The 57,671-nt window shown below is 52.3% G+C and carries 54 protein-coding genes (2 of these 54 only partly in view); 34 read left to right on the top strand and 20 right to left on the bottom strand.

All coding sequences use genetic code 11. The features are described from left to right. The 4 genes from ACJJIS_RS20845 to ACJJIS_RS20830 all read left to right on the top strand — a co-directional run. On the top strand, positions 1–338 hold the 3' portion of the coding sequence (locus ACJJIS_RS20845) for a P-II family nitrogen regulator (protein WP_282930336.1). It extends 1 nt beyond the left edge of the window; only the last 338 of its 339 coding nucleotides appear in the window; the start codon is cut by the window's left edge — 2 of its three bases fall inside, at positions 1–2; its stop codon occupies positions 336–338. 54 nt (positions 339–392) lie between these two features. Beyond that, complete coding sequence (amtB, locus tag ACJJIS_RS20840; RefSeq protein WP_475708966.1) at positions 393–1,652, top strand: ammonium transporter AmtB; 1,260 nt, start codon at positions 393–395, stop codon at positions 1,650–1,652. Between the two features lie 87 nt (positions 1,653–1,739). Next, entirely contained in the window at positions 1,740–2,078 is a 339-nt protein-coding gene (locus tag ACJJIS_RS20835; RefSeq protein ID WP_108731383.1) for a P-II family nitrogen regulator, read from the top strand. Positions 2,079–2,461: 383 nt separating this feature from the next. Next, positions 2,462–2,686, top strand: a complete 225-nt coding sequence (locus tag ACJJIS_RS20830) for a hypothetical protein (protein ID WP_108731384.1) — start codon at positions 2,462–2,464, stop codon at positions 2,684–2,686. A gap of 74 nt (positions 2,687–2,760) precedes the next feature. Here ACJJIS_RS20830 and ACJJIS_RS20825 read toward each other — a convergent pair whose 3' ends face one another. The 4 genes from ACJJIS_RS20825 to lptM all read right to left on the bottom strand — a co-directional run bounded on the left by ACJJIS_RS20825 (position 2,761) and on the right by lptM (position 6,161). Further along, positions 2,761–3,498 carry a DUF484 family protein gene (locus ACJJIS_RS20825; protein WP_475708965.1) on the bottom strand — a complete coding sequence of 246 codons (738 nt, stop codon included), beginning with the start codon at positions 3,496–3,498 and terminating at the stop codon, positions 2,761–2,763. A gap of 123 nt (positions 3,499–3,621) precedes the next feature. Further along, entirely contained in the window at positions 3,622–4,452 is an 831-nt protein-coding gene (gene dapF / locus ACJJIS_RS20820; RefSeq protein ID WP_475708964.1) for a diaminopimelate epimerase, read from the bottom strand. A 93-nt stretch (positions 4,453–4,545) separates the two neighbouring features. Beyond that, the gene (gene lysA / locus ACJJIS_RS20815) at positions 4,546–5,799 is read right to left on the bottom strand and encodes a diaminopimelate decarboxylase (protein WP_475708963.1); all 1,254 of its coding nucleotides are present in this window, start codon (positions 5,797–5,799) and stop codon (positions 4,546–4,548) included. Between the two features lie 11 nt (positions 5,800–5,810). After that, positions 5,811–6,161, bottom strand: coding sequence for an LPS translocon maturation chaperone LptM (lptM, locus tag ACJJIS_RS20810; protein WP_282930330.1), 351 nt, complete (start codon positions 6,159–6,161; stop codon positions 5,811–5,813). A gap of 107 nt (positions 6,162–6,268) precedes the next feature. Between lptM and cyaY the strand changes: the two genes are divergently transcribed. Beyond that, the gene (gene cyaY, locus ACJJIS_RS20805; protein WP_282930329.1) at positions 6,269–6,595 is read left to right on the top strand and encodes an iron donor protein CyaY; all 327 of its coding nucleotides are present in this window, start codon (positions 6,269–6,271) and stop codon (positions 6,593–6,595) included. 7 nt (positions 6,596–6,602) lie between these two features. Here the strand turns inward: cyaY and argH are convergent, their stop codons facing one another. Next, the gene (gene argH / locus ACJJIS_RS20800; RefSeq protein WP_475708962.1) at positions 6,603–8,027 is read right to left on the bottom strand and encodes an argininosuccinate lyase; all 1,425 of its coding nucleotides are present in this window, start codon (positions 8,025–8,027) and stop codon (positions 6,603–6,605) included. Between the two features lie 89 nt (positions 8,028–8,116). Here argH and ACJJIS_RS20795 point away from each other — a divergent pair, with 89 nt between their 5' ends. Next, positions 8,117–9,274 (top strand): sensor histidine kinase, encoded by a 1,158-nt coding sequence (locus ACJJIS_RS20795; protein WP_444911923.1) that lies wholly within the window; start codon positions 8,117–8,119, stop codon positions 9,272–9,274. After that, the gene (locus ACJJIS_RS20790) at positions 9,271–10,017 is read left to right on the top strand and encodes a LytR/AlgR family response regulator transcription factor (RefSeq protein WP_475708961.1); all 747 of its coding nucleotides are present in this window, start codon (positions 9,271–9,273) and stop codon (positions 10,015–10,017) included. Before ACJJIS_RS20795 ends, ACJJIS_RS20790 begins: the two co-directional genes overlap by 4 nt. Before the next feature lie 3 nt (positions 10,018–10,020). Here the strand turns inward: ACJJIS_RS20790 and ACJJIS_RS20785 are convergent, their stop codons facing one another. The 4 genes from ACJJIS_RS20785 to ACJJIS_RS20770 form a co-directional block, all read right to left on the bottom strand. Further along, the gene (locus ACJJIS_RS20785) at positions 10,021–10,629 is read right to left on the bottom strand and encodes a LysE family translocator (RefSeq protein WP_475708960.1); all 609 of its coding nucleotides are present in this window, start codon (positions 10,627–10,629) and stop codon (positions 10,021–10,023) included. Positions 10,630–10,640: 11 nt separating this feature from the next. Continuing rightward, positions 10,641–11,372: an SDR family oxidoreductase gene (locus ACJJIS_RS20780; RefSeq protein WP_475708959.1), complete on the bottom strand. Its 732-nt coding sequence runs from the start codon at positions 11,370–11,372 to the stop codon at positions 10,641–10,643. Positions 11,373–11,627: 255 nt separating this feature from the next. Continuing rightward, entirely contained in the window at positions 11,628–12,779 is a 1,152-nt protein-coding gene (locus ACJJIS_RS20775) for a PilT/PilU family type 4a pilus ATPase (RefSeq protein WP_108731394.1), read from the bottom strand. Positions 12,780–12,839: 60 nt separating this feature from the next. Continuing rightward, on the bottom strand, positions 12,840–13,874 hold the full coding sequence (locus ACJJIS_RS20770; RefSeq protein ID WP_108731395.1) for a type IV pilus twitching motility protein PilT: 1,035 nt from the start codon (positions 13,872–13,874) through the stop codon (positions 12,840–12,842). A gap of 69 nt (positions 13,875–13,943) precedes the next feature. Here ACJJIS_RS20770 and ACJJIS_RS20765 point away from each other — a divergent pair, with 69 nt between their 5' ends. Both ACJJIS_RS20765 and ACJJIS_RS20760 read left to right on the top strand, forming a co-directional pair. Next, positions 13,944–14,648 carry a YggS family pyridoxal phosphate-dependent enzyme gene (locus tag ACJJIS_RS20765; protein WP_413664053.1) on the top strand — a complete coding sequence of 235 codons (705 nt, stop codon included), beginning with the start codon at positions 13,944–13,946 and terminating at the stop codon, positions 14,646–14,648. 37 nt (positions 14,649–14,685) lie between these two features. After that, positions 14,686–14,973, top strand: coding sequence for a hypothetical protein (locus ACJJIS_RS20760; RefSeq protein ID WP_413664054.1), 288 nt, complete (start codon positions 14,686–14,688; stop codon positions 14,971–14,973). A gap of 77 nt (positions 14,974–15,050) precedes the next feature. Here the strand turns inward: ACJJIS_RS20760 and ACJJIS_RS20755 are convergent, their stop codons facing one another. Beyond that, positions 15,051–17,066 carry a S9 family peptidase gene (locus ACJJIS_RS20755; RefSeq protein ID WP_475708958.1) on the bottom strand — a complete coding sequence of 672 codons (2,016 nt, stop codon included), beginning with the start codon at positions 17,064–17,066 and terminating at the stop codon, positions 15,051–15,053. Positions 17,067–17,192: 126 nt separating this feature from the next. Here ACJJIS_RS20755 and proC point away from each other — a divergent pair, with 126 nt between their 5' ends. From proC to ACJJIS_RS20685, 14 genes are all read left to right on the top strand, one after another. Beyond that, positions 17,193–18,026 (top strand): pyrroline-5-carboxylate reductase, encoded by an 834-nt coding sequence (proC, locus tag ACJJIS_RS20750; protein ID WP_445355251.1) that lies wholly within the window; start codon positions 17,193–17,195, stop codon positions 18,024–18,026. Between the two features lie 67 nt (positions 18,027–18,093). Then, the gene (locus ACJJIS_RS20745; protein WP_413664057.1) at positions 18,094–18,702 is read left to right on the top strand and encodes a YggT family protein; all 609 of its coding nucleotides are present in this window, start codon (positions 18,094–18,096) and stop codon (positions 18,700–18,702) included. Between the two features lie 232 nt (positions 18,703–18,934). Continuing rightward, on the top strand, positions 18,935–20,902 hold the full coding sequence (locus ACJJIS_RS20740; RefSeq protein ID WP_475708957.1) for a dynamin family protein: 1,968 nt from the start codon (positions 18,935–18,937) through the stop codon (positions 20,900–20,902). A gap of 137 nt (positions 20,903–21,039) precedes the next feature. Continuing rightward, positions 21,040–22,224, top strand: coding sequence for a homoserine O-succinyltransferase MetX (metX, locus tag ACJJIS_RS20735; protein ID WP_475710374.1), 1,185 nt, complete (start codon positions 21,040–21,042; stop codon positions 22,222–22,224). Then, the gene (gene metW / locus ACJJIS_RS20730; RefSeq protein ID WP_413664059.1) at positions 22,224–22,814 is read left to right on the top strand and encodes a methionine biosynthesis protein MetW; all 591 of its coding nucleotides are present in this window, start codon (positions 22,224–22,226) and stop codon (positions 22,812–22,814) included. Before metX ends, metW begins: the two co-directional genes overlap by 1 nt. Positions 22,815–22,954: 140 nt before the next feature. Then, positions 22,955–23,404 (top strand): DUF4426 domain-containing protein, encoded by a 450-nt coding sequence (locus ACJJIS_RS20725; RefSeq protein ID WP_413664060.1) that lies wholly within the window; start codon positions 22,955–22,957, stop codon positions 23,402–23,404. Between the two features lie 92 nt (positions 23,405–23,496). Beyond that, a complete protein-coding gene (rdgB, locus tag ACJJIS_RS20720; RefSeq protein ID WP_444911929.1) occupies positions 23,497–24,114 on the top strand; it encodes an RdgB/HAM1 family non-canonical purine NTP pyrophosphatase in 618 nt (205 codons plus the stop codon). Continuing rightward, positions 24,107–25,321 (top strand): radical SAM family heme chaperone HemW, encoded by a 1,215-nt coding sequence (gene hemW / locus ACJJIS_RS20715; protein WP_475708956.1) that lies wholly within the window; start codon positions 24,107–24,109, stop codon positions 25,319–25,321. The genes rdgB and hemW overlap by 8 nt, the downstream gene beginning before the upstream one ends. A 147-nt stretch (positions 25,322–25,468) precedes the next feature. Continuing rightward, positions 25,469–25,798 (top strand): thioredoxin TrxA, encoded by a 330-nt coding sequence (gene trxA, locus ACJJIS_RS20710; protein ID WP_282930316.1) that lies wholly within the window; start codon positions 25,469–25,471, stop codon positions 25,796–25,798. Positions 25,799–26,163: 365 nt separating this feature from the next. Further along, positions 26,164–27,423 carry a transcription termination factor Rho gene (gene rho / locus ACJJIS_RS20705; protein WP_108731406.1) on the top strand — a complete coding sequence of 420 codons (1,260 nt, stop codon included), beginning with the start codon at positions 26,164–26,166 and terminating at the stop codon, positions 27,421–27,423. Between the two features lie 275 nt (positions 27,424–27,698). Beyond that, positions 27,699–27,968, top strand: coding sequence for an RNA-binding regulator (gene rbp, locus ACJJIS_RS20700; RefSeq protein WP_020413665.1), 270 nt, complete (start codon positions 27,699–27,701; stop codon positions 27,966–27,968). A gap of 156 nt (positions 27,969–28,124) precedes the next feature. After that, the gene (gene ubiD / locus ACJJIS_RS20695; RefSeq protein WP_444940234.1) at positions 28,125–29,591 is read left to right on the top strand and encodes a 4-hydroxy-3-polyprenylbenzoate decarboxylase; all 1,467 of its coding nucleotides are present in this window, start codon (positions 28,125–28,127) and stop codon (positions 29,589–29,591) included. 577 nt (positions 29,592–30,168) lie between these two features. Then, positions 30,169–30,672, top strand: coding sequence for a hypothetical protein (locus ACJJIS_RS20690; RefSeq protein WP_475708955.1), 504 nt, complete (start codon positions 30,169–30,171; stop codon positions 30,670–30,672). A gap of 307 nt (positions 30,673–30,979) precedes the next feature. Continuing rightward, positions 30,980–31,309 (top strand): hypothetical protein, encoded by a 330-nt coding sequence (locus ACJJIS_RS20685; protein ID WP_413664065.1) that lies wholly within the window; start codon positions 30,980–30,982, stop codon positions 31,307–31,309. A 197-nt stretch (positions 31,310–31,506) separates the two neighbouring features. Here ACJJIS_RS20685 and ACJJIS_RS20680 read toward each other — a convergent pair whose 3' ends face one another. From ACJJIS_RS20680 to gshB, 9 genes are all read right to left on the bottom strand, one after another. Further along, a complete protein-coding gene (locus ACJJIS_RS20680; RefSeq protein ID WP_475708954.1) occupies positions 31,507–32,535 on the bottom strand; it encodes an alpha/beta fold hydrolase in 1,029 nt (342 codons plus the stop codon). Positions 32,536–32,622: 87 nt separating this feature from the next. Continuing rightward, positions 32,623–33,873, bottom strand: coding sequence for a heme biosynthesis HemY N-terminal domain-containing protein (locus ACJJIS_RS20675; RefSeq protein WP_475708953.1), 1,251 nt, complete (start codon positions 33,871–33,873; stop codon positions 32,623–32,625). Then, positions 33,870–35,198, bottom strand: coding sequence for a uroporphyrinogen-III C-methyltransferase (locus tag ACJJIS_RS20670; protein WP_475708952.1), 1,329 nt, complete (start codon positions 35,196–35,198; stop codon positions 33,870–33,872). Before ACJJIS_RS20670 ends, ACJJIS_RS20675 begins: the two co-directional genes overlap by 4 nt. A gap of 120 nt (positions 35,199–35,318) precedes the next feature. Further along, positions 35,319–36,101, bottom strand: a complete 783-nt coding sequence (locus tag ACJJIS_RS20665) for a uroporphyrinogen-III synthase (protein ID WP_475708951.1) — start codon at positions 36,099–36,101, stop codon at positions 35,319–35,321. 1 nt (position 36,102) lies between these two features. Continuing rightward, positions 36,103–37,020, bottom strand: coding sequence for a hydroxymethylbilane synthase (gene hemC / locus ACJJIS_RS20660; RefSeq protein WP_475708950.1), 918 nt, complete (start codon positions 37,018–37,020; stop codon positions 36,103–36,105). A 77-nt stretch (positions 37,021–37,097) separates the two neighbouring features. Beyond that, on the bottom strand, positions 37,098–37,520 hold the full coding sequence (gene ruvX, locus ACJJIS_RS20655; RefSeq protein ID WP_413664071.1) for a Holliday junction resolvase RuvX: 423 nt from the start codon (positions 37,518–37,520) through the stop codon (positions 37,098–37,100). A 20-nt stretch (positions 37,521–37,540) separates the two neighbouring features. After that, on the bottom strand, positions 37,541–38,125 hold the full coding sequence (locus tag ACJJIS_RS20650) for a YqgE/AlgH family protein (protein ID WP_282930307.1): 585 nt from the start codon (positions 38,123–38,125) through the stop codon (positions 37,541–37,543). A 34-nt stretch (positions 38,126–38,159) separates the two neighbouring features. Continuing rightward, positions 38,160–39,071, bottom strand: coding sequence for an energy transducer TonB (locus ACJJIS_RS20645; protein WP_475708949.1), 912 nt, complete (start codon positions 39,069–39,071; stop codon positions 38,160–38,162). Between the two features lie 92 nt (positions 39,072–39,163). Then, on the bottom strand, positions 39,164–40,120 hold the full coding sequence (gene gshB / locus ACJJIS_RS20640; RefSeq protein WP_445359309.1) for a glutathione synthase: 957 nt from the start codon (positions 40,118–40,120) through the stop codon (positions 39,164–39,166). Positions 40,121–40,470: 350 nt separating this feature from the next. On the opposite strand from gshB, the gene pilG reads away from it, so the two are divergent. The 6 genes from pilG to ACJJIS_RS20610 all read left to right on the top strand — a co-directional run bounded on the left by pilG (position 40,471) and on the right by ACJJIS_RS20610 (position 51,243). After that, positions 40,471–40,866: a twitching motility response regulator PilG gene (gene pilG, locus ACJJIS_RS20635; protein ID WP_020413651.1), complete on the top strand. Its 396-nt coding sequence runs from the start codon at positions 40,471–40,473 to the stop codon at positions 40,864–40,866. A 235-nt stretch (positions 40,867–41,101) separates the two neighbouring features. Beyond that, positions 41,102–41,464 carry a twitching motility response regulator PilH gene (pilH, locus tag ACJJIS_RS20630; RefSeq protein WP_108731421.1) on the top strand — a complete coding sequence of 121 codons (363 nt, stop codon included), beginning with the start codon at positions 41,102–41,104 and terminating at the stop codon, positions 41,462–41,464. 16 nt (positions 41,465–41,480) lie between these two features. Next, the gene (locus tag ACJJIS_RS20625) at positions 41,481–42,020 is read left to right on the top strand and encodes a chemotaxis protein CheW (protein WP_413664074.1); all 540 of its coding nucleotides are present in this window, start codon (positions 41,481–41,483) and stop codon (positions 42,018–42,020) included. 160 nt (positions 42,021–42,180) lie between these two features. Further along, on the top strand, positions 42,181–44,322 hold the full coding sequence (locus ACJJIS_RS20620; protein WP_444918797.1) for a methyl-accepting chemotaxis protein: 2,142 nt from the start codon (positions 42,181–42,183) through the stop codon (positions 44,320–44,322). A gap of 139 nt (positions 44,323–44,461) precedes the next feature. Continuing rightward, on the top strand, positions 44,462–50,728 hold the full coding sequence (locus ACJJIS_RS20615; protein WP_475708948.1) for a hybrid sensor histidine kinase/response regulator: 6,267 nt from the start codon (positions 44,462–44,464) through the stop codon (positions 50,726–50,728). Between the two features lie 35 nt (positions 50,729–50,763). Beyond that, the gene (locus ACJJIS_RS20610; RefSeq protein ID WP_413664076.1) at positions 50,764–51,243 is read left to right on the top strand and encodes a chemotaxis protein CheW; all 480 of its coding nucleotides are present in this window, start codon (positions 50,764–50,766) and stop codon (positions 51,241–51,243) included. 63 nt (positions 51,244–51,306) lie between these two features. On the opposite strand, the gene ACJJIS_RS20605 is transcribed toward ACJJIS_RS20610, so the two are convergent. Beyond that, on the bottom strand, positions 51,307–53,967 hold the full coding sequence (locus ACJJIS_RS20605; RefSeq protein WP_475708947.1) for a penicillin-binding protein 1A: 2,661 nt from the start codon (positions 53,965–53,967) through the stop codon (positions 51,307–51,309). A 148-nt stretch (positions 53,968–54,115) separates the two neighbouring features. Here ACJJIS_RS20605 and ACJJIS_RS20600 point away from each other — a divergent pair, with 148 nt between their 5' ends. The 5 genes in view from ACJJIS_RS20600 to ACJJIS_RS20580 are tightly spaced (at most 11 nt apart) and all read left to right on the top strand, a layout consistent with a single transcriptional unit that may run on beyond the window. Beyond that, a complete protein-coding gene (locus tag ACJJIS_RS20600; RefSeq protein WP_413664078.1) occupies positions 54,116–55,192 on the top strand; it encodes a pilus assembly protein PilM in 1,077 nt (358 codons plus the stop codon). A 1-nt stretch (position 55,193) separates the two neighbouring features. Then, a complete protein-coding gene (locus tag ACJJIS_RS20595; protein WP_413664079.1) occupies positions 55,194–55,769 on the top strand; it encodes a PilN domain-containing protein in 576 nt (191 codons plus the stop codon). Positions 55,770–55,780: 11 nt separating this feature from the next. Then, positions 55,781–56,398 (top strand): type IV pilus inner membrane component PilO, encoded by a 618-nt coding sequence (locus tag ACJJIS_RS20590; protein WP_413664080.1) that lies wholly within the window; start codon positions 55,781–55,783, stop codon positions 56,396–56,398. Next, positions 56,395–56,925, top strand: a complete 531-nt coding sequence (locus ACJJIS_RS20585) for a pilus assembly protein PilP (protein ID WP_413664081.1) — start codon at positions 56,395–56,397, stop codon at positions 56,923–56,925. Before ACJJIS_RS20590 ends, ACJJIS_RS20585 begins: the two co-directional genes overlap by 4 nt. Then, a protein-coding gene (locus ACJJIS_RS20580; protein ID WP_475708946.1) for a type IV pilus secretin PilQ crosses the window boundary here: on the top strand, positions 56,925–57,671 show its beginning. 1,431 nt of this gene lie beyond the right edge of the window; 747 of the gene's 2,178 nt are visible here — the first part of the coding sequence; its start codon is at positions 56,925–56,927; its stop codon lies beyond the right edge, outside the window. Before ACJJIS_RS20585 ends, ACJJIS_RS20580 begins: the two co-directional genes overlap by 1 nt.

The following is a 57,671-nucleotide window of genomic DNA, read 5'->3' as shown; positions in this document are numbered from 1 at the left end:
TGAAATTAATCACTGCAATCATTAAACCCTTCAAGCTGGATGCTGTGAGAGATGCCCTGCGGGAGTCGGGGGTTAATGGTGTAACGGTCACTGAAGTGAAGGGCTTTGGTCGCCAAAAAGGGCATACGGAATTGTATCGCGGTGCAGAGTATGTGGTGGATTTTCTTCCGAAAACCATGCTGCAAATAGCGGTGGCAGATTCGCAACTGGATGCGGTTATCGAAGCAATTGGTTCCAGCGCGCAGAGTGGCAAGATCGGTGACGGAAAAATATTTGTCGCAGAGCTTGAGCAGGTTGTGCGTATACGTACCGGAGAAACCGGTAATGCAGCAATTTAATTAAAAACCGAAAACATAATTTTAATAAATATCCAGATTTGAACGGAGAGGAATATGGAGAACCAAATTTTTCAATTGCAGTATGCAATTGATACTTTTTACTTTCTGATGTGCGGCGCCTTGGTAATGTGGATGGCCGCCGGCTTTTCCATGCTGGAAGCCGGCTTGGTGCGCTCCAAAAACACCACGGAAATTCTCACCAAGAATGTGGCCCTGTTTGCGATTGCCTGCATTATGTATCTGCTGACTGGCTACGCCATTATGTACGATGGTGGCTGGGCATTGTCCGGTATTGAGGCGTTTAGTCTGGAAGGCGTTCTCAGTGATTCTGCAGAAAATGGTTTTGAGGGTGACTCCGTTTATTCCGGAGCTTCAGACTTTTTCTTCCAGGTGGTCTTTGTAGCTACCGCCATGTCTATTGTTTCTGGTGCGGTTGCCGAGCGTATGAAGCTGTGGAGCTTCCTGGCCTTTGCAGTAGTTTTGACCGGTTTCATCTATCCACTGGAAGGTGCCTGGACCTGGGGCGGCAAAGAGGTTTTCGGCCTGTACAATTTGGGCAATCTCGGTTTCTCTGATTTTGCCGGTTCCGGTATCGTGCATATGGCGGGTGCAGCGGCTGCGCTTGCTGGTGTCTTGCTGCTGGGCGCGCGTAAAGGCAAATACGGCCCCAACGGTCAGGTGTATGCTATTCCCGGTGCTAACTTGCCGTTGGCAACCTTGGGTACCTTTATCCTGTGGATGGGCTGGTTTGGCTTCAACGGCGGCTCGGTGCTGAAACTGGGAGATGCTGCCAGTGCACACTCCGTAGCCATGGTCTTTGTGAATACCAATACCGCTGCTGCCGGTGGTGCTATTGCTGCACTGATCACCGCCCGTATCCTGTTCGGTAAAGCGGATCTGACCATGTTGCTAAATGGTGCCCTGGCCGGTCTGGTGGCAATTACAGCGGAGCCTTCGACCCCGACTGCATTGCAGGCAACCCTCTTCGGTATGATCGCCGGTGTGTTGGTGGTCTTCTCTATCATCACCCTGGATAAGCTGAAAATTGATGATCCGGTGGGCGCTATCTCTGTACACGGCGTTGTCGGCTTGCTCGGTTTGCTATTGGTACCTGTGACTAACAATGATTCCAGTTTCAGCGGGCAATTGATTGGTGCACTGACCATCTTTGGCTGGGTATTCGTCAGTTCATTTGCAGTGTGGTACCTCCTCAAGCTCGTCACTGGTATCCGTGTGAGCGAAGATGAGGAGCAAGAGGGTGTTGACTTGACCGAATGCGGAATGGAAGCTTACCCGGAATTTATGAACAAGTAAGTTAACAGTGTCGGTGCTGCCCCATAGGCGGGGCAGTGGCCTGGGTAAGGTTCTCTCGACGAGGACGAATCAGGGGAAATACTCAAGATGAAATTGATTACGGCTGTAGTAAAGCCCTTCAAATTGGATGATGTACGCACTGCCCTGTCTGAAGTGGGCGTGCAGGGAATGACCGTCACCGAGGTAAAAGGTTTTGGGCGTCAAAAAGGCCATACAGAACTTTATCGTGGCGCCGAATATGTGGTGGACTTCCTACCGAAAGTAAAATTGGAACTCGCTGTTGATGATGAGATGGTGGACTCCGCTGTTGAGGCAATCACCAAGGCGGCGCAAACCGGCAAAATCGGTGACGGCAAAATCTTTATCACGGCTCTCGAAGAAGTCATTCGTATCCGTACCGGTGAAACCGGTAGCGAAGCTGTGTAACCTGTTTGATAACTCTTTCATAACGTAGCGATTGAGTATCATAAGCCCCGCAAGGGGCTTTATACGCACTTCTGATAAGTCCCGCTATCTCGCCTTCGATCTTTGTTATCTATTTTGCTTGAAATACCTGCTACGGGGGCAGGCGCAAAAATCTGCATAACTAACTGAAATATTCCCATTTCATTTCCCAACAAAAAACTCTACAGCCTCCTCCTTGTGTTACTGGCACGGGGGTGGGGAACTGCCTATAAATTAATCGCCGCTATTGACGCGGTAGGGGATCGCCACTGAAAAGTGGTTGTCAGTTTTGTAGATGCCGCGGGAAAGGGGCGGCACAGAGGTACTCCCTCTGTAACAGGAGTAAAGGTTACAGGGTTTTAGCTATGAAAGATGGTTATGAAGATCAGGGTAAGAACTCTCGCAGCAAGGACTCCGAGGAATTTGCAGAAGAACGCAGTATCACCTCTCGCCAGCGCGCCAGAAGCCAGTTAAGTTCCGATGTAGAGGAGTTTCTCGCCGGTGGCGGCGCGATTAGTGAAGTTGATCCAGAAGTTACCGCCGACCCCCCGCGCAAACCGCAGCCAAAATACGGCAGCCGCCCTATCTAATCTCTCTGGTCGCTGTTGCTCCTCCAGCAGGAGGAGTGACAGTTGGCCAAACCCCTCTCAGCCTCTCAGAGCTTTTACCGATTGAGCAGTTTCGGTAGCAGGCGCTCCAGGACTTCGCCGATATAGGATAGGAATAAAGTGCCCAGGCTAGACCGGTAGTACTGGGGATCAGCAGAGCCTACCGCTAGGGTGCCAAGTTGATTGCCCAAAGGAACGACGGCAGCTGAAGCGATATATTGCGCTTTTTCCGCAAACAGGAATTCTTTTTCCCGTTGGCGCAAAACACCGCAGATGGGACGGCCGTTACGAATTATTCCGCCAATTGCCGTCTCGGCATCGGAAAATGTGCTGGTCTGAACTTGTCCCAGGCTTTGGCGGGAAGCAGATATTGGCTCGAACAGAGTCAGGCTGGTGAACTCAACATTGAAGTCAGCGGCGAAACTGGCGTAGAGAGCTTCTGTGACTTCACCGATATTTTCAGCTTCCAGCAGTGCAAGGATAAGTCGGCGGCTATTGAAAAAAAACTGGTCGTTGTCCCGGGCGTTGTGCAAGAGCTGGTCGAGGCGCTGTCGCATTTCGATATTGCGCTCACGCAGCAAATTCGTTTGGTGGGTCATCAGCGACACGGTCTTGCCATTTTCCCGCGGCAACTTGATGGTTTCTAGCAGTTCCATGCGCTCTTCAAAGAACTCCGGGTTTTGAATCAGGTAGCGAGCTACCTGCCGTGCCAGCAGTTTATCGTCACGCTGGGTTTCCTTGTGAGTGTCGCCGGCAATCTCTTCGGGGGGCTGATTGGCGTCTGTGTGTTCCATTGTGTTTGCTTTTTCTGGCACGGGGATGGGGCATCGGACAACTGATGTGGCGAAGCGTTCTGCTCTCTGAGTTATCCCGTACCCGCTTGTGGCGGGTTTACTGCCAAATACCCGGACAATTGTTTAGAGAATAATCTGCCCGTGAAAAACCGTGGTTGCGGGCCCGGTCATAGTAACTGGCTGGCCGGGTCCGCTCCAGTGAATTGTCAGTGTGCCGCCGGGGAGCTGAATTTGGACTTTGTCATCCACCAGGTTTCGCAGGCGAGCGTATACCATGGCAGCACAGGCGCCTGTGCCACAGGCACGAGTTTCGCCAACCCCGCGCTCAAATACCCTGAGCTGGGCTTCGGTGCGTGTATCCACTTGCAAAAAGCCAGCGTTGACCTTTTGTGGGAACCGCGGGTGGCGTTCAATTAGGGGCCCGAGTCTTTCTACCGGTGCGGAAGCGATATCTTCCACCAGCAGAACCGCGTGGGGGTTGCCCATGGATATAGCACCAATGGTGAAGGTCTCCCCGTCCACTTCCAGGGGATAGGACTCTGCACGGCGATCGGCGGAAAAAGGTACTTTTTGGGGCTCGAGGACCGGTGCTCCCATATCGACACTAACCTGATCCCCGTCCAGCACTCTCAGGTGCAGTAAACCGGCGGCAGTTTCTACTTGGATATTTTTCTTACCGGTAAGGCGGCGTTCACGTACAAAGCGGGCAAAACAGCGGGCGCCATTGCCGCAATTTTCCACTTCGCTGCCATCGGCGTTAAATATGCGATAGCGAAAATCCGCCTCGGGTGTGCGGGGCGGCTCCACCAGCAGTACCTGGTCGCAGCCCACGCCGAGGCAGCGGTCTGCCAGGCGACGAGTTTTTTCCGGGGTCAGTTTAATTTTTTGGCTGACGCCGTCGAGCATCACGAAATCGTTGCCGAGCCCATGCATCTTGCTGAATTTAACGCGCATTCCATTTCTCTGTTCGTACTGATTTTCCGCGGCGTTAGCTGCGGTTTGGGGCCCGGGCTGAAAAATGGACCCCACTGCGATGCAAGTAGCTGATCAGGCTTTTTTGGGGACAGTGGTCTCACCGCGAACCAAGTCGGCAAAAGTCTCCCGCTCACGCACCAGGTAAGTTTTGTCGCCATCCACAAGTACTTCAGCAGCGCGACAGCGGCTGTTGTAATTGGAACTCATGGTGAAACCGTAGGCACCGGTCGACAACATGGCTAACAGCTGCCCCTCTCGCAGAGATTGGGAGCGGTTTTTACCCAGGAAGTCGCCCGTTTCGCATACCGGACCGACAATATCCCACAGGGTACTTTCACTCTCGTCCGGTGTCACTGGCACAATATCCTGCCATGCTTGGTAAAGGGCCGGACGCAGGTTGTCATTCATGGCGGCATCGACGATAGCGAAGTTGTGCTCTTCGGTACGCTTCAGGTATTCGACCCGGGTCAGCAGGGCGCCGCCGTTGGCGGCAATGGAGCGGCCGGGTTCGAGAATCAGGGATAAATTGCGTTCGCCGATACGCTTGTGGACCTCCGTCAGGTAATCCCCGACAGGGGGTGGTTCCTCACCCCGATAGCGCACACCGAGGCCTCCGCCCAGATCCAGGTGTTCCAGGGTAATTCCCAGCTCGGCGAGCTGATCGATAAGGACCAGCAGGCGATCGAGTGCATCCAGGAAGGGGGCGACTTCGGTGAGCTGGGAGCCGATATGGCAGTCCACACCGGTAATTTTCAGGTGCTCGGAATCCGCCGCGTGCTGATAAACCTCGATCGCCTTGTCTATGGCGATGCCAAATTTATTTTCTTTGAGACCAGTGGAAATATAGGGGTGGGTTTGGGCATCCACATCGGGATTGACCCTGATGGAAATCGGGGCGGTCTTGCCACACTCTGCGGCCACGCGCTCAAGGCGGTCAATTTCCGCTTCTGATTCAATATTGAAGCAGTGCACTCCAACGTCCAGAGCGCGCCGCATTTCCTCTGAGGTTTTACCCACTCCGGAAAATACGATTCGCGATGGGTCGCCGCCGGCGAGCAGCACTCGCTCAAGTTCCCCGCCGGAAACAATATCAAAGCCCGCCCCCAGCTGTGCCAGCAGTGACAGAATGCCCAGGTTACTGTTGGCTTTTACTGCGTAGCAGATTAATCCGGGGCGATTGCCGAGGGCCTCGGCGTAATCCCGATATTGCCGTTCAAAGTGTGCGCGGCTGTAGACATAAGTGGGGGTGCCGAAATTCTCAGCTATTTGTTCCAGTGAAACCTGCTCAGCCCACAGGCTACCGTCGCGATAACTAAACTCTCTCATATGACCGGTTCTTACTCTTCTAAATCTTCCTCGACATTGGAGTCATCCGCTGTGCCCGATTCGTCGTCGACTTCGATAGTCGGGCCGGTCTCAATGGTGTCATCGATATCAAAATCGGGCCCGTAGCCGTCTTCAGATTCAATTTCATCAACGGTTTCCACCGCTTGCTCTGCTGCAGAGCCGGGCTCGCCGGGTTGTGCTGCACCACTGGTGGGTACTGTCTCCGGCGGGCCACCTGGAATATTGGAGGCGGGCATGGCGGGGTCCTGTGGAAGATAGAGAGGACCTTTTTGGCCACAGCCCAGTAACAGTGCGGTGGCACCGATGGTGATGGTTAATAGAGAGAGTCGTTTTTTGAGCATCGATAACATCCTGAGAGTCGGAGATTCGCAGCGGCAACCGGCAAAAGCCTGATAGTATAGCGGCCCACCTGATTCAACACATTACACGGTAACAGAAGTAACCAAAGATGAGCCAAGCGGAATATGATGCGGCTGTGGAGCAGACTCTAATCGGTATTGAGGATGCACTCGATCACTGTGATTGGGATATTGACTACGAACGCAGTGATGCGGTGCTGACCCTGACCCTGGAAGACAATGGCAGCCAGGTAATTCTCTCGCGCCAGTCTGCCAACCGGGAGTTGTGGGTCGCCGCCAAATCCGGTGGCTACCATCTTTCTTTTGAAAACCCCGGTTGGAAGTGCACCACGACCGGTGAGGACCTGCCGACTTTGCTCGACCGCGTATTGAGCGAGCAGCAAGGCGAACAGGTTTCCCTCGGATTATCCGCTTAAACAGCGCTTAAGTGCGCTGCGAAATCTCTTCCCGTGCGCGTTTACAGGCCGCGCGCACTTGGTTCGGTGCGGTACCGCCAATATGATCGCGAGCCGCAACCGAGCCCTCTAAAGTCAGCACCTCAAATACATCTTCGCCAATTTCTGTTGAGAACTGTTGTAGTTGGGCCAGGCTGAGTTCGGATAAGTCTTTATCCTGTTCAATAGCAAAGGATACGGACTGCCCGACAATTTCGTGAGCATCGCGGAAGGCCACCCCTTTGCGTACCAGATAATCGGCCAGATCCGTCGCGGTGGAGAAGCCCTTGGCCGCAGCTTCCAGCATATTTTCTTTTTTTGCCTTCAGTGCCGGCGCCATATCGGCAAACGCGCGCAGGCAATCCAGTGCGGTATCGGCGGCATCGAATAGTGGCTCTTTATCTTCCTGGTTGTCCTTGTTGTAGGCCAGCGGTTGGCTCTTCATCAGTGTCAGCAGCGCAATCAGGTGGCCGTTAACCCGGCCCGTTTTTCCGCGCACCAGCTCCGGAACATCGGGGTTTTTCTTCTGCGGCATAATTGAGGAGCCGGTGCAGAAGCGATCGGGAAGGTCAATAAAGTCGAACTGGCTGGAAGTCCACAGCACCAGCTCTTCACTGGCCCGGGACAGATGGGTGAGCAGCAGCGCGGCGAAAGCACAGAACTCGATAGCGAAGTCCCGGTCGCTGACTGAGTCGAGGGAGTTTTCTGTGGGGGCATCGAAGCCCAGCAACTCCGCTGTGCGTGCGCGATTGATCGGATAGCTGGTGCCGGCCAGTGCTGCGGCTCCCAACGGTGAGCGGTTAACCCGTTTGCGGCAATCCATCAGGCGCTCGAAATCCCGGCTCAGCATGGCATTCCAGGCCAGTAAGTGGTGGCCAAAGGTCACCGGTTGCGCGCTCTGTAAGTGAGTAAAGCCGGGCATAATGGTATCGGCTTCGCGCTCCGCCAAATCGACCAAGCCATTTTGCAGGCGGGTCAGTTCGGCAGCAATCAGATCGATGCGCCCACGCAGCCACAGGCGGATGTCGGTTGCCACCTGATCGTTGCGCGAGCGGCCGGTATGCAGTTTCTTGCCAGTGGCACCAATGCGTTGGGTCAGGCGCGCTTCGATATTCATATGGACATCTTCGAGCTGCACAGACCAGGGAAATTCTCCCGCTTTTATCTCTTCGGCGATGCCCTTCAGGCCGTCGGCTATCTTGTGATATTCATCAGCACTTAATACCCCCACTTCTGACAACATCTGCGCGTGGGCAAGTGATCCCTGGATGTCTTCCATGGCCATGCGCTGGTCAAAAGTCACCGAGGCGGTAAATCGCTCGACAAAGGCATCGGTGGCTTCACTAAAGCGGCCGCCCCAGAGTTTGGCGGCAGGATTGTTGGCGGACTCGGAGGGGGATTTTTCGTTACTCATGGTTTTCCTGGCTGCAGTGAGATGAAAGGCTGGGGAGCTTGGTGATATCTTGCGCTTGGAACTTTGGGACAATCAAGAATAACAACTGCATGTCATTCCCCTGGCCGTCGGGCATTATAACGCAGAAAATTCGAAAATATCGCACAGGAAATAAGGATTCTGCGCTATCTGGGCAGCTTCCGTTTCTGCCAGACCTCTGCAGTGTCACCTCTCTGGCGGTGCTGGTGTTGATGGGGGAATTGCTGGCATTGGTGCTGGTCCTGGCCCTGGATGGTTTACCGGAATTCAGTTGGCAGCGCCTGGGGCTGATCTCTCTGGTGATCCAATGGGTGATATTGCCCTCGGCCGCGCTACTTTGCCGGCTTCGGCCGAGCCTGGCGAAAATGCCCCACAAACTCGCTGGCGGCTTGAGTTTTATTGCAGTGCTGTCGGTGCTCATATTGGTGATGGCAGTGCAGCGCTCCCTGCGCGCGGTGTTGTTGCAGACCAGCTTTGACAGCTGGGGGTTTGCGGGCGACTGCCTGCTTGGGGCTATTTGTGCGGGGGTGGTATTGCGCTACGCCTATCTTCAGCAGCAACTCTACAACCAGCAGCAGGCGGAGCTCGGTGCCCGAATTGAGGCACTTCAATCGCGGATTCGCCCCCATTTCCTCTTTAACAGTATGAACAGCCTGGCTAGTTTGATCGCTGTTGATCCTGATCGCGCGGAGCGATTGGTAGAGGATTTATGTGCATTATTTCGTGCAAGCCTCGCCGATCCAAAGCTGGTGCCTTTAGCGCAAGAGATTACTCTAGCCCAACGCTATTTGGAGATTGAAGCCCTGCGTCTGGGGGAGCGTTTACGCCAGAGTTGGCAGCTAGACGCGGGCCTGGATAAGGTTCAGCTGCCCAGTATGTTGCTTCAACCCCTATTGGAGAATGCGGTGTTGCACGGTGTGGCACAGTTGCGGGCAGGCGGAGAGATCAGAGTACAACTCTCGCAAGAGGGGGGCATGTTCAAAGTTGTTATTGAAAACCCATTGCCACAGGACAGTGCAGTTCCTGCGAAGACAGGTAATGGCATGGCGACAGAGAATATTCGCCAGCGTCTCACTGCATACTACGGCGATCGCTTCAAATTTACCGCCCGTCGGGAGGAGGGCCGGTACCGGGTCATACTACAGCTACCCTTATCTCCCCGGGAAGTGGACCGGCGGGAAATAGAGTCCACCACAAATTCCAAGAAGACTATCGAGGTGATGGAGTGACCCAATTGCGCGTACTGATTGTTGATGATGAGCCTTTGGCTCGTGCCCGTCTGCACCGGCAGTTGGAGAGGATCGATAATTGTATTGCTGTAGGAGAAGCGGCAGATATTGAAGCAGGACTATCACAGATCCGCGAACTCGACCCGGACCTTGTGCTACTGGATATTGAAATGCCCGGTGGTAGCGGCCTGGAATTGGCTCAGCAGTTATCCAGCTTCGTGTGTCCGCCGGCAATAATTTTCTGCACTGCTCACGATGAGTTTGCTTTGCCCGCTTTTGCCACCTCAGCGGTTGGTTATCTATTAAAACCTGTGAATGTCGAACAGCTGCGCGAGGCAGTTTCCAAAGCGCAGCGTCTGAGTAAGCCGCAGCAGCAGTTGTTAACCAAGCAGGATCTGGAGGAGCCCAGTGGCCGCAGCCGCATTAAGGCGATAAGTCGCCTGGGGGTGGAGCTGTTGGATGTAGATTCTATCCGCTGTCTGGTTGCGGACAGCAAGTATGTTGTAGCCCATCACGCCGCTGGAGAGACCATTCTGGATGAGTCTCTAAAAGAGCTTGAGAGTGAGTTTGGACAGCGTTTCGTGCGTATTCACCGCAGCGCGCTGGTGGCTGTGCAATATATTGTTGGGTTGCGCAGGGACGGTACAAATTACCGGGTAGAGCTGGATGGCGTAACAGCAGCGCCGCTGGTGAGCCGGCGCATGCTGCCTTCGGTAAAAGGGTTGATCGCAGAGATGTGTTAGAGCTTAAATGCTTCCGCGGATAAAAACAGCGAGTACGGCTGCCACCATTAATACCGCAAAACTTACCCTGATTATTCGCGCCTGCCTGGGTTTATGAAAAACCGGCCTCAGGCTTCCTCCTAAGCACAACCAGATAAAATCCACCGCAGCGGCTACCAGTAAACAGACCAACCCTGTGGCTAAATAGCTCAGGCCACTCTCTTCAATCGGTAGTAAGAATTGGGAGAATATGGCAAGGAAGGCGGCATAGGCCTTGGGGTTCAATAAGTTAAAAATAAACCCATCCAGCAGCGACGGAGGCTGAGCCGTCGCCGATTCGCCCTGCTCCAGTACCGGGGCCGTGGCAATTTTGATCGCGATATAGCCAATATATAAGGCACCGCAAAGCTGAACCGCCAAGCGCGCTTCTGGCCAGGCAGCCAGCAGTGCGGCGATGCCGGCGGTTGCCCCGACAATGGCGACACTCAGGCCAAGCAGGATGCCGATAAGGAAACCGCTGCTTTTTCTCACTCCAAATGTCGCTCCCGATGCGGCCAGGGCAAGTGGTGCCGGGCCAGGGGAGCCGAGTAATAGAGCGGTTGCTGCAATTAGTGAAAAGAGTGCTTCTAACATATTTTTTGGTCCTACTTCCCGCCTGCAACGTCAATAAATGAACCGGTAGTAAAGGTGGATTCATCACCGAGTAGCCAAGCCACAGCTTTAGCCACTTCCTCTGCTCGTCCCCCACGCTTGAGTGGAATCGCAGACTTTACTCGCTCAATTCTGTCTGCTTCGCCACCATCAGCGTGCATTTCTGTATAAATAAAGCCAGGCCTAACACCATTTACGCGAATCCCTTCATCGGCAACTTCCTGGCTGAGCCCGATGGTCAGCGTATCGACAGCGCCCTTACTCGCTGCATAGTCGATGTACTCGTTAGGTGATCCCGAACGGCTGGCAGCAGAGGAAATATTCACGATGGTTCCTCCAGTGCCCCCATTTTTGATAGACATTCTTTTGATTGCTTCCCGGCAGCAGAGCAGGGTGCCGGTGATGTTGGTACGCAGGATTTCATTGATGCGCTCAGCGTCCATCGTTTCGACGCGCATTTGCGGTTTAATGATTGCCGCGTTGTTAACCAGGCAGCTAATTGGGCCTAGTTGCTCGTAGACCGTATTGAATAGCTGAACAATATCTTTCTCTGAGGAGACATCGGCGTGAACGGCTATTGCTAAAACACCAAAAGATCGAAGTTCGACGATCAGTTCTTCCGCTTGCTGCTTGCGCTGCCGGTAGCTAATGGCAATCTGGTACCCCCTGTGGGCAAGTAATTTGGCTGTCGCGGCACCAATGCCCCGGTTGCCACCAGTGATCAAGGCGACTTTTTAATTCATATTGATTGGTCACTCTTTTAACGGGATATTGCGCAGGAGAATAGAGGATTATTGAAAGGCTATTTTCTTCCAATAAAAATGCTGCAGAAAAGAGCCCGCGAGATCATTCAATCATTGGGCGGGATCAGCTTTTGCATCGCGGAAATATCCGCAGCGGATTATACCGGGGGAAAACCGTTTACAGGCTGGGGACCTTTGATATGTCTGTAAACGGTTTTGATCTGGCTGGATCGGGGGCTAGTAGAGCTGAGGACCACCGTCTCCGTACTCTGAATCATTTTGTAGACTCAACTCGCCAGCGGCACTATTTAAGTACTCGGCATCGGATTCGGATTTGAGCTTAATCATCAGGCGCAAATCATTGGCGGAGTCGGCGTGGGAGAGGGCATCCTCATAGGTAATTTCTCCCCCATCGTAGAGCTCGTAGAGTGCCTGGTCGAAGGTCTGCATTCCCTGCTCACCAGAGCGCTTCATCAACTCCTTGATCTTATCCACTTCGCCTTTGCGGATCAGGTCCGACATCAGCGGGGTATTGATCATGATCTCAAGGCAGGCACGGCGGCCATCGCCATCGGGGGTCGGTACCAGCTGCTGGGCCACCATCGCCTTCAGGTTGAGGGACAGGTCCATAAACAACTGTTTGTGGCGGTCTGCCGGGAAGAAATGAATGATCCGATCGAGGGCCTGGTTAGCATTGTTGGCGTGGAGGGTGCACAGACACAAATGGCCGGTCTCGGCGAAAGCGATGGCGTGGTCCATGGTTTCGCGGGAGCGGACCTCACCGATCAGAATAACATCTGGTGCCTGACGCAGAGTGTTTTTCAGGGCTACATCAAAAGACTCGGTATCCAGGCCCACTTCGCGCTGGGTCACAATACAGCCGCGATGCTGGTGGATAAATTCGATCGGGTCCTCAATGGTGATGATATGGCCCTTGGTGTTCTCATTGCGGTGGCCGATCATGGAGGCGAGGGATGTGGACTTACCGGTACCGGTGGCGCCCACAAAAATAATCAGCCCGCGTTTGGTCATGGCCAGGTCTTTGAGTACGTCGGGTAGTCCGAGTCCATCGATAGTGGGGATTTTGGTTTCGATGCGACGCAGCACCATACCCACCAGATTGCGCTGGAAGAAGGCCGATACCCGGAAACGCCCCACGTTGCGCACTGCAATCGCGAAGTTCAATTCCTTTTGCTCGGCAAACTCGCGCCGCTGTTTCTCGTTCATGGTTCCCACCACCAGCTCGCGCGCTTTCTCTGGCGTGAGCGCGGTGCTGCTACAGGGCACAACTCGGCCGTGCAGTTTGATGGAGGGCGGGACGCCCGCCGTGATAAATAAATCCGAAGCGCCCTTCTCTACAACCAGTTGTAGAAGTCTTTCAATATCCATGGTGATTACCGCGTTTTATCTCGACTTTTCTTCCCCAGATTGGGGGCGGGTTTTGGCCGTTTAGAAGTTCTCCGGCATCTTGGCTTTTTCGCGAGCCACTTCGCGGCTGATGATGCGGCGTGCCACCAGGTCTTCCAGGCATTGGTCCATGGTCTGCATGCCGACGCTGGCTCCGGTCTGGATGGCCGAGTACATCTGCGCGATTTTGTCTTCGCGGATCAGGTTACGGATGGCTGGGGTACCGCGCATAATTTCGTGGGCAGCGACCCGGCCACCGCCGTTTTTCTTCATTAGCGTCTGGGAGATAACGGCCTGCAGGGATTCCGACAGCATTGAACGCACCATGGCTTTCTCCTGCGCCGGGAATACATCCACCACACGGTCAATGGTTTTGGCGGCGGAAGTGGTGTGCAGGGTGCCGAATACCAAGTGACCGGTCTCTGCCGCAGTCAGCGCCAGGCGAATGGTCTCCAGGTCCCGCATCTCACCCACGAGAATGATATCCGGGTCTTCACGCAGTGCAGAGCGCAGCGCTTCGGCAAAGCCGTGGGTATCCCGGTGCACCTCACGCTGGTTCACCAGGCACTTCTTGGATTCGTGCACAAATTCGATCGGGTCCTCGATGGTGAGGATATGCTCGTATTTATTGTCGTTGATGTAGTCCATCATCGCCGCCAGGGTGGTGGACTTACCGGAACCCGTGGGCCCGGTCACCAGTACCAAGCCACGGGGAGTATCTGAGATCTGTTTAAACACCTGACCCATTCCCAGGTCTTCCATAGTGAGAACCTTGGAGGGAATGGTCCGGAATACGGCGCCGGCACCCCGGTTGTGGTTAAAGGCGTTTACACGAAAGCGGGCGACACCGGGGACTTCAAAAGAGAAGTCTGTTTCCAGTAGTTCTTCGTAATCCTTGCGCTGCTTATCGTTCATGATCTCGTAGATCAGGCCGTGTACCTGCTTGTGCTCCATTGAGGGCAGGTTGATACGGCGCACGTCGCCGTCGACACGGATCATCGGCGGCAGGCCCGCCGAGAGGTGTAAGTCCGAGGCGTTTTGCTTGGCGCTAAAGGCGAGGAGTTCAGTGATATCCATACTGCTACCTTATGGTTCTTGTTTGGGCTCAGGTAAAATCGCCGCTCAAATCGGTAAGGGCATCAGTATATGCGCAAAGAGACAATCGTCGAAAACCTGAATGCAGTAGGTGAGCGGATTGTGACATGCTGCAACAACTGCGATCGCAACCCCGCAGAAATTACCTTGTTGGCGGTTTCCAAAACACGACCGGCGGAAGACCTGCGGATTGCTTTTGCTGCTGGCCAGCATCACTTTGGCGAAAATTATTTACAGGAAGCCCTGCAAAAACAGGATGCCCTGTCCGACCTGGATATTCACTGGCATTTTATTGGACCGCTTCAATCGAACAAAAGCCGCGCTGTGGCAGAGCGATTCCAATGGATGCACACGGTGGATCGCTTAAAAATCGCCCAACGTCTGTCGGCACAGCGTCCCAGTAATATGGCACCACTCAATATCTGCTTGCAGGTGAATATCGATGGCGAGCAGAGCAAGTCTGGCATAGCTCCACAGGATTTGGTGGCTCTGGCGCGTGAAGTGATGACATTGCCGGGGCTATGCCTGCGTGGCTTGATGGCGATTCCCGCTGCTCGTGACAATGTATTTGAGCAGGAAAAACCATTTATCCAGTTGGCAGGGTTGCTGCAAAGTCTTCGTGAAGAATTTCCTGAGCAGACCTTCGATACTCTATCCATGGGGATGTCTAAAGATATGGAGGCTGCTATTGCCTGCGGCGCCACTATTGTGCGTATCGGCACAGATATTTTTGGGGCACGAAACTATTCTGCATGACAGAATTAGTACGCAAGTAGATTTTTTGGGATACGGGATGACAAAATCTGGGACTGTAGATGTATTGCTGCTGCTTTTGTCAGTGAGCGCGGTGCTATCTCTGTCTGTAACAAATAGTGTACTGGTGACTTGGGTGGCGCTTGAGTGGTTGGCTTTTATCTGCCTGATTGCATTTGTTTCTCCCAAAATCTCATTGGTTACCGGTTTTTTGAATTCGGCAGTTATTGGGATATTCGGAGATAAAAGCCGCTACTGGCTTTGGATATTGGCGATTGTTCTGAACTTGATCGCGATTGTGGAAACATTTCCTTTTTTGTTTAGTTAATCAGGGGCTCCTTACATAGTTAAGTTCTAAAAAGAAAACGGCCCTAAAGGCCGTTTTCTTTCTCTGGGAACAAATAATTATTGTTCATTCAAGCTGAGCTGCTTTTTTTGATCTTCACTCAGCAGGTGTTGGGCAAAAAAGAGCGCTGTTGCCTGGGTAAAGGCATCACTGTTCTCTTTCTTGCGGTAACCGTGCCCTTCATTGAGTGCGTTCATATACCAGACTCGATTGCCATTCTCGCGAAGTGCAGCCACGATTTGCTCAGCTTCGGTGACAGGTACCCGAGGGTCATTTTGTCCCTGCACTACGAGCATTGGCACCTGGATCTTGTCTACATTGTTGTTGGGGCTGATTTTTTCCAGGAAAGCGCGCATCTGCGGATCCCGCTCATCACCGTATTCGACTCGACGAAGGTCGCGACGATAGCTCTTGGTATTGGTGAGGAAGGTGACAAAGTTAGAGATGCCGACGATATCCACTGCTGCTTTTAAACGATCTGAGTAGTAAACACTACTGGCCAGCACCATATAACCACCGTAGCTGCCGCCAAACACAGCAACGCGTTCCGGATCCAGATCAGGCTGGGTAGCAATCCAATCCAGAAGAGCACCGATATCCCTAACTGAGTCCTCGCGCTTGTAGCCGTTATCCATGGCTAGGTAGCTCTTACCATAACCAGCGGACCCGCGTACATTTGGAGCAATTACAGCAACGCCAAGTTTTTCTAGCCACAGCTGGTATGTGCTGGAAAACATGGGACGGTACTGTCCTTCAGGGCCACCGTGGATTGAAATAACCACAGGTACGGGGCCTTTGGCATTGCGCGGCTTATAGACGAATGCGGGAATTTCACGCGGCTTTCCATCCACCTCGTCGAAAGTGGGATAGTGCACCAGTTCGGGTTCGACAAAGCTTTCGCTGTCGAGACCACCGACTTCACTAAATGTCCATCGGGTAAGGTCACCACTGGATAGCGGGCGGCGGCCAAGGTCCATTACAAAGGAATCGGAGGGAGTTTTAGGCGTGTTTAGGGTTAGGGCCAGCTTATCACCTTCGGGGTTAAATTCTATTCCACCGATAAGACCGATCGGCAGCGAGTCGACCTTGCGGTAGCGGTCATTGCGTGGATCGTATAGATAGAGGGAGGACATACCATTTTCGTTGGCGACAAAAGCGCCGCGGCGACCGTCTTTACTGAGGATAAAGCTACTGATATCCCAGGGGATATCGGAGGTAATTATCTTTTCATCGCCACTCTCCAGGTCTTTGCGGATCAGTTGGGTAAATTCGCGCCCTTTGTCAGAGATGATATAAACCGAGCGACTGTCATAACTGAAACCCGCTGGGAAATTGCGGGAATCAGCCTCTTCATCGCCCGTACCGGCGAGTAGTGAGACTTCGCCGCTGTCGAGATCCAGCAAATGGACATTAGATCGAGTGGAGGAGATATATTGCATGACCAAAATTTGGCTGCCGGATTGTGAGAAATCACTGGGACCCCACCAACTGCCATCCTCAGACTTAAGGATCAAGCGGTCTTCTTTTTTGTCACCGTCGAAAGTGGTTAGCCATATATCATTGGCCCTGCCATCTCGGCGAGTACTCTGGTAAGAGATAGCGGAGCCCTGCTTATTCCAGAGAATACTGCCATTGCGAGACTCACCATCGGTAATCATCTCGCTAGTGCCATTTTCTGTATCAAACAGGAAAATCTGGGCGTATTCATTGCCGCCGGCATCCATGGTGAATGCCAGTTGGCGGTGCTCCGGGCGGGTAGAGATGCCACCTATAGGTTCTTCGAAAAAGGTTAGCTGTCGGCGAGCGCCACCTGCATTCTCTACCTTGTGTAATTGAGAAACTTCGCCGAAGCGGGTACTGACATAGATACCGTTACCGTCAAGGTCCCAGCCCCGGAAGCTAGCTGAGCGTACGTTCTGATAACGATTGAGCTCATTGATGATAGTTTGGGGAATGTTTGGCACATCTTCGAGTACCAATTGGCCGTTGTTTAGCGTACGAGTTTCTACTGCACCAGCGGCACTGGTCGCAGTGATCAGTGTCGCTATAAGCAGTGAACGCCATCCTTTTTGCATACTGTCCTCCGTTAGGAGCCACTTGGTATGGCTCTCTTGTTATTTGAATCTGGCGGCCACATATTAGCGGAGTGCCCCGAACGGGGAAAAGCAACAAAATTTTTGTAACCGCCCAAGGTGATATGAGTGAGTACAGCGATCCCTAAGATGGTTTTTATTGGTGGCGCCGGCAATATGGCGGGGGCAGTGATCGGTGGTTTGGTGGCCTCCGGTTATCCGGCGGACCGGATCACTGCTACAGGCCGTGATCGGGACAAACTTAATGCTTTTGCCGAGAGCCATGGGGTAGCTATTAGTGACGATAATGTTGCCGCTATTGTTGATGCCGATGTAATTGTACTGTCGGTGAAACCGCAAGTTATGCGAGAACTTTGTGAGGGACTGAAACCCCATTTGGTGGATCGCTCGCCCTTGATTATCACTTTTGCTGCGGGAATTCCGCTCGCGGCTTACCACCGTTGGATGGGAATGCACCTCCCTATTGTCAGGGCTATGCCTAATACCCCGGCCCTGGTGCAAACCGGAGTTACCGGTCTTTATGCCGATAGCAAGGTTACGGGCGAACAGAAGGAACTTGCCGGGCGCATCGTCGATGCGGTAGGTATCTCATATTGGGTTGAGGAAGAGCGCGGCATCGATCAGGTGATTGCGGTAGCGGGATCGGCACCGGCTTACTTTTTCCAGTTTATGGAGGCCATGATTGATGCGGCTTCCGCCGGTGGCCTTGCCCGTGCGGATGCGGAGCGCCTTGTGTTGCAAACTGCCCTGGGCGCCGCCAAACTGGCGGTCGCCAGCGATGTTGACGTCGCCCAGTTGAAGCGCAATGTGATGTCACCAGGTGGAACCACTGAGCGTGCTGTTCAACGGTTCGAGAAGGGTGGGTTGCCGCAGTTAGTGGCCGATGCCATGCGCGATTGCGAGGAGCGGGCGACGGAAATGGCAAAGGAATTGGATCGGTAACAGGTTCCGGTCCAATTGGGTAGGTGCAGCGGTGGCTGCTGAAAATCTTTTTGTTTAGGGTTTATCCATGGTCAATACCTTCAGCGATATCGGCGTTTATGTCGTGGGCATACTGGGCATTTTGTTCCTTTTCGCCGTGTTATTGCGTTTCCTATTGCAGTTGGGCCGTGCGGATTTTTACAACCCCATATCTCAGGGCGTTGTGAAGGTTACCAACCCTTTGTTGCTGCCGCTGCGCAAAGTGGTGCCAGGACTTTTTGGCGTCGATATGGCCTCAGTAGTACTGGCGTTGATAGTCGGTTGGGCGATGATTATGGCTTGCGCCATGATCGCAGGTTACGGCCTGGTTAACCCCCTCAGTGCCCTGCTGTGGTCGTTGATCGGCTGTGTCTCCACTGTGATAGCGATGGTGTTTGTCGGCTTATTGGTCTCCATCGTTGCCAGTTGGATTGCGCCGAATAGCGGCCATCCAATTCTAATTTTACTGCACCAACTCCTGGAGCCATTTTGCGGACCTGTGCGACGCTTGATCCCGCCGTTGGGGGTGATTGATATCAGCCCGATATTTGTCTTTATCCTGCTCACTGTGATTAACAGGCTGCTTATTGGTTTTGCCCAAATGGCCAACATGCCGGCTTTCGTGTACAGCCTGTTTTGGCATATCCCCGGCTTTTAACCGGACTCTGATCACCCCAAAATATCCCCTGCACCTTTCAAGCCCCGCCCTCTGGGGCTTGCGCAGTTGTTCGAAGGTTTCTTAAATTGTGACCGGCTGAACATTTCTTCACCTGTGCGCACTAGATCGTATTTGGCGCGGTGTTAGACTCTTATACTATCGACTGACGGCTCTTTCTCTTGTCTTAGTAGGGGCCGGTAGTTCCGGGTCTCAATAACAAGAACACCGTGAAATGGAAGACGCACTTTTACGCCAGCATATTTCTGACTACGACCGTTGGAAAAAGAATCTCGATCGCCAGTTTGCCCACTTCAGCCAATGGCTTGAACAGCACTTCTCTAATTCTGCTGGTGCCTGCCAGGTTGTACAGCAGGCCCGCGCCCTACTTGCAGATGATCAGTTCACCCTGGTTTTAGTTGGGGAGTTTTCACGGGGGAAAACTGAACTGCTCAATGCCCTGTTGTCGCAAACTTACGGACAGCGTCTACTGCCCTCAAGACCGGGGCGCACCACTATGTGTCCCACGGAAATTTTCAGTGATGGCGGCGAGCGCGCCAGTTTGCGGCTGCTTCCGATTGAGACCCTGGCGACGAATACCAGCCTGGAGAGCTTCCGTCGAATTCCGCAAAAGTGGGTAACTCACGAGTTTGATGCCAATGATCCCGAGGCGACCCGAGAGACTTTATTGAAGGTTGCCTCGACCAAGTCAGTAATGCCGGAAGAGGCCGCTCGCTATGGCTTCGATCGGCGCCACTTGGATGGCAAAGGGAATCTAGTTGAGATCCCCGCCTGGCGTTTTGCTTTGATTTGTCTGCCGCACCCATTGCTGGATCAGGGGTTGCGTATTATTGATACCCCGGGACTGAACGCCCTCGGCAATGAGCCGGAGCTCACATTGAGTACACTGCCCGGGGCCCAGGCGGTTGCCTTTCTGCTGGCTGCCGATGCTGGGGTAAGTGGTACCGATATGAGCATGTGGGAGACTCACCTGGCGCCACTGCAAGAGCATCGCGGAACATCCGTGATGGCCCTGCTCAACAAGATGGATGTGCTTTGGGATGATCCGGAGGAGGATGCTGAGCTGCTGTTGCGACGCATGCGCAGCGAAGTGGCCGGTCTCTTGTCTCTGCCTCAGGAAAATGTTGCCGGAGTCTCTGCAAAAATGGCTCTGTTGGGGCGCCAGCAGCGGGATGCGGATTTGGTGCGAAGCAGCCGCTTCGGTGAGTTTGAAAGGATGCTGGTTCAGCGCCTGTTGGAGCACCGGCATAAAATGGCCGAGCACCGCTCACTGCATCAAGCTCTCACCCTGATGGCTGATACCCGCGATCTACTCAAGCGTCGTTTGAATAGTGGCCGGGCAGCGTTGGCTCACCTGCAGCGCAATAGTGGCAACACCTCAGAGCAATTGGCAGAGTTGGAACAGTTGCAGACGACCGTGCGCGAGCAGCATAAGATTTGTCATCAGGAATTGCTGACGCTCAAATCCAGCCAGAGAATGCTTACACGACAAAGCACTTCTCTGTTGGCGCCGATATCCAGACAGCAGTTGCAGGCGCTGATTGACGATACCCTGGCTACTCTCAATCGCCGTTGGACGCCCATGGGCATGGCCAGGGCTATCGATACTTTTATGGAAGGGGTAGACCATCAGATGTCTAACCTCGAGCGGGAAGTGGATCAGGCTAATCGCTTGCTCGACGCTGTATTTGAGCGCTCCAGCTTGAAGAAAGTCGATGATGCTGAGCAGTATTTTACTATCCGCAAATTTCGCTTCGCGTTGCGGGGACTGCATCGCCAGGCCGCTCAGCTGAGGCGATCCCCGCAGCTGTTATTGGCGCGCCGCAGCCGTCTCAGCGAGCGCTTTATTACCACGCTTGCCAGTGAAGTGGGTCGGCTTTACGACGATATGGGTAACAAAGCGGAAAATTGGTTAGAGCAGGCTCTTGAGCCTCTTAAACAGCATGCGCAGTATCAGAAACAATTACTCAATCGCCATTTGATTAAGCTCACCGAGTTGAAACAGAAAACTCGCAGTCGTCGCACGGATCTTCGAACTCTCGAGGATGAGGTTCAGCGCAATGATAAGGCGCTGGTGGCGTTAGAGGATTTACTGCGGCACAACAGCTCTGCACCACAGCCGGTTGCGCCGGCGCCGCGCGCGCACAACGTAACCCCCTTGAAGGCCTCGCATACCACCTGAATTGGGTGCTAATTGATATTGGTTCTGACTGGCATTTGTTATAAGTTGCAGTGATCTTATTCACTGACTGCTTCGGCAATTTGCCAGGCAGCACCTATCAACCTGACAGATACAGTGCCTTGTCAACGGAAAATCCTATCGCTTCTGCGGAAGCCCAAACTGCAACTACCGGTGACCCAGGCTCCGTGGGCCTTGTTGAGCCTAAAAGTCATAACTTTAGTGAACCGCTGGAATTGGCCTGTGGCCGAGTGCTGAAAAATTACACTCTGGTTTATGAGACTTACGGTGAACTCAATAGGGAAAAGACTAACGCAGTTCTGATCTGTCATGCTCTGTCTGGGCATCATCACGCTGCGGGGCGACACAGTATCGATGATAAGCGCCCGGGGTGGTGGGACCACTATATCGGTCCGGGTAAGCCGATAGATACTAATCATTTCTATGTGGTGTCCGTTAATAATCTCGGCGGTTGCCACGGATCTACCGGCCCCGTATCCATCAACCCGGATACCGGCACTACCTGGGGGCCGGATTTTCCATCACTGCGTGTCCGCGACTGGGTCCACAGTCAAGCGCGCCTGGCGGATATGCTAGGTATTCGACAATGGGCGGCGGTTGTTGGCGGCAGTCTCGGTGGAATGCAGGCGATGCGCTGGTCACTGGAATACCCTGAGCGCCTGCGTAATTGTGTGGTGATTGCCTCTGCCATGAAGTTATCTGCACAGAATATCGCGTTTAATGAGACCGCACGCCAAGCGATAACATCCGATCCAGACTTTTGTGATGGGCACTACCTCCAACAGGATAAGTTACCCCGTAGAGGCCTGGCCGTTGCGCGTATGATCGGGCACATCACTTATCTGTCTGACGATGGATTGGGGCGCAAGTTTGGTCGAGAATTGCGCAGTGGCAGCTTTCAACAAGGATCGGATGAAGAAGTGGAGTTTCAGATACAAAGTTATCTGCGCTACCAGGGAGCCAGTTTTTCCACCACCTTCGATCCCAATACTTACATTCTGATGACTCGAGCGCTGGATTTCTTCGACTTAGCTCGGGAATACGGGGATGACCCGGTAGAGGCCTTCTCCCATGCCAAGTGCCGGTTTTTATTGGTGTCATTTACTTCTGATTGGCGCTTTGCGCCGGAGCGCTCGAGGGAAATCGCCGATGCCCTGATGCACGCGGATATTCCAGTCAGCTATGCCGAAGTAGAGTCAGTAATGGGACACGATGCCTTCCTGCTGCCCAATGGTCGTTATGAAGGTGTATTTCGTGCCTATATGCAGAGAGTTGCGGCAGAAATTTCTGAGGAGGTGTACTGATGCGGATAGATTTGGATGTGATCCAGGAATGGATCGCTCCCAACAGCCGGGTTCTCGACCTCGGCTGTGGCGATGGTGCACTGCTCGATCAGCTGGGGAGAAATAAAAATGTGAAAGGCTATGGCCTGGAGATTGATCCCGAGCAAATAGAGCGATGTGTGGCTCGTGGGGTCAATGTTGTCGAGCAAAATCTGAATACAGGGCTGGGAAATTTTGCTGATGGTAGCTTTGATGCTGTGGTGATGACCCAGGCACTGCAAACCTTGAGTCAGCCTCATTTAGTGGTAGAGGAAATGCTCCGGGTTGGGCGGGATTGCATTATTACGTTTCCCAATTTTGGGCAGTGGAAGGCCCGCTGGCACCTCGCATTCTCCGGGCGCATGCCAGTATCCGACTTATTGCCATACGAATGGTATGACACTCCCAATATTCACTTTTGTACTTTTACAGACTTTGAGGTGTTATGCCGAGAAAATGGCTGGGCGATTCTGCATCGGCAAGTGGTTTCTGAGTCCACGGTTGGGCGGGCATTCAAAGACTTTTTACCAAATTTGTTTGGTGAGACAGCCATCTATCATCTAACTCGCTAAACTAAGATTTGCGCCAGCTCTTTTGTGGAGGACTTTGGCGCGATAAATAGATCGAGAGGGGCACTCCTGAGGGGGCCTGACTGGAATTGACCACCAAACCTACCGGGAGAGGTGGCGCCTATAACAACTGGAGGTGGAGCGTGAAACGCATCCTTACCCTGGCTGCTTCTGTGGCCTTGCTATTTTTATCTGTCGGCGCTGCCGCGCAAGAAGCGCGTACGATTAAGAACTACGCTGATTTTGGCGACTATCGAGTAGTCTATTCAGTGTTCAATAGCGATTTTATCCAGCCGGATATCGCCCGTCAGTACCAGTTGGCTCGAGCAAAAGATCGGGCGTATGTAAATGTCTCTGTCGTCAAGAAAGAGGGCGGAACCCATGGCCTCAGCGCTGAGATGTCTGGCACAGCTACCAACCTGATCCAGCAGTCAAGACCACTTAAGTTCAAAGAAATTCGGGAAGGGGATGCTGTTTACTATCTCGCACCCCTGCGCTTTGAGGATGAGGAGACCCTTACCTTTAACGTAGATATCAAGCTGCCCAATGGTAAAAGTGAGACGATCACTTTCCGTCGCAGATTGAACCGATAGACATCTGCCAAGGTTCCGCTGGCTGAGAGCTGGTCGAAACCCCTTCTTTAAGATTCACCGCGGGCCGAGGCCCGCTTTTTGTTTGAAGCAATATGGTAAATAAAATTGTTCTTGCCAGCGGTAATGCCGGCAAACTTCGCGAATTTTCACAGCTGTTCGCCTCATGGGATATACAGGTTCTTCCTCAGTCTGACTTTGGGGTAAGTGACGTTGATGAGACCGGATTGAGCTTTATTGAGAATGCTTTGATTAAGGCCCGCCACGCCAGCCGTATCAGTGGCCTGCCGGCATTAGCCGATGACTCCGGGCTGTCGGTAGATGCATTGAGTGGTGCGCCGGGAATTTACTCTGCACGCTACTCAGGTGCCGGGGCGACTGATGAAAAAAACAATGCGAAGTTATTGGAGGCCATGGTTGATGTTGAATCTAAGCATCGCACTGCCAGTTTCCACTGCGCGCTGGCTTTTGTACGGCAATGGGATGACCCGGTGCCTTTGGTATCTAGTGCAAAGTGGAGCGGGACAATTTTGCGGGAGCCGGCGGGAGAGCAGGGTTTTGGTTATGACCCGCTGTTCTTTGTTGAATCTGAGGGAATGACCTCCGCTGAACTGCCGAGAGACTTGAAGAATCGACTGAGCCACAGGGCCCAGGCTATGTCTCAATTTGAGCTTTTATGGCAGCAAAATATGCAGGGTGCCGACCTTGCCTGATCAGATTGCTGAATTACAGCTGCCACCACTAAGCCTGTATATCCATATCCCTTGGTGTGTGCGCAAATGTCCCTACTGTGATTTCAACTCCCACCAGGCTGATAGAGACCGGGCTAATTCGGACTACGCCCTACCGGAATCCGAGTATGTGGCGCAGTTGCGCCTGGATCTGATCAGCCAGTTGCCCTGGGTGCAGGGGCGAAAATTGCAGTCCATCTTTTTTGGTGGTGGTACGCCGAGCCTGTTCTCCCCCCAAGCAATTGGGCAGATCCTGGAGGCTGCTGAGCAGGTGGTGGGTTTTGCTGAAGGGGTCGAGATAACCCTGGAGGCCAACCCCGGCACTTTTGAACAAGCCAAGTTCACTGGCTATCGATCTGCTGGAGTTAATCGTCTTTCTATTGGAGTGCAAAGCTTCGATTCCAATCAGCTACAACAGTTGGGACGTATTCACAGCGGAGAAGAGGCCGAAGGTGCCCTGGCAATGGCGCGTCGTGCGGGCTTTGACAATATTAACCTCGACCTGATGCACGGATTGCCCAATCAGACCGAGGTGGAAGCCCTTGGCGATTTGCGCCGAGCAATTTCCTTGGCTCCAGAGCATATTTCCTGGTACCAATTAACGATTGAGCCAAATACTGCATTCTACAGTGCGCCACCAGTCACCCCCGGCTCCCAGCTGATAGCCAGTATGCAGGGCAGCGGACGCGAACTACTGGCGTCCGAGGGCTATCGTCGTTACGAGGTGTCGGCTTATAGCAAACCCGAACTTGAATCCCGCCATAATATTAATTATTGGTCATTCGGAGATTATCTGGGGATTGGTGCCGGTGCTCATGGCAAGGTAACCCTAGCTGAAACTGGGCAAATTCTGCGCAGTCGTCGCACACGCACTCCGAGGGACTACTTGTCTATCGCCAGGCAAGATCCCGAGCTGCTGCATAGTGCCTTGTCTGAACCCCATACTGACAGGGTTGAGAATGAGGATTTGCCACTGGAGTTTCTTATGAATGCCCTTCGCCTGGCGGATGGTGTTCCCAGTGATACTTTTACCCGCCACACCGGGCTGCCGATGTCCGAGCTGCAAAAACAATGGCCTACCCTGATGGCAATGGAGCTTGTAGAGCGTCTGGATAAGCGGATTGCTGCCACGGCTTTTGGCTTTGACTACATCGATGAGATTTTGCAGCGCTTCCTGGAGCAGGCGTAAGTCTGTGGCAGGAAAGACTTGAAATCCCATTTTGCGCCCCAATTTTGAGGGCAATGGTGCATCGCAGCTGTATAACCACCGCTGTGACCGTGAGAAGATGCGTTGGCGGTGCCCACGCATCGAGTAACTAAAGAACAGGAATGCAATATGAGCGAGCACTCAATCGTCAACGTATCTGACGCTGAATTCGAAGCAGAAGTTCTCAAAGCTGAAGGCCCGGTGTTGGTAGATTTTTGGGCACAGTGGTGCGGTCCGTGCAAGATGATCGCTCCAGTGCTGGAAGACCTGGCAGGCCACTACGGCGATAAGTTGAAGATCGTAAAAGTAGACGTTGATGCGAATAAAGAGAGCCCGGCCAAATACAATGTCCGTGGTATCCCCACGCTGCTGCTGTTCAAAGGCGGCAATGTCGAAGGCACTAAAGTCGGCGCACTGTCCCGCGCACAGCTGACTGAGTTTATCGACGGTCAGCTGTAAGACTGTCGTTTCCATCCTGCAAAGGGGGTAAATTTCTTTGCAGGATTGGAAACACCCGTTATACTGGCTGTAATTCTGAAATAGTTCAGCGGTCTTGAATTAAATGAGACGAGCTGACAAAACGCCCCTCCACAGGGTCCCTGACCATCCCCGGCGCGTATACTCCTCGAGTTGAACTTGTTCTGATAATGCTCCATAAATTGATTATGGAGAGCAAAAGTTTACTGAGTACTGTGGTCTTGGTAGGAAAAGGTACCTAGGTGTATCGGGTAAATAAACGAGCTAATCTCTAATATCAAACCCCTCCTCAAAATTTCAGGCGTGTCCGCGCCATATGACAACAGAAACATTAATAAGCAATTGGTATGAATCTCTCCGAATTAAAAACCAAACCCATTGAAGAGTTGATTGAAATAGCCAAAGGCATGGGCCTTGAAAACCTGGCCCGTTCGCGCAAGCAGGATATTATTTTCAATATCCTCAAGCGCCACGCCAAAAGCGGTGAAGATATTTATGGCGACGGCGTATTAGAAATCCTTCAAGATGGTTTTGGATTTTTGCGTTCTGCTGACTCCTCTTATCTTGCGGGACCGGATGATATATATGTATCTCCAAGTCAGATTCGCCGATTTAATTTACGTACGGGTGACTCAATTTCCGGAAAGATTCGCCCACCGAAAGAAGGCGAAAGATATTTTGCCTTATTAAAAGTTAACGAAATTAATTTTGACAAACCGGAAAACGCACGTAACAAAATTCTTTTCGAAAACCTCACTCCTCTATTCCCCAACGATCGCCTCACCCTCGAGTGCGGAAACGGCTCCTCCGAAGACCTGATTGGTCGTATTATTGATCTTGTAGCTCCAATCGGGAAAGGCCAGCGCGGCTTGATTGTTGCGCCGCCGAAGGCCGGTAAAACGATTATGTTGCAAAATATGGCACAGGCCATTACGCGCAATAATCCAGAGTGCCATTTGATCGTACTGCTGATTGACGAGCGTCCTGAGGAAGTGACAGAAATGCAGCGCTCCGTGCGCGGTGAAGTTGTTGCCTCTACTTTTGATGAGCCGCCGGCACGTCACGTACAAGTTGCGGAAATGGTAATTGAAAAAGCCAAGCGCCTGGTTGAGCACAAGAAAGATGTGGTTATCTTGCTCGACTCTATCACCCGCCTGGCTCGCGCTTACAACACAACAGTTCCTAGCTCCGGTAAAGTATTAACCGGTGGTGTTGATGCTCACGCCTTAGAGCGCCCGAAGCGCTTCTTTGGGGCAGCGCGAAATATTGAAGAAGGCGGAAGTCTGTCTATTATTGCTACTGCACTTATCGATACCGGCTCGAAAATGGACGAAGTGATTTTCGAGGAATTTAAAGGTACCGGTAATATGGAATTGCAGCTGGATCGCAAAATTGCTGAAAAACGCGTATATCCAGCCATTAATGTGCGCAGATCCGGCACTCGCCGGGAAGAGCTGTTAATGCCTGAGGGCGAGCTGCAGCGAGTGTGGATTTTGCGTAAGCTGTTACACGATATGGAAGATGTTGCATCGACTGAATTCCTAGTGGATAAATTGAAAGATTTCAAGACAAATGACGAATTCTTCCTATCCATGAAACGGAAATAATTTTTGTATATAAAGTAGCGCCTAAAAAGGCGCTCTTTATTTATTAGGAGCAGAATAAGACGATTAATTGCGTCTATTACTGTTGAAAAGGCGAGCCATTAGGCATATAAAGTTCCACATTGTGGCGCTTGATATGGATTTTAGGCAACGCGCCTTACTGAATTGGCCCAGGGGTTTATTTCTCCGCAAAGGGCCAATCTCAAATGGTTAATCTGGTGGAGCTGGTTATCCATTTGTGACTGCACGACAGCCCACACACCTAGTGAGAACCTTTTGTGAATATCTATATTGGAAATCTGGCCTACGCGGTAACCTCTGACGACCTGCACGAAGCTTTTGGTGCATTCGGAGAGATCTCTCGGGCTACTGTTATCACCGACCGTGAGACTGGCCGCTCTAAAGGCTTCGGTTTCGTAGAAATGCCTAACGACGATGAAGCGCGCAAAGCTATCGAAGAGATGAACGACCAACCGCTGTCTGGCCGTAACATCCGCGTTAACGAAGCTAAGCCTCGCGAAGATCGTCCGCGTCGCCCCCGCTTCTAAGCTGTAAAAAGCTTATTATTTCCGCGGCTCGCAGCCTAGGCTTGCGAGCCGCGACTCCCTCCCGCCTCTCTCTTCATTCCAATTGGTGTGTTGTTACCCATCCTGCGCCTTCTGTTTTACACTGCGCTCTGGTTTATAGTCACGCCTTGTTAGCCCATGAAATATAAAGATCTACGCGACTTTATTAAGTTGCTGGAAAAGCGCGGCCTACTAAAACGAATCAAGCACCCTGTTGACCCCATTTTGGAAATGACAGAAATTTCCGATCGCGTATTGCGAGCTGAGGGGCCTGCATTGTTGTTTGAGAACCCGGTAGGCTTTGAGACCCCAGTTCTTGCCAATCTTTTCGGAACACCAGAGCGAGTCGCCCTGGGGATGGGAAGAGAGAGTGTTGCCGAACTGCGTGAAGTGGGAGAACTGCTGGCTTTTCTCAAGGAGCCGCAGCCACCGGAAAATCTCCGCGATGCCTGGGAGAAGTTGCCGGTCTTTAAGCAGGTCCTGAATATGGGGCCAAAAGTCGTAAAGGGTGCAGCTTGCCAACAGGTAGTCCTTGAGAGGGATCAGGTTGATCTGCATCAGCTGCCAATCCAAACCTGCTGGCCGGGAGATGCCGCTCCGCTGGTCACTTGGCCCTTAGTAATTACCCGAGGGCCTGAGAAGAAACGGCAAAACCTGGGCATATACCGGATGCAATTAATCGGAAAGAACCGCCTGATTATGCGTTGGCTCAGTCATCGCGGGGGGGCGCTGGATTATCGGGACTGGTGCAAGAAGCATCCCGGTGAACCCTATCCGGTAGCTGTTGCCCTGGGTGCCGATCCCGCCACAATTCTGGGGGCCGTTACCCCAGTGCCGGATACTTTGTCTGAGTATGCCTTTGCCGGCCTGCTGCGGGGGGATAAGACAGAAGTGACCGATGCCTTACTCAGTGATCTTCAGGTGCCTGCCAGTGCCGAATATGTTCTGGAAGGCTTTATCTATCCCGATGATATGGCTGATGAGGGGCCCTATGGAGACCACACCGGTTACTACAACGAAGTGGATAGCTTCCCTGTATTTACGGTAGAGAAGATTACGCACCGTAAAAACCCCATTTACCACAGCACCTATACCGGGCGTCCACCGGATGAACCTGCGATTTTAGGAGAGGCTTTAAACGAGGTTTTTGTGCCAATCCTACAAAAGCAATTTCCTGAAATTGTCGACTTCTATTTGCCGCCGGAGGGATGCTCTTACCGTCTCGCCGTGGTCACCATGAAGAAGCAGTATGCGGGTCATGCCAAGCGGGTAATGATGGGTGTTTGGTCCTTCCTGCGTCAGTTTATGTACACCAAATTTGTTATTGTCGCTGACGAAGACGTCAATGCCAGGGATTGGAAAGATGTAATCTGGGCGATGACCACACGTATGGACCCGGCGCGGGATACGGTGATGGTAGAAAATACTCCGATTGATTATTTGGATTTTGCTTCACCGGTCTCCGGTTTAGGCTCAAAAATAGGTTTTGATGCGACTAATAAATGGGAAGGTGAAACTAGTCGTGAGTGGGGTGTACCTATTGAGCGCGACCCGAATGTGGTTAAAAAGATTGATGAAATGTGGTCAAAATTGGGCCTCGAATAAGCACGGTGTTATATTCTCAGTACTCCTGTCCGAATAAGCGCCTCTGGTGGCGCTCAGTACAGTGACCGCTTAGCGGTCACTCTTTATTTTTCCTCTTTCTCTACATATATAATTTTATTGCTGGCGTCGCAGCTAGGTATGGGTTCGACCGTGGCTCTGAATTAACTATAAGGAATGCTTTAATGAGGAGAATTTATTTAGTACGCCTGATAGAGATAGTTGTTTTCGTATTTTGGTATTAGTACCAAGTGAACAGGAATAAAATACTGGAAATAACAATATCGAAGAGTTTATATCTGTAGTTAATTGGTATGCAGCCATACCTTGAATAGCCATTGCCAGAATAAAAGTGTGGGGGCTAATCCGAGCGTATTTGTCGCCATTTATTTTTGAATTGGAAATTAAATATAATTAATGTTCTTGATAAACAGAGATATGGATATTAACTCGGCCAATGCGATGAAGCGTATTGCTATTCGTCTCATGAAAATATAAAAAAACAACTGTGGAATGCCCACTCCCGAAATTTCTATTTTGAGGGGGCTTGTTGTGTATTTTTCTAAGGTTGGACAGGAATATGATAGGAAATTTATCAAAACTAGTAGTTCTATTTTTGGGGATAGCAATATTTCAGCCTGTGATTGCCAGCCAGGATAATGATGCAGAGGCAATTTTTGAGAAGATCAAAGGGCTAGCTGGAGAATGGAGAGAGGAAGGGACGGAAAATGACGATTTTGTTATTAGTTTTACTGATACAGCTGGGGGAAGTGTGGTACTGGAAAGTTGGCTCTATAACGGGCACCAACATTCCCTGACGGCCTACCACTTGGATAACGATAATTTAATAGTGACGCACTATTGCCCCCAGGGTAATCAGCCCAGGTTAAGCTGGCAAAAAAATAGTGCTGAAGATATTTTGGCATTCTCTTTCAAGGATGTAACTAATTTTACTTTGGACGGTAAGAGTCGTCTGGATAGCCTTTCTTTTACCTGGTTAGGTAACGGCAAGTTACAGCGGGAAGAGACTTACTTGAAGAACGGGGAGCAGTTACCCTCATCCCTGACCCTGGTACGTAAATAAGCTGCCAAATCGTTATTAACTGATAGTTTAGATGTATTATTTCTCAAAGCTGGAGCGAAATTCGCGCCAGCTTTTTTATTTGTGAACTTTATTGTGGTTTTGGTTTATATAAGTATGATTCGCGACTGAATTTGCATGCTGCTGCCATTATATTGGCATGGGGTGACAATGCAGGCTGTGTCCGGGTTGTGTTTTTGCGTATGACGACATGCTGCATTGAAAACAAGTGGATATCTAATTCCTGGGGTTGGGAAACGGTAGAAGTTGGAAGTGAGTAAATAACTAAAATTAAATGGAGAGGTAACAAATGGAATTAATTATTTTTGTAATTATTATGGTGGCAGTTCTTGTTCTGCCTCTGAAGTTGGCAGCTGCCATGTTGGGGGCGAAAAATACGGGTGTATTTTATTGTCTTTTCGCTTTGCTGTTGGCCCTAATTATTCAAAGAATTGTTGGCGGCATGTTGCCGGGTGTGACGGATAGCGCTGGAATTTTAATGACAATTCCCCTGGCTGCTATTGCCTATATGCTGGTACTTGGTACGGGTTTTTTAAAGGCTATTCTAATTGCACTTTTACAAGGGGTAATTACTTATTTTGCCATGCTACTTTTTGTGGGCTTGCCCTGGGCTGTTTAAGAACGAAATAAATTCTCGTAGAAAGTCTGCAAGCGGCGACTTATTGAATGTTAAATCGCCATTTGCACTATCATTGATTACTAATAGTTTCCTAGCGTACAAGCTATAACTTTCTGAAAAATGGATGCTCTACACATCAGTCTCCGTGCCAATGATGTGTTTCCTGGATAGGGTTTCTATTGGGCAGGCTGTAGGTCCTACTTTCCAATAGGAGCCGCAAGAAATTTACTTAAAACATCAATATAAGTTGGAAAGGCTTCGAACTGGGGTAAATGTCCAACCCCCTCCATCTCAACTAATTCGGCTTTGGGGATTTCTGCTGCTGTACGCTTTCCTAATTGATCGTACCAGCCTAATTTTTCTTGTACAGCTTCAGGCGCGCGGGCGCGGCCAATAGCTGTTCGATCTCGGGTACCTATAATCAGTAGGGTGGGCACCTTGATATTGGCAAACTCATAAAGTACCGGTTGAGTGAATACCATTTCGGAGGTTAGGGCATCCACGGTTGCCATATGAGCCGCATCGGGTCCCAGGGTCCAGCCAGCTTGAATATCCAGTAGCGGGTTATATTCTTCGCGCCACTGCTCAGAAAAGTAGGCTTTACTCATGTAGCGTTTGATAGATTCTGGCGTTTGTTTTTTCTCGCGAGTAATGGCTTTGTCCAAAGGTTCATAGGGAATCCATCGCTTCCAGTCTTCAAGGCCTATAGGGTTTACAAGTGCTAACTTTTTGACTCGCTCCGGGTACATCAGGGTAAACCGGGTAGCCAGCATACCTCCCATAGAGTGCCCAACTACCATAACTTCTCTTATTTTCAATTTATCCAATAAAACTTTGGTATTGTTGCTAAGCCCCTGAAAAGTATATTGGGTAAGCGGTTTACTGGATTTTCCGAAACCGATCTGGTCCGGTGCTATAACCCGGTACCCTAGCTGACTGAGTTGGGAGATAGTCTCCTTCCAATAAGCCGCCGAAAAATTCTTACCGTGTAACAGGAGTACCGTGCCTCTTGCATCTCTACCCTCTGTAGGCGGTACATCCATAAAGGCCATTGCCAGTGGTTGCCCCTGTTGTTCGAAATGAAAGTGATGAACTGGATAGGGATATTCGTAATCAGTTAAGGCTTTATCTTGAGGTGTTACTGAATATTCAGCAGATGCATGGCCGGTAAAAAACACACTGGCGGTAAAAAGTAAGGCAACTATGTAGCGCACAAAGAGGGTCACAGCCATGTCCTTATTGGTAAACGGGAGTTCACTATAGGCGCAATTGGGGAGTGGCTGAAAGGCCCGTCGGCCTTTCAGGGGGATGACTCAGGCGTGTGCGCCTAGTAGGGGAGTGCCCTGGCTGGGCATAGGCAACTGGGGCAAGTCCTTGACTGCTTGTAGCAAACCTTCCTCATAGAGTTTTGCTGCTTTGTCTTTTTCCCCAAGGGATTGAAATAGGCGAGCCAGTTCAGCGGAGGTAGCGGGATCTTGGCGCAACAACAGGCTTTTCTCGAAATACTGCTGCGCTTTGCCCCAAAGTTCATTGCGCATTGAGAGGCGTCCGAGACAGGTTAGCAGTGCGGCACTCTCCCCATACTCTTTCAGCCAACCTTCAGCTGCTGATATTTGTGCCGCAGGGGCGGCCCCCACCAGGCAGCCGTAGAGTTCGGCAAGATTGGGGTCCCAAGCTCGATTGAGTAGCCAGCGCAAATGCTTCTCTGCCTCTGTGTCTTCGCCAATCCGATGCAGTTGCTGTGCGTAGAGACTGCGCAGGGCTTCGTTGCGTTGCCAGCGGCCACTCAGGCTTTGCCAGGTATCGTGTAATTTATCGACATCTTTGCGATTAGCTGCTTCGGTCAGCTGATGTTGATACACCTCGAGTTCGAGCTGGTGTAGCTCTGCTTCGGGCATGTTCGCATGTTTCTCCAATTCGGGCAGTAGTGCGCGAAGACGGCTCCAGTCACCCAGAAGGTAATAAGCCTGCTTGAGAAGTTGTAACAGGGCAGGATGTTTCGGCTCGAGCTGCTTGGCGCGCTCCAGGCTGGCAATACACTGCTCGTAATGTTTATCCAGGAGCTGCATACGAGCTTGGCTTAGGGCTACAGCCAGGCGGGTATCTTCACCACAGGCCTCCGCTTTGGCGAGTAACTCATTGGCCTCCTCACGAAAGCCCAGCTCAAAGGCGCTGCGCGCTGCCGCCAAATAATTGATCAGCGGGGCTTCAGATCGAGGGGCACTCTTCAGCAGCTGACGGCGCGCCCGGGACCAGTTGCCCTCCATAAACTCCACCAAACCGCTGGTCAAGCGCCGACGCGCTACACGCTGGCGACCAAACCTCAGCCGGTCGACACTACCTCGGAATCCGCGAAAGATACTGCGAGCCAGCCAAATGGCAAAGAAGAGGATAATTAGAGCTGCTGCCAGCGAGAAAATTGCGAACCAGAGGTTCATCTCGTAGCCTTTATTCAGCTCACCGCCAATACCGATTACCAGGTAGCCGGGATAATTGTTAATAGCCTCCGGTAGAAAAGCGCCGAGCAGCAGTAGTACCAGAGCGGTGAAGAACAGTTTTTTCACTGGTTCTCCTCCTGTTGCGAGGCAGTTGGTGTGGCGGTGCCGGATGTTTTGTGTAAGCGCTCAATATAATTGCGCAGGGCAAGCTGGGAGGCGCTGAGGTCAGGCATTTCGACCTGGATACGCTGTTTGCTAAGTTCCGTTAGTTGTTGGGCCAGCGCATCGCGCTGCGGACTGGCAGTGCCGTAACTGAGTAGTAGCGACCGCGCACTATCCAGAGCGTCCCTGTAAACCGTGGTATCGCCGCGAAGCAATGCCAGTTGGGCCTGCTCCATATAAAGGCGCAGAGTCTGGCGAAAGCGAGCTTCACTCTGAGGGGACAGCATTACCGGATTGATGTCTCCATCAATGGGGCGTACCGATTCGCGCATAAAGCGGGTGAAGTTGTGCCACTCCCGCTTCCACAGGGGGGCACTCTCCTCAATGCTGGGCTGCTCTTCACTGGTTTGTTCTGCCGAAGCCATATCGAATTGTGGTTGAATATTTGTGCGGATTAGCTGTTCTTCCAAGGCGCTGAGACGGAGGTATAAACCCTGGCGATCGATGTTTTGGACCAGTTTCAGTGAGGTGATATCGCGGGCAAGCTGTTGGCGTACTCCGTATAGATCCGGTAAGTCCACATCGCGCAATATCTCGTCCACGCGGACGACCAGCCCCAGCGCAGCGCGACTATCGTCTTCGAGAAGCAGGCGTTGGTTGGCTAGACGCAACAGGTAATCTGCCTCAGCCAATTGCCAATCGTCGCGGCTTACATTTCCCAGCTGACCCAAACGGTTTCCCTGTGCGGTGACACTGCGCTGCATGGAAGCCAGTTGCTGCTGCAGTTGGGCGATAGTGCGATTTTGTCGCTCCAGTTGATTGCGTAAATTGGTATCGGCCTGCTCCAGCTGACTGAACTCCCCGGAATAATCTGGGGTTTGGGGTTCAGTTGGGGCTGGGGTAGCAGCAGGGGTTTCCGAAGTGGTATTGGAGGTCGGCGCTTGGGTGGTGTTTTCAGCGGCAGCCGGCACTTCCGTTGCAGGGGTAATAGTGGTGGTGCTCTCCGGGACTGCCGTTTTTCCGGGTAGATAGTTGAGGTAAGCGCCAAGGTGTTCGCGCAGCTGAGGAGAGTTAAACCAGGCCAGTGAGGCCACAGCAATCAAAATGAGGATGAACAGTAGCCACCACCACAGCCCATTGGATCTACTGGCCGCAGCACCGCCGCTGGCTTTACCAGTAGAGGCTTTTTCCTCTGAGGCTTTGGCGAAATTACTTTTGCCTTTTACAGGCTTTGTGTTTTCCGGGGGCTCATTGGTCGCGGCTATATTTTGATCTTTTTTATCGGTCATGGGTATGGCGGCGCAGGTGGAAAATGTCGTCAGATTATAACGAGTGGCGCGAGCCTTAATAGCGGGCTAAACGCCGTTTTAAGATTTTTAGCGCAAAGCGGTCGAGAATTCGATTGCAAATCAGCCGAGGGCTTTACGCAGTGTTTCCAGCATAGCGTTATCGCCGGCATTTAGCGCGCTATAGCAATGGGCAAAACCAAGCTCATTTGCCCGAGTGGCAACTCGTATACTCGGGCAGATAAGAGCGGTTTCAAAGAGTGTATTGCGGTTTATCTGGCGGATACAGGTAACCAGGTTATCGAGTGTTTCACCGCTGTGCACACTGATAATATCGGGTTGGAATTTATACTCAGCCAGGGAGGTTGCAGCCTCCGGTGGCAGCACTCTCCGATAGAGTTCGCAATAAGTTACTCGCGCACCCCTATCACTCAAGGTGTCGCCGATAAGAGGGCGGCCACCGGAGCCACGAAAAATAAGGACTCTTTTCCCGTCCAACTGCTGTAACCAGGGTAGGCGCAGCAACTCCTCGGAGTTCATCGTATTGCCACTTTGCTCGCAGGGTATACCGCGCTTCTCCAGGGCGCTTGCGGTTGCCGCGCCGATCGCCAGAAAGCGAGGACCCTGGGGAAACTGTGGCCAATAATCTTCAAGCCAGTCTATGCCGTAGCGCACGGCGTTCTGGGAAACAAAGATCGCGACATCCGTTTGATCGAAATCGAGAATTGAGTTTTTTAAGGCCTGTATGGCAGCTTGATCCTCAATTGGCTCTATGCCGAGCATGGGGATGTTATCTACCTGGGCCCCCAGGCTGCGCAGTAGCGCACACCAGTTATCAGCCTGCTGCGTTGGCCGCGTACTGAGAATACGTTTGCCCTGCAGCAGGTCGGAGGTGAGATCGCTCATGTCAGATAGCGGCGAGGATTTTATCGGCACCATCGGCCAGTAACTGTTCCGCGAGCTCAGTACCCAGTCGCTCTCCCTCAGCGGCAGGGCCGCGACTGTCGGCATGTATCATGGTTTTGCCATCGGGACTGCCAACGAGTCCGCGCAACCACAGGGTGTCACCATCCAGCTCGGCGTAGCAGCCGATAGGCACTTGGCAGCCGCCGTTGAGGCGCTTAACCAGGGCGCGCTCCGCACTGAGTCGGGCTGCGGTTTCCGGACAGTGGAGCGGTTGGATCAAGGCTTCCAGTTCGCTATCGCGGCGCGACTCGATACCCACTGCGCCCTGTCCACCAGCGGGGAGCAGGATGTCTGTTGCCAGGAAGCTGCGGATGCGTTCCGGCATCTCAAGTCGCAGCAGTCCGGCCGCAGCGAGGATGATTGCGTCGTAATCGCCGGCATCCAGCTTGGTCAGTCGGGTATTCACATTGCCCCGTAAAAAGGTGACTTTGATGTCCGGGCGACGGGCAAGTAATTGGCACTGTCGGCGCAAGCTGGAAGTGCCGACTACTGCTCCCTGGGGCAGGTCATCAAGGCTGTCATAAAGATTACTGACAAAGGCATCGCGGGGGTCTTCACGCTCGCAAATAATCGGCAGGTGAAGTCCTTCGGGGAATTCCATGGGGACATCTTTCATCGAGTGAACTGCGATGTCCGCACGGCCTTCGAGCATCGCCACTTCCAGTTCTTTAACGAACAGGCCTTTGCCACCCACTTTGGTTAGTGGGATGTCCAAAACCTGGTCACCCCGGCTGGTCAGGGGCAGTAACTCGATAAGAAGTTCGGGATGCGCCTGTTGCAGGCGGTCTTTGACATAGTTGGCCTGCCACAGAGCCAAAGCACTCTGTCGGGTGGCAATGCGAATACGATCTATAGACATGCGGCTCAATCACTTATTGGTTGAAGCGGCCATTCTAACAGAGTCGCAATGCCGTGAGGTTCTCTGTAGCCGAGGGGCTAGCCCCTGGTGCGCAGCCAGTCTTCGAGAATTATCCGTGCGGCTATTGAGTCCACTGGGTCTTGTGCGTAGTTGCCACGATGTCCGCGTTCGTTGGCCTCTTCCTTGGCGGCTCGGGTGCTTAAACGCTCGTCAATGAGCTCTACCGGTAGTCCATAGCGACCGTGCAGGCGCTGACTGAATTTTCGCGCACGCACGCCAAATTCACTTTCGCTGCCATCCATATTGAGGGGGAGGCCAACCAGTAAAAGGTGGGGCTGCCACTCTTTGATCAGGCCTTCGACGGAGTCCCAATTGGGTTTGCCATCTTTGGCGGGCAGTGGGGCCAGTTCCCGTGCTCCACCGGTAAGGCTCTGGCCGTAAGCTACGCCAATAGAACGGGTTCCAAAGTCAAAAGCTAGCGCTGTGACGGGTTTATTCATAGGGGTCAGTAATTTTTCTGTTAGGCGTGGCCAGCTTGGGAGCCGAGGCCGGAAAGATCGATGCCGTGGCGGGCGGCGGCGCTTTGCCAGCGTTTTTCGACCGGTGTGGCGAATAGGGTTTCGGGCTCTGCCGGCAGTGTCAGCCAGGCGTTTTCTGTCAGCTCCTGCTCCAACTGACCGGGCCCCCAGCCCGCGTAGCCGAGGGCGAGTAGTACATCGTCAGGGCCGCGCCCTGCGGCGAGGGATTCGAGAATGTCCTTGGAGGCAGTCAGGCTGATATCTGAATTGATTTCGGTGGTAGAGTCGAAGTGCATGCCGGTGCCGTGCAGTACAAATCCCTGCTCTGGTGACATAGGGCCGCCCAGTAGAACTGGTTCGTCACCGCGCAAGCTGAGATCCTCCAGAGACAGCTGCTCGAATACCTCGTGCCAGTGCACTTTACTGGGCATATTGATCACTATGCCCATGGCACCGTCGCTATTGTGCTCAACAATCAGTGCGATAGCGTGTTTGAAGCGCGGGTCCTCCATACCGGGCATAGCCAGAAGGAACTGGCCGCGCAGGTTTCCGTGAGTCAGGTCGCTATCGATATTCGAATTAGGCATAGATCAGTAATAAACCGCCAGTTGAAAGCCCATTTTAGCCTCGGCTGGGCAGATCCCCCGCAGAAGTAGTAAGTCCCCCGGTTCTTTCGAATTGCCAGGTACGGATAATTTCTAGTCGATCAACCTCGTTCTTGATCTCTACTGGGAAGGGAGCGAAGGGAGCAGCCAGACGCACAATTTGTTGGGCCGCATCATCGAGAATGCGCTCCCCGGAGGATTGAAGAATAACAACCTTCTCGACGGCTCCGGTGGGAAGCAACCGCACCATCATGCGTAACTCGCCACTAATTTGTTTTTCCAAGGCCTCTTCGGGAAAGTTATCACTGCCAACAGCTTCTATCTTCTGGCGCCATTCATGTAAATAAGCGGCATCGGCTGAGGCTCTGGTAGCTACAGATGTCAATCTGCGTACTCGGGGGCGCTCGGCAATAGTTTGGCGAATTTTATCGAGACGCGCCTCTAGGCTAGCTATTTTAGGGTTGCTCAATGGCAGGTCATTGGGTGCGTCGCCGCGCTTTTCCTCGGATAACTTATCTTCTGCCGAAAGTTCAGGAGCCTGAACCGGGCTCTCACCAACTGTGGTAATTAACAGGCGGCGCTGCTCTGCTGGCCGCGCAGATTGTTGTTGTGGCAAAGGCGTCACGCGATGAATTTGCGTATCGGCAAACTCGGCACGGCGCTTAGTGGATAACTCTTTCCGAGAGTCTGCGGTACCACTGGCTAATTGGTTGTGCTGTGCAAAGTAGTCAGCATCCTCTGGGGCCTGAGCGGAATTTTGCAAAGAAAGTGTGACTTCAAGTGTCGGTGGCGCCTGTGCACCTTTCGGAGCAGCAAAAGCCACTCCGAAAACAATTAGCGCATGTAACGCGGCGGCTAGAAATAATGAGAACACAAAGCGTTCACGCTGCATTGCATGAAACTGTGTCGCGTTGGCAGAGGAATTCATTATCTATTATCAACTACTACTTATTCGGGCGTGCGTTTCACACAGCCTTGTTCTCAGTGGTAAACCGCCCTGAGAGTTATCAAACGCCCAGTTTACCTTTTTTGTGCCAGCAGGTGTGTGATGCCGCTCATTAGTCGCGCGCCTATGTCCGTATTGTAAGCGGCATCAATTTCCCGTACACAAGTGGGACTGGTAACGTTAATTTCTGTTAGGTAGTCACCAATAACGTCCAGCCCGACAAATAACAGACCTTTTTCCTTCAAAGTGGGAGCGACTTGCTCAACGATCCAACGATCTCTATCGGTCAGAGGGCGTGCTTCGCCGCGCCCGCCGGCTGCAAGATTGCCGCGAGTCTCGCCCGCTTCCGGAATTCGCGCCAAGCAATAGGGAATCGCTTCACCGTTAACGACCAGGATACGCTTGTCACCGTCTTTGATTTCGGGGATGTAACGCTGCGCCATAATCTGCTGGCGGCCGTGCTCGGTAAGCATTTCCAGAATTGCTCCCAAGTTGGCGCCGTCCGGTTTGCAATGAAAGATGCCCGCACCGCCCATACCGTCTAGAGGTTTAAAAATGACATCTTGATGAGTTCGGTGAAATTCCCGCAGCTTGGCCATATCGCGACTGACTAGAACCGGTGGGCAGCACTGGGGGAAACTTGTCGCAAAAATTTTCTCATTACAGTCGCGTAGCGCCTGGGGCTTGTTGACTACCGTTGCACCTTCGCGCTCTGCGGCTTCGAGAATATAAGTGGAATAAATATATTCATTATCAAAGGGGGGGTCGACACGCATCAGGATTACATCCAGCTCGCCGAGAGGCATTTCTCTGGACTCTTCCAGAGAAAACCAACGATTCTCATCATCAAAAACCTGCATAGGGCAGCCGCGCCCAGTTGCGCGCCCATTCTCCAGGTAAAGATGGCTCTGCTCGAAATAAAATAGCTGGAAACCACAATCTTGTGCGGCTTGTAACAGTGCAAGCGTCGTATCTTTTTTAAAATTGATCTGGGCGATGGGGTCCATCACCACACCGAGGGAATAATTCATACGGGTTTCCAAATCGTTGGGTATTTCTATCCCAGTTATCACTGGTTTTGCTCCCAAATTTGTGGCCGCTACCAGCGTTGTTGGATAGATAAGGTAAGAGCAGCTTTGCGAAGGTGCAACCTTCTTAACGCAATACCTCCAATGAATGTATAAGTGGTGATAATTTGAACTGCGTCGCCTGCAGTGTGTCGACTCAGCTAGATTCGCCTGGGGTTCTGTGATAAAAGTTCGTCTCAGCGTGCGACCTTCGCCAGGCTAGGCGCCCGGACCCCGCAAGCGGTTTGAAAAAAGGGCGCAACTAAAGTTTTCGCGTGCCCGAAAATAAGTAAACAGGGGATTCAAAAAAGACTATGGAGCTTAACTGGGAAAGTCTGACTGTCATGGTGATCGACGACAGTAAGACAATTCGCCGCACTGCGGAGACGTTGCTGCAAAAGGCGGGCTGTACCGTGGTCACCGCGACAGACGGTTTTGATGCGTTAGCAAAAATCGCGGACTCCCGTCCGGATGTCATTTTTGTCGATATTATGATGCCGCGCCTGGATGGCTATCAAACATGTGCGTTAATAAAAAATAACAGCGAATTCCGCTCCACCCCTGTTGTAATGTTGTCGAGTAAGGACGGTTTGTTCGATAAGGCAAAAGGGCGTGTTGTTGGTTGCGATCAATATCTGACCAAACCTTTTAGTAAGAGCGAGCTGCTGGGTGCTATTTCCGCTCATGCCAAGCCGCACCATGCCGCATAAGTGGCCTACAGAAAAAGAAAATATAGATAACGGACTCCATTGTGGGCATTGTGCCCACAAGCTCGGTACCAAAATTTAATTTGAGTACAGATTTTCCGGTTGTTACATACCGGTTGATTTTTGTACCCACACTATCGGTAGTCATAGTGCATCTCGGCACATGCTAGCGAGGATAATCACAACAAAAACCGCCGAGCGCAGTAGTTGTTGCCGAAAAGATGTCATGGGGGAAATGATGGCAAGAGTACTAATAGTTGATGACTCTCCTACAGAAACACATAAGCTGACAACCATTCTTGAAAAAAATGGCCACGCAGTAATCACCGCTCCAAACGGTGAAAGCGGAGTTGAAGTAGCCCGCGCCGAACGCCCCGACCTGATCCTGATGGATATTGTGATGCCGGGTCTCAACGGTTTCCAGGCCACCCGCCAATTGAGCAAAGACAGCAATACCGGTGAAATTCCGATCATTATGGTAACTACCAAAGATCAGGATACAGACCGTGTCTGGGGTATGCGCCAGGGAGCCAGGGCTTACCTGACCAAACCTGTCGATGAGAGCAAATTGCTGGATGCGATCGGGGAGGTGTTGGCCTAATAGCCAGCTGCGAAAAGTGCAGTCACAAACACCTTATTTAGCTCTGGTTGATATTGCACGGCGCGCCAAAGCGCAGGCCACTGGCCTGCCTGGCCGCCGGGAAATCAAACCCTACTGGACCGGTATCGGTTTCTCTCTTCTGGATAACCACTTTGTCGCCTCCATGGATGACGTTGTGGAATTGCTCGAAGTGCCACAGCACACCTTTATTCCGGGCGTTCAGCCTTGGGTAAAAGGCGTCTCTAATGTTCGTGGTCGCCTGCTTCCCCTTATTGATCTCGCAGCTTTTTATGGCGGCTACCTCTCAGGTCCGCGCCAGCAACGTCGTGTTTTGGTGCTCGAGAGGGATAAGACCTACGTGGGGCTTATCGTGGATAAATTGTTTGGGATGCAGCACTTGGCGTTTGAGTATGCCCGTGAGGCACCGACAGATTTGAGTGAACCATTTGCGCCAATGGTGCACGGCCAGTTTGTTTTACAGCAGCATCGTTGGCTCGTTCTCGATATGCGGGCACTGATCAAGGATGCGCGTTTTATGGATGCAGCTTTACGCTGACTAATCCAGTTCTTTCTTTCCGGTAGCCGAGGGTGGTCGACCGGATGGCCCGCAATTAGTGCAGGGATGTACAGCACTGACTGAGGGGTCTTGTCATTAAAGCGTTAAAACTAAAGTGGTATTAAACCGGCCTAATGCAATGGCCCGCTAGGAGTAAATTATGAAACCAGGCTCCCAGAGTTCCTTTTCCGCGCTGCGCAGTAACCCTGCCGCGCTGGTATTAGGTCTACTGGTACTCGCCACGCTGGCGGGGCTTATTGTCAGTATTTATTTGGTACAGACTCGAGACGAGCAGGATAAAGAGTACCTGCAGCAAGTCGCCGAGTTGCGGGCCCTTTCCTATCAGGTAGTTTCCTATGCGCCGGCGGCAACCGCAGGCGATAGTGAGGCCTTTACCGAGCTGGAAAATGTTACCGAAGAAATGGCTAATGCCTGGAACCAGCTTCAGCGAATGGATGACAATAGTCGCCGCGCCCTGGGTGCTCAGTTGTCTGCTTACGATCAGGTTTGGCGCAGCTTGCGCGAGCAGGTCGATACGATTATCGGCAACCAGGAAACCATCGTATTTCTTAACGATATCGCTTCAACGCTGAGTGACTCGCTTCCGGAATTACAGGCTGAGCACAACAATATTGTAGAAATTCTGCTGGCTAACAACGCCCCGGCAAATCAGGTGGAACAGGCCCAGTTGCAGGTTTGGCGTGCGGAGCGTATTGGTCGAAATATCGATAAAATGCTCCAAGGTGGCGATGATGCTGAAGCCGCCGCTGACCAGTTTAATACCGACGCCAGTCTTTTCGGTAAGGTGGTTGACGGTATGAAGAGCGGCGATGTGGTGATGGGGATTTCCCGTATCACCGATGAAGAGGCTCGCCACTCATTGGATGAAATTACTGAGCTGTTCGGCTTTGTAAGCACCTCCGTACGGGATATCTTCGAAGCAACTCCAGCCCTGTTTGCTACCCGCCAGGCCTCTGACGGCATTATCGCGTCATCTCCCCAGCTGATCGAAGCATTGAGTACGCTGAATGACCGAATCGTAAACCTTTCAGATGATCGCCAGCCCAACAACTTGACCATTGCTGCACTGGCTTTGGTCTTCGTTTTGTTGATCTTCGGTATGATGGCGATGGCATTCTCCGGTACCCGCCGAAACCTGAAAAAAGAGGAAGATACCAACGAGCGTAACCAGCACGCGATTATGCAGTTGCTGGACGAGCTGGCCGACCTCGCCGACGGTGACTTGACCACCTCTGCAACGGTAACCGAAGCCTTTACTGGTGCGATTGCCGACTCCATTAACTTTACTATTGACCAGCTGCGTGTGCTGGTATCGCGGATTAATGGTGCTGCACAGGAAGTATCTGGCTTGTCCCAGGAAACCCAGCAGACTGCACTGCACTTGGCCGAGGCCTCTGAGCACCAGGCACAGGAAATTGCCGGAGCTTCTGCCGCGGTTAACGAAATGGCGGTCACCATTGACCAGGTATCTGCCAACGCCTCCGAATCTGCCCAGGTAGCCGAGCGCTCGGTACATATCGCAAGTAATGGCGCCAAGGTGGTACAGAACACCATTAAAGGCATGGATAACATCCGCGAGCAGATTCAGGATACCTCCAAGCGAATTAAGCGCCTGGGTGAATCCTCCCAGGAAATTGGCGATATCGTAAGTTTGATTAACGACATTGCCGACCAGACCAACATTCTTGCATTGAATGCCGCGATCCAGGCGAGCATGGCCGGTGATGCCGGTCGAGGCTTCGCGGTGGTAGCGGATGAGGTACAGCGACTTGCGGAGCGCTCTGCAGCTGCAACCAAGCAGATTGAAGGTCTGGTAAAAGCGATTCAGTCTGATACCAACGAGGCGGTAATCTCCATGGAACAAACCACCAGTGAGGTGGTACGTGGAGCTCGTCTGGCCCAGGATGCGGGTGTTGCACTGGAAGAAATTGAGAATGTATCCAACAACCTGGCATCGTTGATTCAGAACATTTCTAACGCTGCACGTCAGCAGGCTTCGTCTGCAGGCCACATTTCCAACACGATGAACGTGATTCAGGAAATTACCTCGCAGACCTCTGCGGGTACCCAGGCTACCGCCCAGTCCATTGGTAACCTGGCGCAGACCGCGAGTGCACTGCGCGAATCCGTTGCCGGCTTCAAACTTCCGCAAGAGGAAAGTGTTGAAAGCAACAGCGAGCTGTATGACGTGGAGTTGCCGGAAATGGATACAGATACTTTCGCTATTGAAGGTGAAGATACTCATTCATTGGAGTCCCGCGAAGACCGGGCCCTGGCCTAACCCACACAATAATACCCGGCCATTATGAAAGTTGGCCGGGTGCAAAAGGGGCGCACGGAATTGCTTCCGATAAATCCGCGGGTTTTTCTCGCAGAAAACTGTAGCGCTTGAGTACTGAATAAATTATTGGGGACTTGGCGTGAGTCACGACAACCCGAACTTTATGGCCTTGGATTGGCTGATCGGTGAAATTAACGAGACTTTGGCACAAGCGCGCCAATTTCTTGAGACGTTCGCTGTCGAACCCGATGCGGGTGCCTCTCTTCTGCAAAACAGCTTGTCGCTGGTGCACCAGGTGCACGGTAGCTTGCATATGGCACAGCTCAGTGGTGCCGCGATGTTAGCAGAAGAGATGGAGCAACTTATCCAGGCCCTGGCCACTGGTGCGGTTGAAAATACCGACGAGACGCGCGAATTTTTGATGCGCGCATTGCTGGAGTTGCCCCTTTACCTCGAAAAGGTTTCTTTTCAGCGTCGTGACAATGCCGTTCTCTTACTTCCCCTGATGAATGACTTGCGCGCAGTGCGCCGCGAGCGATTGATCAGTGAAGGAGCACTTTTCTCGCCAGAATTGTCTTCATTGGCAACGGTGATTGGAAAGCGCCAGCCCCTCGTCGCCGATAGCGCCCGCTTAAATGACCTGGTCACCAAGTTGCGCAAGATGTATCACGTTGCGGCTGCGGGTCTGATCCGGGATGTAAACAGCGGCGAAAGCCTGGCTTACCTCACCAAGATTATTGAAAAAATGCAGCTGCTCTACAGTGGCAGCTGCCGCCAATCCCTGTGGGAAGTACTGTTCGGTATTTTGGAGGCGCTCGGCGAGCACCGTATTAATGTACAGCCCGCACTGCGCCATTTACTGCGCAAGGTGGATATTGAATTCAGATTGTTGCAGGGGCGTGGCGCAAAGGTATTGGATGCGCGCCTGGATCAGGACTTTCTTCGCAACCTACTTTTTTATGTCTACCTCGCCGGCCCGAATGGGCCGCACTGCGAAAAACTTTACCAGCGCTTCGCACTAGATAAGGCAGTTCCCGGTACGCCTCGCCCGGATACTGAAGACGTATTGGCGATGGGGCCAGAGGCCCTGGGCAGTGCAATTGCTGCAGTGCGCGATGAACTGCAGATGGTGCGTGAAGCACTGGAGCCCAGTACAACTGATACAGAACAACCCTCGCTGTCTGACACTGCCGCAGTGGCCAAGCGTCTCGCGGATACACTCGGTATTTTGGGATTGGAGGCGCAGCGGGTTCGCGCTCGCAGTGTCTACGAAGACCTTCGCGATGCTTCCCGTGGTACTGACGTTGAAGAGTACCTGATGCGTGCCGCCGGGGAATTGGTTCAGCTCGATTCAGCGCTTGCCGCCACCGTCGATCGCAATAAAAAAGTCGATGATGAGCAGCCCATTATGGGCGACGCCACTGACTCTGTATTACGCGAGGCCAGACTCGGTCTGGAAGCGGTAAAAGAAGCGGTCATGGAGTATGTGGCCAGCCACTGGGATATCAGTTACCTGAGCCGTGTGCCACAGCGTTTACAGGAAGTCTGTGGTGGCCTTGAAATGGTGGGTTACCAGCGAGCGGGTGAAATTATCTCCGCTTGCAATCGCTATATTGGCAACTCCCTGATTGAGGCTGGAGAACAGCCCGAATGGACAATGCTGGATACTCTGGCAGATGCCATTACCAGTGTTGAATACTACCTGGAGCGCCGTGCGGAAGGTCTGGCTGATGCAGAAATGCTTTTGGCACTGGCTGAAGATAGCGTAGAAGCATTGGGCGTTTCGCTGAAGATCGCCGACGAGAGTAAGGCCGACGCCAGTCTGGAAGCGTCTCCGATATCAGAACCCGAACTGCCAGATCTTATTGATTACGATTTAATCCCCGATGACGAAGCCGCTGTGGTTTCTGACGAACCTCTGGACTCTCAAGCTGAAAAAGAAGCGGAAGAGTCATCTGCCATAACTTTGCAGCTGCCTGTCGATGAAGCAGATTCTGTTGTGGAGTCCGAGCTGGAAATCGATGGAGAGTCTGTTCCGGAGGAGTCTTGGTTCTCTGATGGGGCTCCTCAGGTTGAAGCTGCTCCAGTACTTGAAGTTGAAACTGGGATAGAGGCTCCTGAAGCTGAGGAAGCGCCTGCTGAGATTGCTGACTTCATTGAAGCTGCACCGATGGTAGAGTCTGCTGAGGTTGAGCCGGTTGCTGCAGTTGCAGAGGTCGCGGATACGACGGAGGAACTCGGTGATGACACTGAGAGCCTGATTGACGATGAAATTATCGAGATCTTCCTGGAAGAAGCCGGGGAAGTTCTTGCGCATATCAGTTGCTACTTCCCGGAGTGGGCTGCCAATTTTGCCAATCAGGATGCCCTGGTAGAGTTTCGTCGGGGCTTCCATACCCTGAAGGGGTCGGGCCGTATGGTCGAGGCCCTGGATATTGGTGAACTGGCCTGGTCTGTGGAGAATATGCTCAACCGGGTTATCGATGGCAGTGTGAAACCCGGGCCTGCCCATGTATACCTGATTGAGCAGGTGTATCAGAAGTTCCCCTCAATGATTGAGGCGTTTAAACACGGACAGAGCGACCCCGATCAGCAGCTTACCCTGCAGTTACAAGCTTGGGCTGAGCAGCTGAGTGCGGGAGAGATGCCCGCTGATCTGGAAGCCCAAAGTGCAGGCGGTGTCGCGGCAGTTGACGTTGTTGAGGACACCGGAGAAGACCTGGCTCAACTCTGGGAAATTTTTGCCCAGGAGGCAGAGACGCACCTCAATGTCGTAGATGAGTATCTGCTGGATATGCAGGCTGCCGCGCCTTTGTATGGTGTTCCGAGCGATCCAATGCACCGGGCACTCCACACACTAAAAGGCTCCGCACATATGGCGGAAGTCAAAGTGGTTGCCGAAATTATGGCGCCACTGGAGCGCTTCGCTAAAGAGCTGCGTATTTATCAGGTGCCTATCGATGCAGATATTTTTGATCTGATCAATGATAGCGCCACCTATGTGCGTGAAGTGCTGGAACAGATTCGCTCTTCCGAGCCTCTCGCAATAGAGAAATCGGAACAGTTCCTTGCTCGCGTTGCTGAATTGCAGGAGCGCTCTGTAGGCCACTTGATTCGCGAGCGCGAGGCGAATGAACCTCGCGCGGTCGATCCCCAGCTTCTCGAAGTCTTGATGGCTGATGGCATGCGGGTGCTACTTGATGCAGACCAAATGCTTACTGAGTGGCGCGTCGACCCGGCAGATAAAAGTCGTGTTGTATTGGTCGCTGACGAACTCAATGTTCTGCAGGAGGCGGCCAGCCGGGCGCAGTTGCCGATCCTGGCCGAGCTCGCTGAGCTGTTGCTGAATGTTTATCGCAAAGTCCTTGCTGGTGACCTTGAGCAGGAGCCCGCACTATGGGCCTCTCTTGAGCAGGGACACAACGAGTTGCTTGATTTAATCGATGCAGTAGCAGCAGCACAAGACCTCCCTGAAGTCAGCGAAGCTGTGGAAGAGGCGCTTCGCTACCTGGCTCAGGGTGAGGAAACCAGTTCATCAGCAGAAGATGACTACGACCTCGATGAACTGGGAATCGATAGCGAAGCACTGGCTATTGCCGAGCCTGAAGAGCAGGCGCCGGAGCCCACGGAAGTAACCGAGCTTCTGGTTTCAGAAACATCCCCTGATGAGTGGATTGAGCCACCTGTATTACAGGTGTCGCACGATGGGGAATCTCTCGATGGTGAAGCTGAGGATTCGGAAATTCCTCAATTGCAGGCCATAGAAGTTGAGGCCGCCGTTGAGGACGTTTCTCAATTTGAAGAACCCTTCTCTGCACCTGATGTTGAACCTGCTGGCGACCTGGCTATCGAGCAACCGGGTAGCGAGGTGTCATCACAGGATTCCGCTCAATCAGTCGATTTACAGAAGTTGTTGGCAGACATTGACCCGGATGTTGTCGATGTCTTTATGGAGGAGGCGGGAGATCTTACCGATGAGCTGGAGGAACTGATCCAGAGTTGGGAAGAGGAGCCGGAAGGCCGCGAGCAAGGTGAGGCCCTGAAGCGTGTATTGCACACCTTTAAAGGTGGTGCACGTATGGCTGGCCTAATGGGGTTGGGTGAAGTAGCTCACCGTTTTGAAACGGTGATCGAAGGCATGCGCGACAACGATCGGCCCTCCGCAGATTTCTTCGCCAATGCCCATGGTATCCACGATCGTCTCGCCGATGGAGTAGAGACAGTTCGCGCCTGGATGGCTGGTGAACAGCTTGATGCTTTTGTACAGCTGGTCAGCACCGATTGGGCGGATCAGAAGCCGGCTAACTCGGCAGCTGCAGAAGCAGTTATTGAATCTGAAGTTTCAGACGAACAACCTCAAGACACTGTTCTCGTAGCGGATGCGGAACAAGGTGATGAAGTCATTGCGGCCGAGAGTACTCAGCCGGATGCTGATGTAGTTGCTACGCAGCTGCCCGAGATCGCTGTAGGTCAGGAAAGCGATAACGTTTTGCCGTTTATCCGCAAGGCCGGTAATGCAGAGCAGGAGGTAGCGGCACCGACCCGGAACCAGCCCCAGGAGATGGTGCGTGTAGCTGCTGAACTTCTGGAGGAGTTGGTAAACCTCGCCGGTGAGACTGCAATTTCCCGTGGTCGTCTTGAAGAGCAGATGAGTGAGTTCGGTCTCGCCCTAGACGAGATGGATGTGACGCTGGTTCGTCTCAACGAACAGCTGCGCCGCCTTGACCGCGAGACCGAGGCTCAGATCCTGTTCCGCCAGGAGCAGTTGGCAGAACAGGACGGCGACTTCGATCCGCTGGAAATGGACCGTTACTCGTCTATTCAGCAGTTATCCCGTTCCCTGCTGGAGTCCACATCTGACTTGATGGAGCTGCGCTCCACTCTGAATAACAAGGCGCGGGATACAGAGACCCTGTTGCTCCAGCAGTCCCGAGTAAATACCGAATTGCAGGAAGGTCTGATGCGCAGCCGCATGGTACCTTTCTCCCGTCTGGTACCGCGCCTGCGTCGCATCGTGCGCCAAGTAAGTGCTGAGCTGGGCAAGCAGGTCGAGTTGGGATTCTCCAACGTTGAAGGCGAGCTGGACCGGTCCATGTTGGAGCGTATGGTTGCGCCACTGGAGCATATGCTGCGCAACGCTGTGGACCACGGCATTGAAATGCCAGAGGAGCGTTTGGCTGCCGGCAAGTCTGAGCGTGGGCGTATCGATGTGGCGCTGAAAAGGGAGGGCAGTGAAGTAGTCCTCACCATCCGCGATGATGGTGCCGGTGTCAATTTGATCCGGGTGCGTGAAAAGGCGGTGGAAAATGGCCTGATGAGGCCGGATGCTGAGCTCTCGAATAATGAGATTCTTCAGTTCATTCTGCAGGCCGGTTTTACCACTGCAGAAAAAGTTACCCAGATATCTGGCCGGGGTGTGGGCATGGACGTTGTATCCGCCGAGCTGAAGCAGATTGGTGGCAGCGTCCATATCAACTCAGAGGCAGGCGCAGGAACAGAATTTGTCGTTCGTCTTCCGTTCACAGTTTCGGTTAACCGCGCTTTGATGGTGCGAATTGGCGATGACCTGTTTGCATTGCCGCTGAATACCATCGAAGGTATTGTGCGCCTCAGCCCATTTGAGTTGGAGCACTACTATCGCTCAGATGATGCGCGTTTCGAATACGCCGGAGAACTCTACCAGGTTAGCTATTTCGGTACTCTGCTGAAGTCTGGTGCTCAACCCAAACTCAGTGTCGATGATATGCAACTGCCCGTTTTGTTGGTGCGCTCTGAAGGGCACGCTATGGCATTACAGGTGGATGCCATTAAGGGCAGCCGCGAGATTGTAGTGAAAAGCCTCGGCCCGCAGTTCTCCGGGGTTCAAGGGGTATCAGGTGCAACGGTAACTGGTGATGGTAGCGTCGTGGTGATTCTCGACGCACACGCCCTGCTGCGTCGCCAGGCCACTCAGTTGGCAAGGCCGGAAGTGCCGCAGCTTCAAATTCAGGAAGAGCCTGAAGTGCAGTCCGAGCAGGAGGCGCGCCAGCAGACCGTTATGGTTGTGGATGACTCGGTTACAGTGCGCAAGGTAACTACGCGCTTTCTGGAGCGAGAGGGCTATCTGGTTAGCACTGCAAAGGATGGTCAGGATGCGGTTATCCAGCTGCAGGATAAGATCCCGGATCTGATCTTGCTGGATATTGAGATGCCGCGTATGGATGGCTTCGAGGTTGCCCGCCATATTCGCTCCAGTAGTCGCCTGCGCGATATTCCTATAGTAATGATTACTTCGCGTACCGGTAATAAGCACCGCGATCACGCTATGTCCCTGGGAGTTAACCACTACCTGGGTAAGCCTTACCAGGAAGATGTACTGCTGGCGGCTATTCGTGAGTACGCGGATGCCGAAGCTGTCGGAAGCTGAGACGGCAAATATCAGGAATAATATAGAGATAGGCAATGAGTGAAGTTGAAGCGCTGCCGGTAGATGTCCCCCAGGAAGTGAGCAGCCTGTTATTGCCCCTTGAGCAGGGGCAGCTGCTGGTGCCGGTGGACAGCCTCTCAGAGGTTGTTGCAATGCAGACGCCGATGGCAGTTCAAGATGTACCCGAGTGGTATTTGGGAGATCTGATCTGGCGGGAACAGCGCCTGCCGGTGGTATCTTTTGAAGTGATGCGTGGTGGTGCCTTGGGAGCAGTTGCAGAAGAGGGGCGTATTGCGGTGCTGAGCACGGGAAATCCCGATGGCGAGCTGCCGTATTTTGCATTGCTCTTGCGCGGCACTCCGCGCCTGGTGCGGGTTACCCCTGAGGAGTTGGCGCTGCGAGAGCAGCCACTAAACCCTGGAGAGTTAATGCATGTGGCGCTTTCTGGTGAGGAGGCGGTTATTCCCGACCTGCAGGGATTAGAGCGGGCCTGCCTGCGCTATCGCAGTGACTGACTTGTTTTGCAATGTATTATCAAAAAAGGGGCCAGAGGCCCCTTTTTTGATTGAGCTGTTCGCTTAGAACAGCTCTTCCGGTAAAGAATCCTCCCGGCCATCCTGGCTGGGCATATCCATATCTTCATCGGTGTAGCGATTGCGATATGGGTTATATACCTCGCGGCCGGGCACCCGGTTGGTCCTGAATATCTCAAACATGCCCCCGTAAGAGGTGCGCAAGCCATTTTGAGGGTTGATGCGTACCGTAACTATGCCATCTGGTTGAGCCAGGTGGCGCTCGGGAAGACCTTCGAGGGCACTGCTCATAAAATCGATCCAGATAGGCAGGGCGGCTGAGCCACCGTATTCATTTTTACCCAGTTCACCATAGGAATCGAAGCCAACCCAGGCACTGGTTGCCAGGTAGGGGCTATAACCCGAGAACCACGCATCCCGTGGACCATTGGTGGTACCGGTCTTTCCGGCAATATCACCGCGCTTCATCGCCAGAGCGCGGCGCCCGGTGCCCTTTTTGATAACATCTTTAAGCATCGAATCCATTATGTATGCCGTCTCTGCGGACATGGCTCGCGGAGCGCGAGGGCGCGCTTGGCTCTTGCTCGGGTCGAGGGGGCCAACGGGCAGTACGTGTAGTTCCGCTGGCTCTTCACCTTGATCGACCCCTTGTCCTTCCAGTTGTAATTCCGCGAGATCGACGGGTTCAGCGGACAGGGTTTCAGAGCCTGTGCCCGGCTCGGGACAGTTATCGCACACAGTGAGAGGCAGTGCCTGATACAGGACTTCGCCATTAACATCCAATACCCGCTCAACCAGGTAGGGCTCCACTCGGTAGCCACCATTGGCGAAGGCGGCATAGCCTCGCACCATCTCCAGGGGCGTGAGAGCGGAGCTACCCAGAGCAATGGTCAGGTTGCGGGCAAGCTTGCTGCGCTCAAACCCAAAGCCTTCGACAAAGCCTAGGGCGTAGTCCAGTCCTAGGGATTGCAGCAACCGGATTGAGACCATATTGCGGGACTTGTACAAAGCCATACGCAGGCGAGTTGGGCCGAGGAAGGTCCCCCCGTCATTTTCAGGCCGCCATACATCTTGCAGGTTGGTTTCCTCAAAGATAATCGGGGCATCATTGATAATGCTGGCCGCTGTATATCCGCGCTCGATCGCCGAGGCGTAAATAAAGGGCTTGAAACTGGAGCCGGGTTGCCGGGCAGCCTGAGTGGCCCGATTGAAGTGGCTCTGGCGGAAGTCGTAACCACCGACAAGGGCGCGGATAGCCCCATCTTCGGGCTCAATAGATACCAGGGCGCCCTGTGCTTCCGGGACCTGGGCTAGAACCCACTCTTCAGTCACCTGGGGTTCAGCAGGCTTGGTATCACCGCTCTCGGGATCCGCAAACGGATCGGCCTGAAGGGGCTCATCTACAGCGGTGGCGATCATCTCGCTACTGGAGTTGCTCTCTTTCTTTTCCTTAACGACCTTGCGTAATCGAATGACATCTCCGGGAGCAAACATTTTTTCAGCGGACTGAAGGCGTGCGCCCCGGGCGCTCTCAGAAATATAGGGCCTGATAGAACTGAGTCCATTGCTCCAAGGCAATTCAATTACGCGCCGATCTCTCAGTTGAACCTGAAGTTTCTTGGGTTCTACCGCAGTGACAACGCCGGGTTCCAGACCGCCGAGAATCGGAATCTCGTTGAGTAAATCGATAAGCTGGTCGCTATCTTGCAGCAATTCCGGTGCAAGACGCTGTTCTGGGCCGCGATAGCCGTGGCGCGCATCATAGGTTTCCAGACCGTGCTGAAGCGCATTGCGAGCCGACTCTTGCAGGCGACTGTCTACCGTTGTTATGACCTGGTAGCCGTCGGTATAAGCGTTGTCGCCAAAGAGGTCTACTGCCTCCTTCCGTGCCATCTCGGCGATATAGGGTGCATCCAGGTCGAGGTCGCGGCTGTGATAGCTGGCTGTTACTGGCGCAGTAATAGATTGGTTATATTGATCCTGATTGATATAGCCAAGGTCGAGCATCCGCATCAGGATCCAGTTGCGGCGTACCAGGGCTCGGGAGGGGTTGGCGAGAGGGTTGAAGGTCGATGGCGCTTTGGGAAGCCCCGCCATCATAGCCCACTGGGCCAGATTGAGGTCCTTGATATCTTTGCCGTAATACACCTGAGCTGCAGCCTGGAAACCGTAGGCGCGGTTTCCGAGGAAGATTTTATTGATGTATAGGGCGAGGATCTCGTCTTTGGTCAGCTCCTGCTCGATTTGCAGCGATAGTAAAATTTCATTGAACTTGCGCACAAAACGCTGTTCCCGGCTGAGAAAGAAGTTGCGCGCCACCTGCATTGTCAGTGTACTACCACCAGACTGGATAGAGCCGGTCTTAATCAGCTGCGAGGCCGCCCGCATCAAACCTTTGATGGAAACACCATTGTGGGAGTAAAAGCTTGCATCTTCGGCGGCGAGAATCGCTTTGATAAAGGGTTCTGGCGTTTGCTCGATCGTGATAGGGTTGCGCCGCTTTTCACCAAACTCACCGATCAGTTTCATATCCCGTGAGTAGACCCTCAGAGGGGTCTGTAAGCGGATATCGCGGAGGCTCTCGACCGAGGGCAACCCCGGTTTGAGGTAGAGATAGATACTGGCCAGGGCCATTGCTGTAGCGGCTACACCGGCAAGGCCGAGCCAAAGCAGTGCGAGCAGACGATTGCGGGCTTTTACGGTCATGAAACTGCTTCTGTGTACTTCATCAAAGTGATTAGGTGAATAATTATACGAATATTGTGCGCTATTACCTATGCAAATGCAGGTTGAAGCGTTAATTTAAAGTGCTATAACATCAAACCCTCATAACCCACGGAAAAGATAAGAAAAAATGGGAATTTTCCCTTTTCTGAGCAAAGGCCCCAAGGCCATGTTGGGACTCGATATTAGCTCTACTGCGGTCAAGTTGCTGGAGCTAAGTCGCAACGGCGACAAATATCGTGTCGAAAGTTACGCCGTGGAACCTCTCCCACCCAATGCTGTAGTTGATAAGAATATCAATGATGTGGGGGCGACGGCTGAGGCTATTCGCAAAGTTGTACGACGCTCCAAGACGCGCTTACGCGAAGCTGCCGTTGCTGTGTCTGGATCAGCGGTGATCACCAAGACCCTCGAAATGCCGGCGGACCTCACTGAGGAAGCATTGGAAGCCCAGATCGCAATCGAGGCTGACCAGTATATTCCCTATCCGCTTGAAGAAGTCAGCCTGGACTTTGAGGTGCAGGGGCCTTCCGAGAAGGGGGAAGGTCAAATGGAGGTCCTGCTTGCAGCTTGCCGCACAGAAAACATTGAACAGCGGATCTCTGCGTTGGGTGAGGCCGAACTGGAACCCGGTGTGGTGGATGTTGAGGCTTACGCAATAGAGCGAACTTACACATTGCTGGAAGATCAGCTCCCTCCTCAAGAGCAACTAGTCGTAGCCGTTATTGATATCGGAGCGACGATGAGTGCCCTGTCAGTTCTTGTGGATGGCAAAACAGTGTATACCCGCGAACAACTCTTTGGGGGGCGTCAGCTCACCGACGAGATACAGCGTCGCTATGGGCTCTCAGTAGAAGAAGCTACTCTGGCGAAACGCCAGGGAGGTAGTGGCTTACCAGATGACTATTTTGCTGAAGTGTTGGAGCCTTTCAGAGACGCGGTAGTTCAACAGGTAACCCGTTCTTTGCAATTCTTTTATTCCTCTACCTCATATAGTGATGTGGACCATATCCTTCTCGGCGGTGGAGTTGCGGCGATGGAAGGAATTGGTGAACTTGTTAGTGAAAAGCTGGGTCGACCGACATTGATTGCTAATCCATTTCACAAAATGAGTGTGTCTTCACGGGTTAATCGCCAGGCTTTGGCAAATGAAGCCCCTTCACTAATGATTGCCACAGGGTTGGCGATGAGGGAGAAGGACTACTGATATGGCAAAGATTAACCTTCTGCCTTGGCGTCAGGAATATCGTGCACAAAAGCAAAAAGAATTTCAGCAAATAATGGTAGTCGTTATTTTTGCTGTGGCTGCCGCCGTTTTTGGCTGGATGAAAACAGTTGATAAGCAAATAATCTATCAAAATGACGGCAATCAAATCCTGAAAAACAGGATAAGTGAGTTGGACATCCAGGTAAAAGAAATTAAAAACCTGAAAAAACGCCGGCAGGAATTGATTGATCGTATGCGGGTGATCCAGGAGTTACAGGGTAACAGGCCGCTTGCTGTGCGTTACTTTGATGAGTTAGTTCAGGCTACGCCTGAAGGTGTGTGGCTCAGCTCTATGGAGCGAGTGGGCAATAAGTTATCCCTGTCAGGTGTGGCAGAATCTAATAATCGGGTTTCTTCTTTTATGCGAAATCTGGATCAATCTGATTGGTACGAGTCTCCAGCTTTAGCAGGGGTTACTGCTAGTCCGCGACATGGCGAACAAGCGAGTGCTTTCGAGTTGACGGTTAATGTCACAGGTAGAAAGCAGGAAGATGACCAAGGCGCTGCAAAAAAATAAGGGACCGCACCATGGCACTGGCAGATACGCTGAAGCAGATCAATGAGCTTGACCTCAATGATATCGATTTTTCCCGTATGGGAATTTGGCCCTTACCTGGGCGCATAGCCCTGCTGGTTGTTATTTCGGCAATCATTGTTGGACTTGGTTATCACTTTTTAATTAGTGATCGATATCAGCAGCTTGAGCTGGCTGAGAGTAAAGAGCAGCAGCTGTTTTCGCAGTTTGAAGTGAAGCAAGAGCAGGCCCACAACCTAGAGGCCTATAGGGCTCAATTAGAGGAAATGAATCAAACTTTTGGTGCATTGCTTAAGCAGCTACCCAAAGACACCGAAGTTCCTGGTTTACTCGAAGATATTGATGAGTATGGACGGGGAAGTGGCTTAACGATAAGTGATATTGACTTGCAACAGGAGCGGGTTGGTGAATTTTACGTAGAGTTACCGATCCAGATATTCGTTAAAGGTGGGTATCATGAATTTGGTGCTTTTGTGAGTGGTATTGCTGGTATGCCCCGAATAGTGACTTTGCATGATTTTAAGATAGTAAATGATAAAGAAGGCGGTTTGCTCAGTATGACAATTAACGCCAAGACCTATCGCTATAAAGATCAAGGTGAAGAGGGATGATTAAGTACCTCTCGGTTGCAGTTGCTCTGCTATCAATTGTCGGGTGTGAATTAAACTCAGATCACAGTGAGTTGCGTAAGCGAATGGCTGAAGTGGAACGTAGGCCGAAAGGTCAAATTGAGCCGATACCGACATTTACTCCTTACAGCCCCTATGTTTATGTTGCCACTGCCCAGCGAAGCCCCTTTACCAAGCCAGTTCTTGAGTCCGAACAGCGTATAGTGGGACGCAGGTTAGATGTTGCTCCAGATTTAACTCGTCAGCGAGAGCTACTGGAGGGCGTTAATATTGATGTGCTATCTATGGTTGGTAGCTTGTCGCGTGATGGACAGATTTGGGCTCTGATAGACGATGGCGCAGGCGGAATTCATCGCATAACTGTTGGCAATTATCTCGGAAAAAATCATGGCCGAGTAGTGAATGCCACTGATGCACAGCTCGATATTTTAGAAATTATACCGGATGGCACCGGAGGCTGGATTGAACGGCCGCGGGCTCTGGCGTTGGAAGAGAGGGACAACGGATAATGAACAATAAACAGTTCGCCTTTTTAATGACTCGATTCCAGCTGATGCTGCTGGGTTTGTTGTTATTTCCAATAGCGTCGAATGCTCAGGTAAGCCAGCTCAATGACATTCAATTTGCTGAGCTGCCTGGTAGTCGGGTTCAGCTTCGTCTTACCTTCAGTGATACACCTCCAGAACCAACGGGTTACACAATAGAGCAACCCGCGCGAATAGTTTTAGATTTTGCTGGAGTAGAAAGTGTGCTTCCGCAAAAGAAATACTCTCTAGGCATTGGAGCCGCGCGGAGTGCTGTCATTGTGTCCAGCGAAGACCGCACACGCCTTATTGTTAATCTAGATGAATTACCAGTGTACTCTAGTGAGCGTCAAGGTAATCAGCTGGTAATGGAGATAGGAGCAGATTCTTCTGAAGGTGAAGCTAGTGTTGCTGCGGCTCCGCAACATGACGCTGGCATGAGCTTGGGCGGTGACAAACAGTTCCGAGCGTCAGGGAGTGTGGCTGTAAATAATGTTGATTTTCGCCGTGGTGAAGAGGGTGAAGGCAAGGTAATAGTCAGTCTCACAGACCCTGCAGTAAATATTGATGTTGAGCGTACAAACGGAAAAATCTATTTGACTTTCCTTGGGGCTGAACTGCCCGAGTCTTTACGCCAAAGGCTGGATGTTACAGATTTCGCGACTCCTGTTAGCTCAATTACTGTAGATTATGATGGGCGCAACACTGTTATTTCAGTTGATCCAAGCGAT

This window comes from Microbulbifer maximicatervae (SeqCode), assembly GCF_056231245.1.
The sequence above is the reverse complement of the archived record's forward strand: the minus strand, read 5'-3'. Positions and strand labels throughout refer to the sequence as shown.

Bases quoted from the DNA above. Each gene is read 5' to 3' on its own strand.
- amtB (WP_475708966.1), top strand. From the start codon at position 393: ATGGAGAACCAAATTTTTCAATTGCAGTATGCAATTGATACTTTTTAC.
- ACJJIS_RS20835 (WP_108731383.1), top strand. From the start codon at position 1,740: ATGAAATTGATTACGGCTGTAGTAAAGCCCTTCAAATTGGATGATGTA.
- ACJJIS_RS20830 (WP_108731384.1), top strand. From the start codon at position 2,462: ATGAAAGATGGTTATGAAGATCAGGGTAAGAACTCTCGCAGCAAGGAC.
- ACJJIS_RS20825 (WP_475708965.1), bottom strand. From the start codon at position 3,498: ATGGAACACACAGACGCCAATCAGCCCCCCGAAGAGATTGCCGGCGAC.
- dapF (WP_475708964.1), bottom strand. From the start codon at position 4,452: ATGCGCGTTAAATTCAGCAAGATGCATGGGCTCGGCAACGATTTCGTG.
- lysA (WP_475708963.1), bottom strand. From the start codon at position 5,799: ATGAGAGAGTTTAGTTATCGCGACGGTAGCCTGTGGGCTGAGCAGGTT.
- lptM (WP_282930330.1), bottom strand. From the start codon at position 6,161: ATGCTCAAAAAACGACTCTCTCTATTAACCATCACCATCGGTGCCACC.
- cyaY (WP_282930329.1), top strand. From the start codon at position 6,269: ATGAGCCAAGCGGAATATGATGCGGCTGTGGAGCAGACTCTAATCGGT.
- argH (WP_475708962.1), bottom strand. From the start codon at position 8,027: ATGAGTAACGAAAAATCCCCCTCCGAGTCCGCCAACAATCCTGCCGCC.
- ACJJIS_RS20795 (WP_444911923.1), top strand. From the start codon at position 8,117: ATGTCATTCCCCTGGCCGTCGGGCATTATAACGCAGAAAATTCGAAAA.
- ACJJIS_RS20785 (WP_475708960.1), bottom strand. From the start codon at position 10,629: ATGTTAGAAGCACTCTTTTCACTAATTGCAGCAACCGCTCTATTACTC.
- ACJJIS_RS20775 (WP_108731394.1), bottom strand. From the start codon at position 12,779: ATGGATATTGAAAGACTTCTACAACTGGTTGTAGAGAAGGGCGCTTCG.
- ACJJIS_RS20770 (WP_108731395.1), bottom strand. From the start codon at position 13,874: ATGGATATCACTGAACTCCTCGCCTTTAGCGCCAAGCAAAACGCCTCG.
- ACJJIS_RS20765 (WP_413664053.1), top strand. From the start codon at position 13,944: ATGCGCAAAGAGACAATCGTCGAAAACCTGAATGCAGTAGGTGAGCGG.
- ACJJIS_RS20760 (WP_413664054.1), top strand. From the start codon at position 14,686: ATGACAAAATCTGGGACTGTAGATGTATTGCTGCTGCTTTTGTCAGTG.
- ACJJIS_RS20755 (WP_475708958.1), bottom strand. From the start codon at position 17,066: ATGCAAAAAGGATGGCGTTCACTGCTTATAGCGACACTGATCACTGCG.
- ACJJIS_RS20745 (WP_413664057.1), top strand. From the start codon at position 18,094: ATGGTCAATACCTTCAGCGATATCGGCGTTTATGTCGTGGGCATACTG.
- ACJJIS_RS20740 (WP_475708957.1), top strand. From the start codon at position 18,935: ATGGAAGACGCACTTTTACGCCAGCATATTTCTGACTACGACCGTTGG.
- metW (WP_413664059.1), top strand. From the start codon at position 22,224: ATGCGGATAGATTTGGATGTGATCCAGGAATGGATCGCTCCCAACAGC.
- rdgB (WP_444911929.1), top strand. From the start codon at position 23,497: ATGGTAAATAAAATTGTTCTTGCCAGCGGTAATGCCGGCAAACTTCGC.
- trxA (WP_282930316.1), top strand. From the start codon at position 25,469: ATGAGCGAGCACTCAATCGTCAACGTATCTGACGCTGAATTCGAAGCA.
- rho (WP_108731406.1), top strand. From the start codon at position 26,164: ATGAATCTCTCCGAATTAAAAACCAAACCCATTGAAGAGTTGATTGAA.
- ubiD (WP_444940234.1), top strand. From the start codon at position 28,125: ATGAAATATAAAGATCTACGCGACTTTATTAAGTTGCTGGAAAAGCGC.
- ACJJIS_RS20690 (WP_475708955.1), top strand. From the start codon at position 30,169: ATGATAGGAAATTTATCAAAACTAGTAGTTCTATTTTTGGGGATAGCA.
- ACJJIS_RS20685 (WP_413664065.1), top strand. From the start codon at position 30,980: ATGGAATTAATTATTTTTGTAATTATTATGGTGGCAGTTCTTGTTCTG.
- ACJJIS_RS20670 (WP_475708952.1), bottom strand. From the start codon at position 35,198: ATGACCGATAAAAAAGATCAAAATATAGCCGCGACCAATGAGCCCCCG.
- ACJJIS_RS20665 (WP_475708951.1), bottom strand. From the start codon at position 36,101: ATGAGCGATCTCACCTCCGACCTGCTGCAGGGCAAACGTATTCTCAGT.
- hemC (WP_475708950.1), bottom strand. From the start codon at position 37,020: ATGTCTATAGATCGTATTCGCATTGCCACCCGACAGAGTGCTTTGGCT.
- ruvX (WP_413664071.1), bottom strand. From the start codon at position 37,520: ATGAATAAACCCGTCACAGCGCTAGCTTTTGACTTTGGAACCCGTTCT.
- ACJJIS_RS20650 (WP_282930307.1), bottom strand. From the start codon at position 38,125: ATGCCTAATTCGAATATCGATAGCGACCTGACTCACGGAAACCTGCGC.
- ACJJIS_RS20645 (WP_475708949.1), bottom strand. From the start codon at position 39,071: ATGAATTCCTCTGCCAACGCGACACAGTTTCATGCAATGCAGCGTGAA.
- gshB (WP_445359309.1), bottom strand. From the start codon at position 40,120: ATGAATTATTCCCTCGGTGTGGTGATGGACCCCATCGCCCAGATCAAT.
- pilG (WP_020413651.1), top strand. From the start codon at position 40,471: ATGGAGCTTAACTGGGAAAGTCTGACTGTCATGGTGATCGACGACAGT.
- pilH (WP_108731421.1), top strand. From the start codon at position 41,102: ATGGCAAGAGTACTAATAGTTGATGACTCTCCTACAGAAACACATAAG.
- ACJJIS_RS20620 (WP_444918797.1), top strand. From the start codon at position 42,181: ATGAAACCAGGCTCCCAGAGTTCCTTTTCCGCGCTGCGCAGTAACCCT.
- ACJJIS_RS20610 (WP_413664076.1), top strand. From the start codon at position 50,764: ATGAGTGAAGTTGAAGCGCTGCCGGTAGATGTCCCCCAGGAAGTGAGC.
- ACJJIS_RS20605 (WP_475708947.1), bottom strand. From the start codon at position 53,967: ATGACCGTAAAAGCCCGCAATCGTCTGCTCGCACTGCTTTGGCTCGGC.
- ACJJIS_RS20600 (WP_413664078.1), top strand. From the start codon at position 54,116: ATGGGAATTTTCCCTTTTCTGAGCAAAGGCCCCAAGGCCATGTTGGGA.
- ACJJIS_RS20595 (WP_413664079.1), top strand. From the start codon at position 55,194: ATGGCAAAGATTAACCTTCTGCCTTGGCGTCAGGAATATCGTGCACAA.
- ACJJIS_RS20590 (WP_413664080.1), top strand. From the start codon at position 55,781: ATGGCACTGGCAGATACGCTGAAGCAGATCAATGAGCTTGACCTCAAT.
- ACJJIS_RS20585 (WP_413664081.1), top strand. From the start codon at position 56,395: ATGATTAAGTACCTCTCGGTTGCAGTTGCTCTGCTATCAATTGTCGGG.